Source organism: Longilinea arvoryzae (assembly GCF_001050235.1).
Lineage (GTDB): Bacteria > Chloroflexota > Anaerolineae > Anaerolineales > Anaerolineaceae > Longilinea > Longilinea arvoryzae.
Window position 1 is genome coordinate 2,476,869 of sequence record NZ_DF967972.1, and the last position, 57,671, is coordinate 2,534,539.

Genomic DNA, 57,671 nt, shown 5'->3' on the forward strand with positions numbered 1-57,671 from the left:
TTTTTCATCATCCTGAACGCGGTCGCCATTCTGCACCCGGCGGGCTGGTCGGCGCAGACTGAAATTCAGATCATCAAAATCGTGGTCGCAGTCGTCCTGCTGGGGTTGTCCATCCTGCTGGTGGGGTGGGGCTGGAACTGGGACGCTGCCGGCGAGGGTGTGCAGTGGGGCTTTGGGGCGGCGTTGCTGATCATCCTGCTGTCGATGAGCATCCACGCGTCTGGACTCAGCAAGCGGCCTGAAGCGGAGCTGTTGCGCAGCGGCGCCTACAATGCGGATGCCGATCTGGTCCAGAGTACCCTGCGCGATCTCTCCACTCACAAGACCGGCCAGTTCCATCAACTTCAAATTGCCGTGGTGGGCATCGACTCACCGGCGCTGAAGTGGCTGTTGCGCGATGATGCCAACGTGCAATATTCCGACAGCATCTCCTCGATGGAATCGCCGGATGTGATCATCACCAACGATCAGATTCAGCCCGGGCAGGTGTCGACCTACCGCGGGCAGGATTTCGTCTGGACCCGGCGGCCTGCCTGGGGCCAGATGGACGGAGTGAATTGGATGCAATGGCTTGTCTTCCGAGAGACTCCGGATACGAATTCGAAGATCATTTTGTGGGCCCGGACAGACCTGTTCCCCGGCGAGTCGGCCGCTGAAACCACACCCTGAGAGGGGGATGCGCAACGTGGAATCCTCGCAGACGTACCGCGTATCGATTGGCAACCGCATCGGGCGGCGGATCGTTCGCGCCGTAGGCAGGATGCTCTACCAATTGTTTGCGCGGATGAAAATCACCGGCCTGGAAAATGTGCCCGCGGACGGGGCCTACATCATTGCCTGTAAACCCATTTCCATTTTCGAACCGACTTTTATTCTACCTTTCGGGCCGGATGCACGCGAAGCGTTGGGGGCGGTGGAGGTGTGGCGGGAGCCGGATAAGAAAATTCTGGCCCAAATGTGTGGCGGCATCCCGTTGGATCGAGACGAGGTCTGCCGGGAGGCCTTGATGAAGGCGGTGCAGGCCTTGCGGTCCAGGTTCGCACTCCTCATGTCGCCGGAGGGGCGGCTTGCCTGGCAGCCTGGCTCATGGCGCGCCAAATGGATCGTGGCCTACCTGGCCGAAAAGGCCGATGTCCCGGGGTTGCCGGTGGGTATCGTTGGCAGCACCGGCGATTTTTTGAAACAAGTCATTTCTTTTACGCGTCCTCGCCTGGAAATGCGAATCGGCATGCCGGTCCGGCTGCCTGCATTGGCTATGGTTTCACAGGATCGACGCGAAGCGCTGCGGCAATACGCGGACCGAATGATGCTGCATATTGCCGCGTTGCTGCCGGCTGATTACTGCGGTGAATATTTCGAACCATTTCAGAATTTGCAAGGAGCCTGATCGACGTGATTATTCCATCCATTATTGCCATTGACGGGCCGGCCGCCTCGGGAAAATCGACCGTGGGTGTGTTGCTGGCAAACCGGTTGAACTACCTTTTCTTCGATACCGGCATTATGTATCGCGCAGTGACCTGGGCAGCCTTGCAGCGTTTGCATGCGGTGGATGATGAAGTCCGCGTGACCGGTCTCGCCGAACAGGTGCAGATCGACGTGCAGCCTCCCACGCGGGCGGACGGCCGTCAGGCGGATGTGCTGCTGGATGGATTGGATATCACCTGGAATATTCGCCGCCCGGAAGTGGACGCAAATGTTTCCCAGGTATCGGCTTATCGGGGCGTGCGCACCGCGATGACGAAGCAGCAGCGCCGGGTCGGCCAGCGCGGCCAGGTGGTCATGGTCGGTCGCGATATCGGCACGGTCGTGCTGCCCGAGGCCGAATTGAAGATCTATCTGGATGCCAGCGCCGAGGAACGCGCGCGGCGGCGGTTCGAGGAACTCCGCCAGCGCGGCGAAGCGGCGGATTATGAAAAGATCCTGGACGCCATGAAGAAGAGGGACAAATTCGATTCGACGCGTGAAGTGGCTCCTTTGCGCGCCGCCGAGGACGCCGTTCGCATCTGCTCGGATGGAATTAGCGCGGAAGGGGTCGTCGATCGAATTCTGGAGATCATCCGTATCCAACACGAATAAATGCAGGCAGGCTCGAGGGGAGGGTGAGAGATGTGCGATAGCTTCGTTGTACTGGGAAATTCAACCGCCGATGGGAGCGTGATCTTTGGCAAGAACTCAGACCGCGAGGTGAATGAGGCTCAAACGGTGGTCAGCCTGCCGGCTGCGGATTATCCGGCCGGCAGCCGGTTGCAGTGCACTTATATCGAAATTCCTCAAGTCTCTCATACTCATGCAATCTTAATCTCGAAGCCATTCTGGATGTGGGGCGCCGAAATGGGCGCCAATGAGCACGGCGTCGCCATTGGTAATGAAGCTCTTTTTACCCGAGTCGAGCAGGAGGCTGCCCCGGGATTGATCGGAATGGACCTGCTGCGCCTGGCATTGGAGCGCAGCGCCAGCGCGCAGGAAGCCATGCTGGTTATCACCCGGTTGCTGGAACAATTCGGGCAAAGCGGCAATTGCGGGCTGACCCACAAATTCTTCTACCAGAACAGTTTCTTGATCGCGGATCTGAACGAGGCCTGGGTGCTGGAAACTGCCGGCCGGCAGTGGGCTGCCGAACGAGTCAAGGATGTGCGTTCCATCTCGAATGGCATTTCGATCGGTAACCATTGGGACCTGGCCTCAGCCGACCTGATCCATTATGCCGTTGACCGGGGTTGGTGCAAAAGGCGCGAGGATTTTCACTTCGCCAGGTGCTATTCCGAACCACTTTATACCCGGTTGAGCAAAGAGGCGCAGCGCCGGCTGAGTACCACCGATCGATTGCGCGCCAGTGCTCCGCACGTGACGATCAAGGACGCCTTTGCCGTGCTCCGCTCGCATGGCGGGGCGGCATGGACCCCGTCTGGCTCGATCACCGACCAACAGGTGTGCATGCACGCCGCCTTTGGCCCGGTGCGAAACAGCCAGACGACCGGTTCGCTGGCCGCCCATCTGACGGCCGGGCAGGAGCCGACTTTCTGGGTCACGGCGACGGCCGCCCCATGCACTTCGGTTTTCAAACCGGTGTGGATCTCAGCAGGTGTACCCGATACGGGGCCCGAACCGACCGCGCGATATTGTCCGGATTCCCTATGGTGGCAGCATGAAAATCTACATCGTTCCGTGCTGCGCGATTATTGGCGGCGCCTTGAGCTCTTCCGCCAGGACCGCGACCAGTTGGAGGAGTTGTTCTTGAATGCTGAGAGCAAGCCCAAGACCAATCGGCGCGTTCTTTCGGAACAATGTTTCGAGCAGGCTTTTTACAAAGAATTCGAATGGCTTGAAAAAGTCAAGACCAGTCGCGTCCATTCAGGCTCGCTGCTTTACCGGATCGCCTGGGCGAACTTCAACCGCCAGGCGAAAATCCAAATCAGTTAGGCATGCTTTGTGCAACCTATTCCTTCCAATGTTATAATGGTCCCAGGGGGGATCACCCAGGTTTCACATGCAGAATATTGTCACCCTCATCCAGAACGCTGCATACATCGACCCACCGCATGGATTTAGCGGATGGTTGGGTTGGATTGCGCTTCTGATACTATTGGCAATAGGCATCCGCCATTTTTGGGAACCCAATTTCGAAAAATTGAAGCGCAGTTGGTGGGTCCTGGCAATTCTTGTGGTCGCCGTCCCGCTGACTACTTTATTCATTGGCATCCGTTTACCCGGTAGTGAGTCCATGACGGTGCCGAACCTGCCCGTCGAATCTTCGACGCCGGCGTTGATGTTTTTCCTGGCAGTTCCATGGGTGTTGGCGGCCGGTTTATATGGCGTACTGCCGGCCGTCGTCCTTGGTGCATTCAGCGGGTTATTGTTGGCCGTGTGGGAAACCCATACTGCGTTTACACCGCTCGAATTTGCCATTCTCGCCATGATTTTCAGCCTGGCCGTGCGCCAACGCTATCGCACCAGCTTTTATCATTTCTTGCGCAATCCGCTTGGCGCAGCCGTGATCGTCGGACTCCTGTACGTCCCCATTTCCATTTTGGCGTCTTTCTTCTCGACCAATGGGGATCTGGCTGTTCGGGTGGATTATGCGCTGACCGGTTCCTGGATCGTCCTCCTGGCGCGAATCACGGAACTTTTGGTCGCCTGTGTCATCGCCGAGATCGTCTATCTCATCATTCCCAAGATGTGGGGGCGATCCGGCCCGCTGTTCCCTTCTCCCTCCGAAACCAGCCTGCAGACGCGCTTTTTTTTCTGGACGTTCCCCTTGATCCTGCTGCTGATTCTGACATTGATGTTCAGCGATTGGATTGTGGCCGGGAATGCCGCCCGTGAGATGATCCGCGAACGTTTATCCAGTACAGCCCAGGTGGCGGCTGATAGTCTGCCATATTTCCTCGAAAGCGGTCAGGGACTTCTGTTAAACCAGGCCCGTCCGGAATTGTTGGAATTGGATGCTGCCAGCCAGGGCGACGAGATGGCGCGAATACTCCGTTCGGTGCCGTTTTTCAACCGAATCGGGCTTTACGACGTGCACGGCAACCTGCTATCGCAAGCCCCGGATGACATCGCCTATAGGTTGAATGAACGCGAAAAGGTGGCCGTCAATCTGGCCACCCAGGGTGTGCTGGTGCAAAGCTACACCCTCAATCCGGTTGGTGGGGACACGTCGGCGCAGGTAGTGTTCGTCGCGGCTGTGCAGGATAGCGCCGGACAACCTCTGGGCGTCTTGATGGGGTGGACGAATCTTCAGGAAAATCCTTTCACCCAGCCCGCCATCCAGGCCCTGAAAAAGATCAATGACATGGGCGGCGAAGGCGCCATTTTAGACGACGAACACCTGATTCTGTATGATACGCTGGAGACTTCTTCGCTGGTCATGAGCCAGTACCTGGGAAGCGTCCCGGAGAGCGCGGATTTCTTCGAAGAATCCTCCCAAATGGGCACCCGGCGCATGGTTTATTCACAACCGACCACCGGGCGGCCGTGGTCCGTGGTGGTCAGCCTTCCCAGCGAACGCGTTCAAAGCCTGGCACTGAGTATTGCCATTCCCCTGCTCATGATCCTGCTGGTGATCGCGATCATCGGTTATTTGCTGCTGCGCTTCAGCCTGCGCAGGGTGACGACAACCATGCGTTCGCTGGCTCAGCAGGCCACCCTGATCTCGCAGGGGCAGTTGAACTCGCCTTTGAAAATCTACGGCGTCGATGAAGTCGGCCAGTTGAGCAGCGCCTTCGAGCGAATGCGCCTCAGTTTGAAGGCCAGACTGCAGGAGTTGAACCGCTTGTTGGAAGTGAGCCAGGGGGTGGCCGCCAATCTGGAGATCGAAAAAGCAGTTCAGCCGATCTTGAAGGCCGCGGTCGGGGACGGCGTATCGGTGGCGCGCCTGGTGCTGGTTCAACCCGTGTCGCTCGATCAGGAAGACGGTCGCCCGATTGCCTTTAGCGCCGGACCGGCTGCCGAATTGTACAGCGGTCTCGATTTCCCGATCACCGAGCAGGTGCGGAAAGCGGAGATGCTGGTGATGCCCAACATGGCTCGTCTGCGGCGCTTGAATCTCAACCCTGGCCAACCCGTCCCGGCGGCGCTACTGGGCATGCCCATTTATCACGAAAGCCAGTTCTACGGGGCTTTATGGATCGGTTATGATGCTCCCCGCCAGTTCACCGAGGAGGATATTCGTTTCCTGTCTACACTGACCGCCCAATCCGCCCTCGCGGCGGCAAATTCCGGTCTGTACGCATCGGCGGAAATTGGCCGGCAGCGCATGGAGGCCGTCCTCTCGTCCACGCCTGAACCGGTGCTGGTATTCGACGAGCAATCCCGTTTGCTGCTGCTCAACCCGGCCGCGCTGCAAACAGCGGGCCTGATCAATTCGGCCACGGCCGGGAAGACGATGGATGAGGTCATTGCGATTCCGGACCTGCTCGCCTTGGTAAAGGCTCCGCTCGACGAGCGCATCCAGTCTCGGGAAGTCAATCTGCCGAATAACAAGGTCTATCACGCCAGCGTTTCGCCGGTGCTGGCCGAATCTCGCCGGGTTGGACGGATTGTGATCCTGCAAGATATCACCCATTTCAAGGAATTGGACGCGATCAAATCGGAATTCGTATCCACGGTCAGTCATGACCTGCGTTCTCCGTTGACCCTGATGAAGGGATACACGGCCATGCTGCAAATGGTGGGTGAACTCAATGACCAGCAGCAGGGGTACACCAAGAAGATCATGGTCGGGGTCGAGAACATGACCCGTCTGGTGAACAACCTGCTGGACCTGGGACGCATCGAGACGGGAATTGGGCTGCGATCCGAGAAGGTGCTGTTGAACGAGATCGTGGATCAGGTGATGACTTCGCTGCAACCCCAGGCGGCGCAAAACAATATTTCGCTGGTTCTGGATGCGCAGGAGTTGCAACCGATCGTGGTGAACGCCGACCCCGCGCTCATCCAGCAGGCTTTTTACAACCTTATCGAGAACGCGGTGAAATACACCCAATCCAACGGGCACGTGGAAGTGCATCTGGACCGCCGCCCGCGTAGTGTGGTCTTCTCCGTTCGGGATAACGGCATTGGCATTGCGCCGCTGGATTTGCCGCGTTTGTTCGAAAAATTCTACCGCAGCGGCCGGCGGGAAGCCTATCAGCAGCGCGGCACCGGCCTGGGCCTGGCGATTGTCAAATCGATCGCCGAACGTCACAAGGGACGGGTGTGGGTGGAAAGTCAGCTCGGCCGCGGGAGTACGTTCTATTTTGAAATTCCAGCCGATCCGCAGCCGGTCGATATCTTTCCGGAAGGCTAGATTTTGAGCATACGATCAAGCAATTTAGTACAAAATTAATGCTTGACGAATGGGGAAATGTGTTATAATGTCCGTTTGCATGCGTGTGTACTTTATACCCGACTTTGATTAGTTATCCAGCGCCGGCGAGAAAACTCCTGTGCGCTGAAATTGGTTAAACAGTCTTCATTCCATTTTTGTCACGGTTCTCAGTTCAGGAGGCGATTAATAGTGGAAACCAAGAGCCTTGTTGCACTACGTATTAGCCTGGCCTCTCCGGAAACAATTCGAAGCTGGTCTTACGGCGAAGTCCTGAAACCGGAAACCATCAACTATCGACGTCTTCGTCCAGAGAAAGATGGCCTGTTCTGCGAGGCGATCTTTGGTCCTACGCGCGATTACCAGTGCTATTGTGGTAAGTACAAGAACCCGCGCTATAAGGGCATCATCTGCGATAAGTGCGGTGTTGAAGTCACTCGTTCCTCGGTGCGCCGCGAGCGCATGGGGCATATCGAGCTGGCGACCCCGGTTGCTCACATTTGGTATACGCGCCGCGTGCCTTCCTATCTGGGGCTGCTGCTGGATATTTCCCGCCGCAACCTGGACCGTGTGCTGTATTTTGCCCAGTACATTGTCACCTACGTGGATGACGATGCGCGTAACAAAGCCTTGAAACGTCTCGAAGACGAGATCAATGTCTCGGAGCGTGAGCAGGCTGCCCAGATCAATACCCGGATCCTGGAAGTCAAGCAGTCGCGCGATCACAAGATTCAGGAACTCCAGGCCCGCAAGAGCGAAATCGAATCCCGCCGCGACGAGCAGATTGCTTCCCGGCTTGAGCCGGTCATTCAAGAAGGCCAGCAACTGGAACAAACGCTGCAGGACAAGATGGGCACCGCCCTGGTGACCAAGATCGTGTTCACCGCAGCCAATTCGGTGATCGCGGACGTGGGCGAGACCATCACGGCCCAGCACATTTCTCGCGTCCAGCGCGCCGTCAAAGAACACCTGGATGAACTCGAGAGCGAATTCCGGGATGAAATCACCCGCGAACTCGAACAGATCAAGATGCAGATCCAGGAAATCCGCGCCCAGGCTGATGAAGAGATGGAAGCCTTGCGCAGCGAATTGGAAGACCAATCTTCAGCTTCGCAGGGCCAGAATGCCCATCTGCGGGATGAACTGCAGGAGCTGCGCGCCTTCACCTTCTTGAGCGAAAGCCGCTACCGCGAACTCAAATCACGCTGGGGGCAGGTATTCCGCGCAGATATGGGCGCAGAAGCCTTCTACGACATCCTTCGCCGCCTCGATCTCGACCAACTTTCGGAAGATCTGTGGCACGAGGTGCGCACCTCCAAGAGCAAGCAGAAGCGCAAGAAGGCCACCACCCGTCTCAAGGTCGTGGAAGCCTTCCGCCGCTCGCAGAATCGCCCCGAATGGATGATTCTGACGGTTCTGCCGGTGATTCCGCCCGATCTGCGCCCAATGGTCCAGTTGGATGGCGGTCGCTTCGCCACATCGGACCTGAACGATCTTTACCGCCGCGTCATCAACCGCAACAACCGCCTCAAGCGTTTGTTGGAACTGGGCGCGCCGGATGTGATCGTGCGCAACGAAAAACGCATGCTCCAGGAAGCCGTCGATTCCCTGGTGGATAACTCGCAGCGCGGCAAGGCGCTTTCCCGCCGCGGCCGCCGTGAATTGAAATCCCTGAGCGACATGCTCAAGGGTAAGAAGGGCCGCTTCCGCCGCAACCTGTTGGGCAAGCGTGTCGACTACTCCGGCCGCTCGGTCATCGTGGTCGGCCCGACGCTCAAGCTATACCAGTGCGGTTTGCCCAAGACCATGGCTCTGGAACTCTTCCGCCCGTTTGTCATTTCCCGCCTGGTGTCGCATAATTACGCCGCCAACGTGAAGGGCGCGCGCCGCTTCATCGAGCGCAATCGCCCCGAGGTTTGGGAAGTGCTCGAAGAGGTGATCAAGGAACGCCCGGTGCTGTTGAACCGCGCGCCAACCCTGCACCGCCTGGGTATTCAGGCTTTCGAACCCGTCCTGATCGAAGGCAGCGCCATCCAGCTTCACCCGTTGGTGACCACGGCCTTCAACGCGGACTTCGATGGCGACCAGATGGCCGTGCACGTTCCGCTTTCCGAGAAAGCCGTCTGGGAAGCGCGCAATCTGATGCTTTCTTCCAAGAACCTGCTCAAACCCGCGGATGGCGAACCGATTATCAGCCCGTCCAAGGATATGGTTTTGGGCGTGTTCTACCTGACGGTTACCGATCATAAGGAACACATCGGAGACGGGCGCGCGTTCATCGATTTCAACGAAGTGGATATGGCCTACCAGTTGGGTCAGGTACACGTCCACACTAGTATCAAGATCCCGGTCGACACCTACTACGACGATAAGGGCAACCGCCTTCCCGAAAAACGCCACGTTCTGCTGGACACCACCGTTGGCCGGGTGATCTTCAACCACATCCTTCCCGAACAGGTTCAATACGTCAACGAGCCGCTCGACAAGGGCGGTGTGAAGGATTTGATCGGGGCGGTGTATGAATACTGCGGCGAAGATGTAACCACCGAGGTTGCCGATCGCATCAAGGATATCGGTTTCGAATACGCGATGCGCTCCGGCTCCACTCTGGCGGTTGCGGATATCGTCATGCCCGCCGAAAAGGCCACCATCCTGGGCAACGCCCAGAAGGAAATCGAAGGCGTGCAGCGCAACTTCCGGCGCGGTTTGCTGACCGAGCAGGAACGCAACGAACGCGAAATCGACATCTGGCAGGTGACCACCAAGAAGGTGGCCGATGCAGTCCGCAAGAACATGGATCCGGATGGCAACCTGTCGGTCATGGCCAATTCCGGGGCTACCAAAGGCGGTTTCGGCCCTATCGCTCAGTTGGCTGGTATGCGCGGTTTGATGGCTGACCCGGCCGGGCGTATCATCCGCCTGCCCATTCTCTCGAACTTCCGCGAAGGCCTGACCGCGTTGGAATACTTCATCTCCACGCACGGCGCGCGCAAAGGCCTCGCCGATACCGCGCTGCGTACAGCAGATGCCGGTTACCTGACTCGCCGTCTGGTCGATATTGCCCAGGACATCATCATCAATGAGATCGACTGCGGTACGGAAGATGGCCTCTGGATTCGCAAGAGCGATGATGTGGCTGGCCAGTCGTTGGGCACCCGCCTGTATGGCCGCCTGACCGCCCAGCGCATCGTAGATCCCAACACCGGCGAGGTACTGGCCGAGCGCGATGAGATGCTCGACCACGCCTTGATCCGCAAGGTGGTCGCGGCCGGCATCGACGCGGTTCGCGTCCGCAGCCCATTGACCTGCGAATTAACCCACGGTATTTGCGCCAAGTGCTACGGCATGGACCTCGGCCGCGGCAAGCTGGTGGAAATGGGTTCTGCGGTCGGCACCGTTGCCGCGCAGTCCATTGGTGAACCGGGCACGCAGTTGACCCTGCGCACCTTCCACACCGGTGGTGTTGCGGCCGGCGGTGATATCACAACCGGTCTGCCCCGCGTGGAAGAACTCTTCGAAGCTCGCCGCACGCCAAAGGGCGAGGCGGTCATCACCCGCATCGAGGGTACCGCCCACGTCATCCAATCCGATCGCTACAGCGACCAGCGCACCGTGCGCGTCGAACACAGCGAAATGGTCAGCGATGAGTACGACATTCCGGAAACCTGGACGATCAGCGTCGCGGATGAAGGCACCGTTTCGTTGGGCGATATCATCGCCGCCGCCGGTGAAGCCACGATCACAGCCCAGCATACCGGACGCGTTCGCCTCGAGAATCGCAAGGTCATCGTTTCCTACGAAAATCGGGAATCCGAGGATTACGAAATTCCTTCCACCTCCCGTTTGTTGATCAAGGACAGCGATGTCGTTGAAGCCGGCCAGCCATTGACTGAAGGCTCGCTCAACCCGCATACCGTTCTGCGCATCAAGGGCCGCGATGCCTGCAACATGTACCTGCTGATCGAAATCCAGAAGGTATATCGCGCGCAGGGCCAGAACATCAACGATAAGCACTTCGAGGTCATCGTCCGCAAGATGTTGAGCAAGGTGCAGATCGTCCGCCCGGGTGATTCGCCTTACCTGCCGATGGATGTCGTCGACCGCCTGGAGATCAAAGCTGTCAACGAGAAGTTGATTGCCGAGGGCAAACAACCCGCGCGCTTTGTGGAAATCCTGTTGGGCGTGACCAAAGCTTCCCTGAGCACCGAATCCTTCCTGTCGGCTTCCTCCTTCCAACACACCATCAAGGTGCTGGCGGGCGCTGCCATTGCCGGCAATGAGGATCCGCTGTTTGGCCTCAAGGAAAACGTCATCATCGGCAAACTCATCCCGGCCGGCACGGGCTTCGTTCACGGCCGCTTCAGCCGGGTCGAGAACGGCGAGCCGCGTGTTTCCGTTTCGAATTTGCCGAGCACGGTTGAATAACGACTTCTGATCTATGGAAGAGCCTGTGGATTCTCTCCGCAGGCTCTTTTGATATCAAGTAAAATGATCTAGCAATCGAAAAAGTGGTTCGAATCTCACTTCGGAGATCCTGAATGGAAATTGGCCAGATTCGCAAGGTAGACATCGATCACGAAATGCAACAATCCTATCTGGACTACGCCATGAGCGTGATCATCGCCCGGGCGCTGCCAGATGCGCGCGATGGATTGAAACCCGTGCAACGCCGCATTCTGTATGCTATGTACGATATGGGATTGCGGCCAGACTCAGCTTATAAGAAGTCCGCCAGAATTGTGGGTGAGGTCCTGGGCAAGTATCACCCGCACGGCGACATGGCCGTTTATGAGGCCATGGCGCGCATGGGCCAGGATTTTTCCATGCGCAACATGCTGGTGGACGGCCAGGGCAACTTCGGCAGCGTCGACGGCGATCCACCGGCCGCGATGCGCTATACCGAAGCTCGCCTGACGTCTTTCGCAATTGAAATTCTCAACCAGATCGACCGCAACACGGTCAACTTTGGGCGCAATTTCGATGGCTCGCTGGAGGAGCCGGACGTCCTGCCGGCGGCGGTGCCCAATTTGCTCGTCAACGGCGCCACCGGCATCGCCGTGGGCATGGCCACCAGCATTCCGCCGCATAACCTGGCAGAGGTCATCGATGCGCTGATTTTCATGCTGGAGGGCTGGGATAAGCTGGATGACGTCTCGATCACGGACCTGATGCGTTTCGTCAAAGGACCGGATTTTCCGACCGGCGGTATCATCCTGCAGGAGCACGGCTCGAACGAACTGGTCAGCGCTTATGCAACCGGGAAGGGCCGGCTTACGGTTCGCGGCCGGGTGCACCTGGAGGATATGGAGCGCGGCAAACGGCGCATCATCATCAATGAGCTCCCTTATCAGGTCAATAAGTCGGCGTTGATCGAACGCATCGCTGAACTGGTTCGCGAGGGTAACCTGGATGGGATCAGCGACCTGCGCGACGAATCCGACCGCCAGGGGATGCGCATCGTCATCGAGTTGAGCAAGGCCGCCGTAGAAAACGACCTGCTGCGCGAGTTGTATAAACGCACGCCGCTCCAATCCACCATCAGCATCAACCTGCTGGCGCTGGTGGAAAACGAGCCGCACCTGTTGAATCTGAAGCAGGCCCTGCGAGTGTATCTCGAGCACCGCATGGAGGTTGTACGCCGACGCACGGAATTCGATCTCGATCGCGCCAGGGCGCGCGCGCACATCCTCGAGGGTTTGCGCATAGCCATAAAATTCCTGGACGAAGTGATTGCCCTGATCCGGGCTGCACCGGACGCCGAAGCGGCCCACGACCGCCTGATGAAAAAGTTCAAGTTAAGCGATGTTCAGGCGCGCGCGATCCTTGAAATGCCGCTGCGCAGGCTGGCTGCTCTGGAACGCAAGAAGATCGAGGACGAATATAAAGGTCTGATCGCTCTGATCAAAGAACTGGAAGCGCTGCTGAAATCGCCCGTCAAAATGCGCCAGGTGATCGAGCAGGAACTGCAGGCTATGAAAGCCGCCTACGCCGACCGCCGGCGGACGCAGATTGTCTCCCTGAAAGAGGGCGAAGCCGCGGTAGACCGCCTGACCGCCACTGATGTAACCCCGGCGCAGGTCGTCTGGGTGGGGGTGACTTCCGACGGGCTCATCAGCCGGACCAACAATGATGAACTCCCGCGGGTTAGCGGCCGGGAAGCGCCGCGTTTTCTGTTGCGTGCCGACACCCACCAGACGCTTTATCTGGTCGACCAGGATGGAAAGGCGGCGGCGATCGCGCTGCACGGACTGCCTGAGGTGGAGAAGTTCAGTGATGGCGTTCCCGTCCACAAGGTCTCACCCCTGGATGAAAATACCGCGCTGGCCGGAATCTTCAGCGCGCCGATGCAGCGCGACAAGGAAAACGAACGCTTTGTGGTCGGTGTGACGCAGAACGGTATGGTAAAGAAGACCTCGGTGACCGACCTGCCCGGACCGTCCACGCAGCAGTTTACGCTGGTCAAAGTGGATGGCGAGGATCTGCTGGGCTGGGTGTTCTTGACAAAGGGTGAGGATGACATTTTGCTCCTGACCGCGCGCGGCATGGCCATCCGCTTCAATGAGAAAGATGTGCGCCCGATGGGGTTGGTGGCGGGTGGAGTCAGTGGGATTAAACTGGCGCCGAATGATGTGGTGTGCGCTGCGCAGGCCGTGCAACCCGGCGCTGAGACGCTGCTGCTGGCTTCGAATGGACAGGGCTGGCGCATCCCGCTGGAGGATTTTCCACAGCAAGGCCGTTACGGCCAGGGCGTGATCGCGTGTAAATTGCCAGCGCGGACCGATCTGGTGGGCCTGCTGGTGGGGAAGAAGACGACCAGTGGTTGGATTCACCTGCAGGTGTTGGCGGCCAAACAGGTGCGCCTGGATGAGATTCCGCTGGGAAAACGCGGCGGAGCCGGAAAAGAACTGGTGCCGGTCAAAGCTGGCGACGCCGCTCTGGCGCTCTCGACTGCTTTCGACAGCCTGGAATTCTGGGAAGGTAAAGCCGCGGCAGTGAAATCCAGACCCGCGCCGAAACCACGCAGCGTGGAACAGCCGGCTCTGCTGGATGTCAGCGAGGAAGGCGAGAAAAAAGCGCCGGTCAAAGCCAGCCAGCGAACACCGTCCAAAGCCGCCCCGGCCAGACCGGCCGGAAAACCCGCCCCGAAATCTGCCGAAAAGAGTCCGGCCAAAGCCGCAGTGAAGAAAGCCGGGTCCGAGAAGAAATCGGTTGCGACCCAGAGCAAGCCCCAAACAAAGCCGCCGACAAAGGCCGGCCCGGTGGAAAAGACGCCGGGTAAATCCACGGCATCAAAACCCGCCAAATCCGGAGCTACCCCGGCTTCGCCCATGAAACCGGACGAGAAGAGCAAGCCCGCTGAGCCGGCTGGCTCGAAGAAACCCAAGAAGCCGGCGGCGAAATAAACCATTCGGTCTGAATCAAAAAGGCGTTTCCTTGCGAAACGCCTTTTTCGAACTATTTTGTCACGGAAAAACTGGTGTAATGATAGATGATCTTGTCATTCATCAGACCGAGCGAATCGACGCCGTCCAGAACCTTGCCGTTATCGCTGGTGGCCGTCCAGCTTAGATGGCGGTTGTTGTCCGTTCCGGTCTGGCCGGTGCGTTGGAAGCGCGCGTTGGGCAGCAATTCATTGAGAAAGGTGCTGTACCAGGCGCGAATGGCGAGCTGACCGTGCACCGTGCGGGCGCTGGTAATGTGAGCGGCGTTGGAGGCATACAAAGCTGCGATTTGCTCGATATCGTGCGAATTCCAGGCATCCACCAGTTGATCGGCGATATCTTTGGGCGGCTCGGGCGGCAATTCGCCCCAGGCGTAATCCGAAACAGCCTTCCACAATTCAGGCAAACGGCTTCGTGATTCATCCCAACTGTAGAAATTTGCAGCCGGAATTTTCAATTCCTGTACTTTATCCAGAAATTCGACGATATCCGCAGCCGTTGGGCGCCAAGTGCCGGCGCCGTAGGCGGCTCCGGTCGGAATGACCGGCCGGTACGGGGTCATGGCTTGAAATTCCTTCACGCAACGAACCAGTTGCGAACCTGGGTTGTGGGCCTTTTCCCAGTACATTTGCGGCATGTTCAGATCGCACTGGCTCAGGAATTCTTTCCAGGGAAACTGCGGGTGCAGGGAAGGGTAGCGAAAGGAACTCAGAGCGATGGGTGTGTTCGGAAGATCGGCGCGCAGTCTGGACATGAAAGTTCTGGCGGCGGTAGCCCGTCCGGCCGTTTTATATTCCACTTCCGCGTCGATCACATACCCATCCAGTTCAAGCTCTTTGACGCGTTGGATGGCGATGCGCGCTTCACCGACCGGATCCATGCCGTACACATAATGCCAGCCCCACACTTGAATGCCAGTGCGTTTCAATTCGGCGACCACGGGGGGGAGATAGTCATACAGGGTCGATTTTTCGACATTGTATTTATAAATTCCGTCCGCGATTTTAAGGAGGACATGCGTCAGATTGGCCGAGCGGGCCGTCCTGGCAATCGAAGTCGGATTGGCGCCTTCGCATTTGGGTACCTTCCAGATGAAATAACCTTTTCCCTGTAGCGACATATCGGTTTCTCCTATCCGAACGCGAAGGTATCAGAAGGCAGCGGGCAGTCCGTTGGGGCGCAGGTTGCCTTCGAGGCCCAGTTGCGGCGCGATGCTGCGCAAGGCGATGATGACGTTGTCGGTATGTTGCCAGAGATCGACGCCAAAATCAGCGGCTGCGGCGGCGATTTCTTCGCGATTCGCGCCGGCGGCAAATGCGCGGTCCTTCCACTTCTTCTTCACGGAGCTTGAAGTCAAATCATAGAGCGATCGGGAGGGGCGCACCAGGGCCACCGCTGTAACCAGTCCGGTCAGTTCGTCGCAGGCGAAGAGGGCCTTAGCCAGGGGCGTATTGCGCGGCACGCCCGAATAGTCAGCGTGACTGAGGATGGCCTGGATGATCTCCTCCGGCACGCCCTGTTCGCGCAGGATCGGCGCGCCGGCGGTGGCATGCTGCTCGGGGGTTGGGTATTTTTCCCAGTCGAAATCGTGCAGCAGGCCGGTCATGCCCCAGGTTTCGACATCCTGTTGGAGCTTGAGCGCGTAGAAGCGCATGGCCGCCTCGACGGCCAGCATGTGGTTGATCAGGTGATTACTCGTAATATATTTCTGGACAATGGAATAAGCGGTTTCGCGGTCCATAAGCTTCCTGTATCGTAAAGTTAATCTCTACCCAGGGAATCGTTGCAAAAAGCATACCCAATTTGAGTTCGTTACGGTTTATTCGGGCGTCGATTGGGGGAAGATCGGCTCCTTATTTCCCAGGACCGGCAGCGGCCGGGTAATGAAAGTATCGATGTAGGCCACCAACGTCGCCGGCAGTTCGCGCAAATTCCAGATCGAAAGGCTGGATTTTCGGTAAGTTCGCAGGTCGGCCGAGACCCCAACCCCATCGATGCCCAGGCCGTTGCATATGACCAGGGCGCGCGGCAAGTGAAAACGTTGCGTGACCAAAATGGCTTGCTGTACGCCGAAAATCTCCTTGGCGCGATAGCAGGTGTCGTAGGTGCGCCGGCCTGCGTAATCGAGGACGATATCTTCGTCAGGCACGCCCAATTCGAGCGCATACGCGCGCATGGCGCCGGGTTCGTTGTAATCAACAAATCGGTTGTCACCGCTCAGTAGCAGTTTTTGCACTTTTCCGGAAAAATACAGTCCGGCTGCGGTCGCCACCCGGTCGCGCAGAACCGGAGTGGGTGAGCCGTCGCGCTGCAGGCCCGCGCCAAATACAATTGCGACTGGCCGTTGCGGAGAGTCGTCCGGTTTAACGATCCGATTCAAGGCGTAGATTTCAGAAGCCAGGCGCGGTATGGCAAAAATCGCCACGCCTGCGGTCACCAGAATCATTGCGATGCGAAAGATCATGCGAAATATTTTTCGTTTCACGAAAAGGATTCTACCATGCCGTTAACTATCAAGCGATTATTTTCCCAATGCCTGATAGACGTCCAAACCGAGGGCATCCACAGCGCTGCGCAAGGGATCGTAAACCGAATCATCCACCACCCGCATATCCTGGATTTCGTAGTCGCCAGCCGCTGCAGCGAGAAGCGCCTTGCCGTCATCGCTCTTTACCAGATCCAGAAAGGTCTGAGTCAGCACTGAACGCATTTCAGCGGGCAAGGCAGGTGTATAGGAAAGATTGAGGTTTGGGATTACGGGATCGCTTTGCCAGAGGATCATCACCCGTTCGCGGACATCCGGCAGGTCGTTGATCACGGCCGATGAGGTGCGTGGATCGCCGGAAATGGCAAATGTAACACCGAAATCGCAAATGCCTTTGATATACAATGCGCGGATGATCCCCGTCTGAGAAAGAAGCGTTGCACCATTGGCAACTGTGATCTCGTTTTGCGCCAGAATTCCGGCTGGCAGGATATATCCGGAGACCGAGGTGGGGTCCGCCCAACAGGGTTTTGCGCCGTTGAGTTGGCCGAGAGCGGTGGCTGCATCTGCGGTATTGGAATTGGTGTTCGGGTCAAAGTAGGATGAAAAACCGCTATCGATATTGGCCAGGAATTGCGCGCCGTAATAATAGACGCCAAAATGATTGGTGAGCAGGGCTACATCGGCGAGTTGATTTTGATGGGCGGTGATATAGGTGATGGGTTGCAAGAAAACCAGGTGAACAGATCCGGCCTGCATTTTTGCCAGCAAGGATTCGTAATCATCCACGACCAGAATATTCACCGAAAATCCAACCGCCGAACTTAATTTCTCTGCCAGGGTGGCCGCCTGGGCTGCCTGATCGGGCGCATTTTCAGCGGGGACCAATCCGAGGATGACCGGATTGCCCTCGCTGCCCAGGGGTTCGGGGGTGAAGGTCGGGGTGGGTTCCGGTGTGGCGGATGCCGCAGAGTCGCCATTTTGCTGCGCCTGGCAGGCAAAAAGATTCAGGCTCAGAATCGCGCAAACAACGAAAATAGTCGACCACCGGTGGTGACGCGAAAGATTCAAGGAGGATTCCCCGCTTTTGACGAGAGGTGTCAAACCAGATAGAATGATTATAATCAATTATTGGCCTTTCATAATCATCTCGAGAAAAGGTGTCCGCATGAATCCTGAACCACAGCGCAATAACAGGGCGATCGTAATCGTTCTAGGCGTCCTGGGGTTGATCCTGGTCGTTTATTTGTTCCTGATCCTGTTTTTTGTAAAAGAGACTACCGATCGAATTTTGGCGCCGCTGGAGAATTCCAATCGAAACCTGAGCACTCAGGTGGCCGAGCTTCTTCACCCGACGCCGACGATTTACCCGGACCCGGTAACAATCATCCATGAGGTGCGTTCATTGGCCAGATTGGAGACGATCCAATACACGGTCGAAAAGGTGATAACGGCCGAAACCGGACAAAAACTGGGCATTCTGTTTGGAGACCGGCTCTTATTTGTGGCCTACGGCCGCGTCATTGCCGGGGTCGATTTGACGAAACTGGAAACGTCCGATCTGTACATGCAAAATGGGGCATTGCACGTCCGGCTGCCCTCGCCGGAGATTTTCGTGGCCACCCTGGATAACGATAAATCCTATGTCTACGACCGCGAACAGGGATTATTGACTCACGGGGATGAAGACCTGGAAACTCGCGCGCGTCAGGTCGCCGAATCCGAAGTCCTACAATCGGCTGTCGCGGATGGTATTCTGGATCAGGCGTTGCAAAATGCGAAAAATTATCTGGAGCGTTTGCTGCGGAACCTGGGTTATCAGGAGATCATTTTTGAGTCCACCCCAATTTCGACCCCGACCCCGCTTCCTCCCGCCCAGTGAAAAGAATCATCGCAAGAGGCCTTTGACTTTGGCCGAAAATTGTGTATGATAAATTATCCAACTGATTGTCTGATCAACTGAATTAGGGCTTCTCTGCCTTGTGTGTTAATTTACTTGACAATGCTTTGCATTGTGCTAAAATTTAGACATCCAAGGATGTCGAGGCGGGCAGTTGAGCACGTTCTTTTGGACGATTCCAACGCAGAATGTAAAGAACATTAACAAACATGCCGTTGTGGATCTCATTCGATTCACTGCCGGGGGAATATCGCGAATCGAATTATCGCGCCAGATGAATTTAACCCGGGCCGCAATCACTGCCATCGTCTCTGACCTTCAAGCTGCGGGGCTGGTAAGGGAAATCGAATCGCATTATCCAAGCGGCCGGCGGCCGATCGTCCTCGAGATCAATCCAGACCGCGGATATGTGGTTGGAATTGATATGGGCGCCACGCACGTCACCATTCTGGTGACCGATTTTTCTGCCCGTGTTGTCCGCGAAATGGATGAACCCCTGGATATCAATCAGGGACCGGCTGTCTGTCTCCCGCGAGTGGAGAGCCTGGTGCATCAAATCCTGAGCGAAGCCGGTTTGAGTATAAAAGATATTTCGGCCGTCGGCGCCGGTGTCCCGGGTCCGGTCGTTGCCGGCGTGGGCGTCATGGGGCCGCCCATCATGCCCGGTTGGGATGGTTATCCAATTCGAGACGACCTGGAAAAGCGTTTCGGCGTTCCCGTATCCCTCAGCAACGATGCCGAATTAGGCGCAATTGGCGAGTGGGCCTACGGCGCCGGACGCGGCGAGCGGGATCTGGCATATATCAAGGTCGGGACCGGCATTGGCGCCGGGCTGCTGCTGGATGGCCAGATTTATCGCGGCGCGACAGGCTCGTCGGGCGAGATCGGACATATCACAATCGAAGAAAATGGCCCGGTTTGCACCTGCGGCAATCGCGGGTGCCTCGAGGCTCTGGCAGGCGGGCGCGCGATTGCCAATCGCGCCATTCAGGAAGTCAACAGCGGGCGGCGCACGGTGCTGACCGAAATTTCTCCTGTGAGCCAAATTCGATCCCGGGATGTCATCGCCGCCGCGCGACGCGGAGACCTGGTCTCGCAACAAATCGTCTCTGAAGCAGGTGTTCACCTGGGTACTGCCCTGGCAAGCCTGGTCAATTTATTTAACCCAAGCATGGTCGTGGTTGGCGGCGGCGTTGCGCAAATTGGGGATCTTCTCCTGGAACCCATCCGGGAGACGGTTCACCAGCGCAGCTTGCTGCCGGCTTCCCGTTCAGTACGCATCACATCAGCATTGCTGGGCAGACGTTCATCTGCCATGGGCGCGGTCGTGCAGGCCCTCAGCATTGTGCTGCACCGTCTTTCGGAACACAGTTAATCCCTGGTCGAAAAGGAGGTGGTGTGTTACTCACAATTCGTCATTTGGGCGGTTTGATGATCTGTCGTTAACCGGATGGAAAGACCATCCGAATACGAGAACGCTCATTTTTTGAGATAGGAGAAAAGAGATGTCTAAGAAATTCTTGACCCTGATCAGTGTTATGCTGATCGCCGTTTTTGTCCTGGTCGCCTGCGGTCCTGCGGCGACCCCGACCGCGGCAGTTGAGCCGACCTCAGCTCCCGAGGCTACCAAAGCTCCAGCCGCGACGGAAGCCCCCACAGTGGCACCCACAGAACCTACCGTGAAGGGCAATGTGGTAATCTGGCACTCCAAGAAGACCGAAGAGACGAATAGCTTAAACGCGATCATCGCCGGCTTCAAAGTGCTTTATCCTGATGTCAATGTTCAGGCGTTGTTTGTCCCGGATAACGATTTGCGCAATAAGTTCGAAACCGCAGTTGGTTCCGGTAGTGGGCCCACGATTCTCATCGGCGCTGCTGACTGGGGTCCTGCTTCTTTCAATGCCCAACTTGTTCAGGATCTCACCCCAATGCTCACGGCTGGCTTGCTGGATACCTTGAACGACGCTGCTGTGGCATCTGTGAAATATAAGGATGCTGTCATTGGCCTGCCCATCAATTTGAAGGGTGTTGTGATGTATCGCAACTCTTCAATTGTTGCTGAACCTGCCAAAGACCTCGCAGACTTGCTCGTAAAAGCCAAAGCTGCGAACAAGGGTGATGTAGTTGGTCTCGATTTCGAAACAGGCTTCTTCTTCGCTGCTGGGCACCTCGCTGCCATGGGTGGTAAATTGATGGACCCCAACACCGGCGAACCGACCTTCAATGATGCGACGGGTGCTGCTTGGTTAGCCGCGATTAAATCCGTCAAGACCGCAGGTTTCCCGGTGGAGAACAACAATGACAATGATGTCAACTTGTTCAAGGCTGGAAAAGCGGGCGTCATCATCGATGGCACCTGGAATGCGAAAGCATTGTCCGATGCGATTGGCGCCGATAAACTCGTGATCGATCCATGGCCTGCTGGTATGTCGGGTTACGTTCAGAATGACAACATCTACCTGACCACGACCGCCGCTGGCGATGATGCAATCGCCTCCGAGAAGTTCATGGAATACTTTGTGTCCAAAGAAGCTCAGGCAATGTGGGCGGATGTGGGCACCACCATCCCGATGGCTGGCGGTATTCCTGTGATCAAGGGCATGGAAGTCAGCGATCCTGTCGAGAAGATGGAAGTCGCCGCATTTGCTGGCGGTACTGCGTTCCCTGTAATTCCCCAAATGGGCGCTTACTGGGATCCCATGAACAACGCAATCTTGTCAGTTCTGGATAAGGGTACCGATCCGGCTGCAGCTTTGCAAACAGCCTTCGACGCTGTAAAAGAAGCCGTGGCAAAAATCCAATAACATCCGTGTTGGATAAGGTCGCAATGAGGTAAGAAAAGCAGGTGGAAACATCAATGGGTGCTATCCACCTGCTTCTTGCTATAATAATTTTGTCGTTTCCGTAATAATCCTATATCAGGAGGCTATATGGAACTACCTATTGATTTTCGAAAAGGGAAGGGTCCAAGTAGAGGAGCAGAATTCTCCAAGGGGGTAAAGAAATCCCTCACTGCCTGGGCATATATTGCTCCTGCCGGCCTGTTGATGGCGATTATTACATTTCTGCCGCAGGCTTACCAAATTTGGATGGCTTTCACTGATTATGGGATCCGTAATTTGCGCTTTAATTTACTGAACCCAGAGACAGCAAAATTCGCTCCCAATATTGTTGGTCTGGCGAACTTTGTCGATATTCTAACCAACAATATAGCGATTCAAAACTATGACTTCTGGAGACTTCTATTATTTAATATTGTCTGGACTATCTCCAATCTGGTTTTCCATGTCTCCCTGGGTGTCTTAATTGCTTTGGCTCTCAATAGTAAGAAGTTAATTGGACGTCGCGTTTACCGAGCTTTATTTGTTTTACCATGGGCTATTCCTGGATATATCGCTGCGCTGACATGGCGCAATATGTTCGATGATCGCTTTGGCGCAATAAACCAACTGATCGGCGTGATCAACAATTGGGTTGGCACTTCACTTCCGACAAATACTCAGTGGTTAACGAATGCGGTTCCGCCAATCGGAGGCATACTCAGTTTCTTACCTTTGGCGTTCTATTGCCTTCTTGTGACGAATATTTGGTTAGGTTGGCCATTTATGATGGTGGTTGCCACAGGAGCACTGCAATCGATCCCCAGTGAACTTTACGAGGCTGCTGAAATGGATGGGGCAACCGGTTTGCAGAAATTCTGGAGTGTAACCGTTCCAATGATCCGTCCCGCCATGGTACCAGCGATTATGTTAGGTACCATCTGGACCTTTAATAATTTCAATGTGATCTACTTTATTACACAAGGTGGCCCATTTGGGGAGACCCAGATTTTGGTTACCCAAGCCTTCAACCTTGTGTACAATCAACGACTTTATGGGGTGGCGGCTGCTTTTAGTATTGTGGTGTTCTGTGTGTTATTCATCATTACTATGATTAATAACCGAATCACCAAGGCGACGGAGGCTTACAATGCATAGGAAAGCGAATGCTTTTTGGCGGCAAGTTGGATTGCAGCTCTTCTTACTTGTTGTAACTGCAACCGTCCTTTTTCCAATCCTTTGGATTTTTTCATTAGCTTTGGATCCAAGGAATATCGATAAGCCACTTAGCCTGACGCTTATTCCACCCGGTGCTTCTTTTGCAGCCTTTCAAAGAGTGCTCTTCCAGCCCTTTACATTGCTTTGTACTGACTCAAGTAATGTCGCAACTTGTATGACTTTTGGACGACTACTCGGGAACAGCGTTCTGGTGGCATTAGGGACAAGTGTCTTGGCAGTTGTGCTCGGCTCGTCGGCGGCATATGCATTTTCCCGTTTCCGCTTTATTGGCAGACAGGCGGGAATGTTAGGTTTTATCGTCCTGTTGATGCTCCCAACCACCGCGACCTTGGCACCTTTGTATGTACTACTATCGATCATCAAGTTTAATGGGGAACCCTTAAGAGCGACTCTGTTTGGCCTAATGATCGCATACGGTTCGTCGACCCTACCTTTTGCGATCTGGAATTTGAAAGGCTATTTCGATACCATCCCTAAAGAACTGGAAGAAGCCGCACTGATCGATGGATGTAGTGTCACAACCGCATTTATGAAAGTGATCTTACCGCTTTCTGTCCCGGCGCTTGCGATCACAATTCTGTTCAGTTTCATGACAGGGTGGACTGAATTCGTCCTGGCATGGACCTTCCTGGAGAATCCTTCGCGGTTCACCCTGGCAATGGCGCTGCGTTCGATGCAGGGTCAGTATTCGACGCCCTGGTCTGATTTTGCGGCGATGTCGATCCTGATGTCGATCCCTATCTTACTCATTTTCTATTCCTTGCAGCGCTACATCATATCAGGCTTAACCGTAGGTGGCGTCAAAGGGTAAGGTATATTTCCTGCATGAGGGGAGGTTGATACTAAACCTCCCCCTTTTTTTATGAGGAGGAATTAGGATGAGAAGAAAGTATGTTTTCCTGGCAATCTTGGGCTTGGGAGGACTGGCAATTGCATTAATTCTTATTTTCCAAAACCAGTACTCAAAAACTCGACCTTTGTCATCCGCTCCCCCCAGGATTGAAAGCACCGCCGAAATTACACAGACATCGGTGCCTCAAATATCCAAAAACACTCAACCTATTCCAGAAGACACACTGGTGAATCCCTATGACGAGACAAATTGGTGGGGTCATTCTGTCTTCTATGAAATATTTGTGCGAAGTTATAGTGATTCGAACGGAGACGGGATCGGTGATTTCAACGGTATTACCGCGAAACTGGATTACCTCAATGATGGTGATCCTGAGACAACCAGCGATCTGGGAATTACTGCACTCTGGTTGATGCCAATTTTTCCAGCTTCTTCTTATCACGGGTACGATGTTACCGATTATTTGGCTGTCAATCCGGAATATGGAACGATGGACGATTTTAAGGCATTACTGGATGCAGCCCATGAGCGTGGAATCCGCATCATAATTGATTTTGTGATCAACCATACTTCTTCCGAACATCCCTGGTTTCAGTCGGCTATGTCAGCGACCGATTCACCCTACCGCGATTATTACATCTGGTCTGATCAGAATCCGGGGTATGTCGGACCCTGGAATGAAACCGTATGGCATAAGTCGATCCGAGGTGATTATTATTATGGTGTGTTTAGTTCAAATATGCCTGACCTAAACTTCCGGAACCAGGCAGTTCGTGATGAGATTAAGAAAATCACTTCATTCTGGTTGACCGATGTGGGTGTAGATGGTTTCCGGATTGATGGCGCTCGCCATTTGATCGAAGATGGCGAAGTGCAAGTCAATACCCCTGAAACCCATCAATATTTAAAAGAATTTTACAATCTGGTCAAATCCATTAATCCCCGGGCAATGGTTGTTGGCGAAGTCTGGGACAGCTCTTTTGTCAGCGTAAAGTATGTCCAAGACCAGGAGATGGATATGGTCTTTGATTTTGATCTGTCCTCTGCGTGGATCGAAGGTTTAAACCGGAGAGACGCAACAATCCTGGGAAGTTCAACAATGCTAGAGGTTCAATTGTTCCCGATAAACCAAATGGCCACATTTCTGACCAATCATGATATGAATCGCATATCCGACCAATTGATGGGGGATGAGGCTGCTCTAAAAGCTGCCGCGTCCCTGTTACTCACAGCGAGTGGTGTGCCATTTGTTTATTACGGAGAAGAAATTGGGATGAGTGGCTCAAAACCGGATGAACAAATTCGCACGCCGATGCAATGGACGGCTGCGAAAGACGCAGGTTTTTCACAAGATGGTAAAGCCTGGATTGCCCTCAATTCGGATTATAAAAAGAAAAATGTAGACTTGCAGTTGAAAGATCCGAATTCGCTCCTTTCGACTTATCGGGAACTGATTCAAATGCGGCAGAAAACGCCGGCTTTACTGGTTGGGGATTATCAATGGATCGATACGGGATTTGCCGATGTTTATGCAGCCGTCCGACAATTTGAAGGTCAGGTAATTATTATCCTGATCAACTTAAGTGATTCCCCAATTCGTGATTTTGCATTCGATCTTCAGGTTAATCTTCCAGCCGGAAATTACTCTGTGACACCGCTGTTAGGAAATGGGGTAATGACTCCGATTACAGTGGGCTCAAATGGTGTGATTAAAGCTTACCAACCCCTTGATGAATTATCTTCGAATGCAAGACTGATCCTCGAATTGAAACCGGTAAAATAATCCCTATCCATCCACATTACCTGCCTGGCCTGGATATTGCACCAATTGCCTCGTCGATGGACGATCGCCGCGACCTGGTCTCGCAATTCGGGGTATACTTGGTTCGCGAAAAATGGTGGATTTACGTGAGCGATTATGTTTGATGAAACAGACCAATATCAACTGGCCTCAGCCAGTAAAACGATCGAAATTCGCCTGCCGGATGGGCGGGTGATTTCAGGCCCACGCGGCACAGCCGTCGGATTCTTCCTGCGGAAGTTGCCCGAATGGGATAATCCGCCCATCGTGGCAGCCATCATCAACGGAGACCTGCGCGAGCTGACCTATATCCTGGATATCGATGCGTGGGTCCAGCCGGTGTCCATGGCGGATATGGACGGCGCCCGCCTGTATCGCCGTTCACTGACCTTCCTGCTGGAGGTCGCGTTCGAAGACCTTTATCCCCAGGCCGCCCTGACAGTGGATCATTCGGTGGCTTCGGGTGGTTTCTTCTGTCAGGTCATGGAGCGCGCCCCCCTGAGCGCCTCCGAAATTTGCGCTCTGGAAGATCGCATGCGGGAACTGGTAAGAATGGACATCCCGTTCATGAAAAGCCAGGTGCCACTTGCCGAAGCGATCGCATATTTCGAAAATAAGGGCATGCAGGATAAAGTCCGGCTGCTGCGCTACCGCCAGAAGGATCATCTGGTGCTGTACCAGTTGCAAGATCACAAGGATTATCACCACGGGTATATGGTGCCTTCGACGGGTTTCCTGAAGTACTTCGCGCTGGCCCCCATGGGCGAGGGTTTTGTATTGCGCTACACGCGCCGCCATTCTCCCATGAAGTTGCTACCTATGCCGGCATATCCGAAACTGTTGGATACCTTCCGCCAGTACGGCGCCTGGCTGAAACGGTTGGGCATCGAGAGCGTGGGCGCCTTGAACGACGCCATTGCCGCCGGCCGCAGCCGCGAGGTGATCCTGGTCAGCGAGGCGCTTCAAGAGCAGAAGATAGCCGACATCGCCCAGCAGGTGGTCGAACGCGCCAATCAATCCCGAATTGTGCTGATCGCCGGGCCTTCCTCCTCGGGGAAGACGACCTTTTCGAAGCGCCTGGCCATCCAACTTCTCGCGCAGGGGCTGTCGCCGTATCCAATCGAATTGGATAATTACTTCGTCAACCGCGACGATACACCGGTCGATGAAAACGGGCATTACGATTTCGAGGCCTTGGGCGCCCTGAACACGGGCCTGCTGGTCGATCACCTGCAGCGCCTGGTGGGCGGCGAAGAGGTCCAACTGCCGCATTATGATTTCAAGAACGGCCACTCGGAACCCGGCGATATCGTCCGGCTGCGAAATGACCAACTGATCATCCTGGAAGGTATTCATGGGTTGAATCCCAATCTGCTGCCGAATATCCCATTGCAGGAGACCTTCCGGATTTATGTCTCCTGCCTGACGCAGCTCAATCTCGACCGGCACAACCGGATTTCCACAACGGATACGCGTCTGTTGAGGCGCATCGTGCGGGACGCCCGCGACCGCGGTTATTCCGCCCTGCAAACGGTCTCGCGCTGGGAATCGGTGCGGCGGGGCGAGAAGACCCACATTTTTCCTTATCAGGAAAACGCGGATGCCATGTTCAATTCGGCGCTGGTCTATGAGCTCTCGGCGCTCAAATTACTGGCCGAGCCATTGCTTCGCCAGGTGCCGTACGGCACTATGGAACATATCGAAGCCAAGCGCCTGCTGGCATTCCTGGAGTGGTTCCAACCGATTCCGGAAGATTTGATCCCGGATAATTCGATCTTGAGGGAGTTCATCGGCGGATCGATTCTCAAGGAATTCAAACTCTGGGAAAGTCCGGCTGATTTTTTTAGCATTCACCGCAACGGAAACGGCGGATAACCAATCGATTAACGTTTCAGCGCCGTCGGGATCACCGGCGGCGCTGAGTTTAGGGGCGACGAAGGATTACTTTACGTATTTCTGGATCACACGGCCCAGGCGTTGGATACCTTCGCGGATTTTTTCTGGCTTGGCATTCGAGAAATTCAGGCGCATGGTGTTCTGGCCGCCGCCGTTGGGGAAGAAACAATCACCCGGTACGAAAGCGACTTTCTCAGCGATCGCATCCTTCAGGATGACGTTCGAGTCCATATATTCCGGCAGGGTGACCCACAGGAACAGACCGCCTTGCGGATGGGTCCATTGAACGCCGGCTGGCATATTCTTCTGCAGCTCTTCCAGCATGATATCGCGGCGTTCTCGATAGACATTTTGAATGGTCTGAATGTGCTTGTCGAGGAAACCATTCTTGATAATTTCGTACGCGATGATCTGGGTGAAGGTCGGGGTCTGTAAATCGGTGCCCTGTTTGGCCATCACCATCTTGTGAATGACCTCGGTTGGCGCGATGACCCAGGCCAGGCGGATGCCGGGAGAGAGCGTCTTCGAGAAGGTGCTCAGGTAGATTACGTTGCCGGTGTATGTGCCGTTCTGGGCGCGGAGCTTGTTGTCCAGGTTGACGATGGATGGAAGGTTCTCACCCTCGAAGCGAAGCTGGCCGTAGGGATCGTCCTCGACGATGGGCACGCCATAACGGTCGGCCACTTCCACCAGCTTCTGGCGGCATTCCAGCGAATAGGTGACTCCGGTGGGATTCTGGAAATTCGGCAGACTGTAGATGAATTTGGGGCCGGAGCGCATGGAGGATTCGAGCTGATCCAGGACCATGCCGTTTTCATTCGATTGGACTGTGACGTATTCGGCGCCGTAGGCATTCCAGGCCTGCAGTGCGCCCAGGTAGGTCGGGCACTCAACCAGGATGCGGTCACCACGATTGATGAAGATCTTGCCAATCAGGTCCAACGCTTGCTGCGATCCTGATGTGATGAGGATGTTTTCGGGGGTTACTTCGATGCCGAAGCGGGCCGAATAGGCGGCGATCATCTCACGCAGTGGCAGATAGCCATCGGTCGGACCGTACTGCAGGGCCTGTTTTCCCTGATTACGGAGGACCTTGTCACAGGCTTCGCGGAACTCTTCGATCGGGAATACGTCCGGGGCGGGCATGCCGCCGCCAAAAGAGATCACGTCGGGCATTTCCGTTACTTTGAGCAACTCGCGGATGGCTGACCCTTTCATTCGCTGCGTACGCTGAGCGTAACGATGATCCCAGGGTGTTTGCATTCTTTTCTCCTTATTTCGAGTTGTATATGCTCTGAATTCCGAAATTCGGAATCCGTTAACCATGATTCGGACACCCCTGAAGTACATAACCTGTAGAGCACTCTTACCAGTAGAACTTCTACTCACCTAGAAGCACCGATGGAATAAAACCGGGCTGGCCTAAGATTGAAGACCAGCCCGGATCGGACCTAGAGTTTCGGGAAGCGGCTAAGGATGACGGCGGAGGTCGGTAGAACGATGCGGTCGCCTGCTTTCATCTCAGCGGGTGCTTTCCCGGCGGCTTTCGGCGCGCCCTGGTAAATGGAAATAGGCGTGCCCTCTTCAGCCGATTTCAATTCCACGAAGGCCTGGCCGGTCAGGAAGCCCTCGGAATCGACAGCGCAACTGGTGACGACGCCGATGACGCGGCCCTTGTGGTCGAGCACAGGATCGCCGTGATGCGACATACGCACGCCCTTTTCGGTGAAGCGGAAGCGAACGACGACTCCCTGGCGGCCCTTTTCGCGTTCGATGAAGGCGTCCCGGCCGACGAACCAGGGTTTATAAGTCTTTACATAGGAGCCAAACCCGGCTTCAGCCACACCCAGACCGAGGTCGCCGCCCATTTCATGCCCATAGAGCGGCAGGCCGGCTTCGGTGCGCAGCGAGTCGCGCGCGCCCAGGCCGCAGGCTTTCAGGCCCAACGGTTCGCCAGCCTTCAAGAGTGCGTTCCAGAGATCGACGAGCTTATTGGGATGGACGAATAACTCGAAGGCCATCTTTTCGCCGGTGTAACCGGTGCGCGAAACAACCAGATCGAACCCACCGACCACCGCCTCGCACAATTGAGTGCGTTTGAGCCCCATGATGCGCTTGCGGGTCTTGGCGTCGCAACCCAGCGACAGCAGAATATCGCGGCTCTTGGGACCCTGCAGAGCCAGATCGACACGCATATCTTCGCCAGCCTTCGGGTCACGCAGGTTGCGGAAGATCACCTTTCCGCCGAAAGCTTTCTTGCAGGGATGTTTGGCATCGACCATCACCTTGCCGTCGCGAACGGCTTCCATCCAGGTGCGGTCTTTGTCATCGTTTGAGGCGTTGACCACCACCAGATATTTATCGGCGCTGCGGCGGTAGACCAGCATATCGTCGATGACGTTGGCATCCGGGTCGAGGAGGTGGGTGTAGCAGGATTCGCCGACTTCCAAACCGGCGATATCGTTGCCGCAAATGCTGTCCAGGAAAGCCGGCGCCTCGGGCCCTTCGGCCTGATAGACGCCCATGTGCGAAACGTCGAACAGACCGGCCACCTGGCGGCAGGCGAGGTGTTCCTCGACGACCGAGGTGTACCAGACCGGCATTTCCCAACCCGCAAACGGCACCATTTTGGCGCCCATGCTGCGGTGCGTTTCGAACAAAGGCGTACGGAACAATTGGGTCGGTTCGGTGTCCGGCCAATCGAAACGAGGCAGGGCTTTGTCTTTGAATTCCGTCATGCCGATGAAATAGGGCTTGTAGGAGTAAACGGCCTGGCCATCCGCCCGGGTGACCGGGGTGGCCTTCGAGGCCGTCACATAGATCGGGCCGGGCAGGCGGCGCACCGGGTCGGCGTCGAAGGTGGTGTAGCCATCCGATAGATCGCGCAGCCAGGTGGCAGCCAGAGGAGCAGATTTGGACGGGACGCTCAGGCGATATTCATGGTCGGCCACGCAGGTCAAAACACCATCGACTTCACCGAGCGGGGTCACCAGTTGTGTATTCTGGGACTTCCCAGGCACCAGGGATTCGACATCGCTGGTGAAGACGTAGTTGACGAACGGGCGAACGTGCTCGCCGGTCAGATCGAAGGCCATCCATTCGGCCTTGCCGTCCGGTTGGTCATCCAGGAAGAAGAAGTGCGGATAACCGTGTTTCCCGACTTCGAGGTCGGTGCCGGCTTTCTCGGCAATTTCGCGAACGCGTTTCTTGGCATCTTCGAGGACGCGGAAATCGATCTTGGCGCGCGCGGCCGGACCCTGGCGGGTTTCGACGCTGTAGGGCTTGCAGGCCAGCAGCACGTCCGCGATGATGTCGGCGACCTGGATCATATCCTTTTCATTCAGCCCGCGTTGGGTCATCCAGGGTGTGCCGTAGCGAATGCCGCTGGAGAACAGGGCTGTTTTATCGCCGGGGATGGTGTTGCGGTTGAGGACGATGCCAGCCACATCCAGGATGCGAGCGGCCATATCGCCGGAGAGCGGCGTGCCGTCGGCGCCGACGATGGTTTTGCAATCCACATTGCCGAGGTGGGTGTTGGTGCCGCCGTAGGCAATGCGCAGACCGCGTTCCTGCAGGCGTTTGGTGAGCGCGGCGCAGTTATCCAGGATTTGTTGTTGCAGCTTGCGGAATTCCGGAGTGCGTGCGAGCTTGAATGTGGTCGCCAGGGCCGCGAATACGTGCACGTGGGGGCCGCCCTGTTCACCGGGGAATACCGCCTTGTCGATTTTGCGACCGATCGCGGCATCGTTGGTGATGATGCAGGCGCCGCGCGGACCGCACAGAGTCTTGTGGGTGGTGAAGGTGATGACATGTGCATAGCCGACCGGGGAAGGCAACACGCCCGCTGCAACCATGCCGGCGATGTGCGAAATGTCGGCCATCAGAATCGCGCCGCAGGAATCGGCGATGAGACGGAACCGTTCCCAATCCGGAGCCCAGGGATAGGAGGAATAGCCGGCGACGATAATCTTGGGCTTGTGTTCCTTCGCCAGGGCTTCCACAGCATCATAATCGATCTGTTCCGTGCCGGGGGCAACGTTATAGTGGACAACGTTGTAGAGTTTGCCGGAGCGATTGACGCTGGAACCGTGCGTCAGATGGCCGCCGTGCAGCAGATTCATACCCAGGATGGTATCGCCCGGATTAATCAGGGCATGGTAAACGGCGTTATTGGCAGGCGCGCCGGAGAGCGCCTGTACATTTACATATAATTGGGATGCAGAAACGGTTGGAGTGGCAAAGGCTTCGGCGCAGCGCCGGCGGGCAAGCGATTCGATGACGTCGGCGTATTCGACCCCTTTGTAATACCGGGGATCGGCGTAACGGCGGTAATGGGCCAGCCGGGCCGTGTAATCGAGAATTTCTGCCTCGCTCATGAAGCGAGTCTCTTCATCCGGATAACCTTCAGCATACAAATTTTGTAACACCGAGCCAAGCGCCTCATGGATGGCCTGAGGTGCAGAGCTTTCACTTGGAATGAGGATCAGCTTACGAACCTGACGTTCTGCTTCGATTTGAATCAGTTCGTCAACATCTTTGTCAATATCCGCTAACTTGCCGCGAAAAAGAAAATCAGTCATGAGACGTTCTCCTTTTAAGGGTGAAAGTTGAGGAAAGCTGAGGTGAGATAGCCCCTGTTTTTAGGTTCTTTATTCTCCATTGGGCTGCGCTCACGGCAGCTCGTATTGTCTTTTTACCAATCTGACCCTAAATAAACACTCTATCCCAGTATACGAATTAATTGTAGCCCGGGGACAATACAGGGTCAAGTGCCACAGCTAATTATCTGCATCTGACAAAAAACAGGCAGCCTTAAGATGAATGACTGAATTGCCCGGCAGGATCCGTTCAGGTCAAATGGCGGTCGATCCAGGTGACCATTTCGTCCAGGATGATCTTCTGATCCGGTTCGTTGTGCAGTTCATGATACCAGCCGTCCAGCATCTTGAACGTGATATCGCCCTTTGCCTGACTGGCGAACCGTTTTGACCCGTTGGGATCTGCCAGACGGTCCGCGCTGCCGTGCATGAGCAAAAGCGGGAGCGAGAATTCACTCGCGTGCTGGATGATCCACTCACCGTCCTGCAGGAGATCCAGGCCCAGGCGAGCGGAAATCATCCCGTGAACGAGCGGATCGGCTGCATAAATCTGGGCGACTGATGGATCTCTGGAGAGTCCGGATTGGTCGAGATCGGTATTGACGCGGAAACTCGGGGCAATCACCGCCATGACGTGCGCCAGGATAATCTTTGACTGCGGTTGGGGGGCTGGAATGAGTCCCGGGCTGGTGCAAATGACGCCATTCAACTGCGGGCGGCGTTTCAGCACATAATACAACACCAGGCTCCCTCCCAGGCTGTGACCGTAAAGGAAGATGGGTAGACCGGGATAACGCTGCCTGGTTTCTTCGAGCAGCCGGTCGATATCCTCCAGAATCTGATCATATGAGCCATGCCCGCGCAGTCCGCCCGTCCGGCCGTGGCCGCGGTGATCCATGGAAACCACGCCGATGCCCTGTTTGTTGAAATAATCCGCGACGTGCCGGTATCTGCCGCTATGCTCTCCAATGCCGTGGACGAGTGCAACCCCCGCGCGGATGTTCCCATCCGGACGCCATTCTTGGGCGAAGAACTGTAAACCATCCTTGCTCTGCCATGAAAATTCCAAATGACTCATTTTCTTCTCCAGTTTCATCCAGTTGAGCACAGTGTATATCCGGACAAATAAATCCGCAAGCTGAAAACGAATTTGAAAGACTATCCCGGCAACCGGATTCACAAAATTCCAAAATGGTACAATAACCGTATTCAAATTTAACTTCATTCAGGAGAAGAGCATGGGAGACGAACGGATCGCCAAGTTAGCTGATTTACTGGTGAATTATTCAGTTGCAGTCAAACCGGGGGATAAGGTTGCCATTCGTGGTTCCGTACTGGCGGAACCCCTCATGCGCGAAGTCTACAAGAAGGTCTTGCAGGCCGGCGGGTATCCTTTCATCATGGCAGCAATGCCCTGGGCGCAGGAAGAATTCTACCGCTATGCATCCGATGAACAGCTTCAATACATTCACGAGCCATGGAAGCAGGTTGTCTCGACTTACGACGTGCTGATCAGCCTGATGGCATCGGCAAATACGCGCAACCTCAGCCGGGTGGATCCCGCCAAGATGGTTCTGGTGGATAAGGCCAACGACGAGATCATGAAGATCTACATGGAACGGGCCGCCAAAGGCGAACTGCGCTGGACCTTGACGTTGTTCCCGACCGAAGCCCACGCCATGGACGCCGAAATGAGCCTGACTGATTATGAGAATTTCGTCTATTCGGCCTGCATGCCGGACGCCGATGACCCGGTAAGCTACTGGAAGAAAGTCTCCGCCCGACAGCAGAAGGTTGTGGAGTGGTTGAAGGGCAAAAAACAGGTCCATGTGATCGGCAAGGAAACCGATCTGCGCCTGAGCGTCGAAGGCCGCACGTTCATCAACTGCGATTGCAAGGAAAATGTGCCCGACGGCGAAATCTTCACCGGTCCGGTGGAAGACAGCCTGGAAGGACACGTTTATTTCTCCTACCCGACCATCTACGCCGGGCGCGAAGTCAACGGCGTGCGCCTGTGGTTCGAAAAAGGCCGCATTGTCAGAGCCACGGCAGAGAAGAACGAAGAATTCTTGCTCCAGACTCTGGATACGGATGCGGGTTCGCGCTATGTGGGTGAGTTCGCAATCGGCACCAACGAAGGCATCACCAGTTTCACGCGTGAAATCCTTTTCGACGAAAAAATCGGCGGCAGTTTTCACATGGCCATGGGAGCCGGTTACCCCGAGACCGGAAGCAAGAACACGTCTTCCATCCACTGGGATATGATCTGCGATCTGCGCGACGGCGGAGAAATCTGGGTGGACGGTGAACTGCTCTACAAGAACGGTAATTTCGTGCTGGATTTCTGATCCATAGGAACCAAACCCATGGGAGAAATGCCTGTAACCGAAGGTCCGAAGCGCGTATTGGATCAAGACCAACAACGCCAGGGCTGCTGGGCCATCATCCTGTTCATCCTGGCAACGGTCTGGCTGGCAGCCATGACGGTCATCGTTCAGTCGTCGGGGTGGTTGCTGGAGCAGACCCTTTTCGAGGGCTACCCGGCAACTGACAGCCGCTGGCAACTGCCGCTGATCTATGGCGTGTCGATATTGGTCCCCATGGCCTTTTTGGAGCGCAAGGCAACATCTCCGCGCAGCAAGCTGATCTACCGCACCCTGAGCATGGCAGCCGTTTTTGCCATTCTGCAGTTTCCGGCGCGGTTGGTGGCGCTGACCGACGCGCAACTGGTGAACGTGCTGCAAATTGCTGCCATGCTCCTTTATCTGGTTTTGATCAACCAGTGGTTGAAAAGGGTTTCTCCCGATTGGGTTCCGCCTTTCAGGAAAATGGATTGGCGCGGTCTGGGTCCGGCCGGCTTGATCGGATTGCTGGTTTCGATCCCCTGGCTCCTATGGGGCGCGCTGGGTTCGCCGCTGGATACCTTCCTGAATCTGGTGGTGGGGTTGTTATTCGGCGTTTCGGCGAGCTGGACCGTGGTGGGCGGCCTGTTGATCGCCACGCAGCGCGCCGATCGCGAGTACCGGCTGGCGGACATCTTGATCGATGGTTTTGGGATGGCGCTGGCACTGGTCGTCATGGTAACCGGATTTGGCCAGACCGGCATGCAGTGGGTTTTACTTTATTGCCTGCCGGCCCTGGGCTTTACGACGGCCATGTTGAGTCAGGTCGGTAAAGAAGAGGCTAAGGGACTCAACTGGGCACCGGTGGCGGTGATGCTGGGTCTGGCGGCGGCCTGGCCTTTGATGCTGACCGATCCGGATGAATTGGCCGTAATCGTCTCCGGCGGGGCGGGTGAACGAATCGCCTGGGTAACCCGGTCGGGTGGCGTTACCTTCGTAATCGAGGCGGCCCTATCCTTTGCATTTTATCCACTTCTGCGCTGGTTGACCCGCCGCGCGGCGCTGCCGCTGGCCGGGAAGCTGGCCGTCGCCGGGGTGGGGATTGCTGCCGTTTGTACCTACTTCTTTTTTGGGGTGACCGGGTTCTACGGTGAGCGTTTGTTCGTGATCCTGAAAGATCAGGCCGACCTGACGCAAATCAACCCCGATTTGGCGTGGCAGGAGCGCCGGACGCAGGTCTACCAGACGCTCGTCGCTCATACGGAAAAGGACCAAAACGGGATTCGAAATGTCCTGGATCGCTTTGGCGTCCGCTACACGTCGTTTTACCTGGTTAATGCGATCGAAGTCCAGGCTGGGCCGCTGGTGCGATTTTGGCTGAATTCCCGACCCGAAGTCGACCGAATCATCGACGATCCCATCCTGCGTCCTCTGCCGGTGTCTTCACCGGCGGTTGCGGGAATGCTCTCCGCTCCCACCGGACCGACCTGGAATGTGAGCCTGGTCCAGGCTGACAAAGTGTGGGATACGCTTGGCGTCACCGGAGAGGGTATTCTGGTGGGCGTATCCGACAGCGGGGTCCAGGGCGACCACCCGGCCATCCGGGATGCATACGCAGGAACCGTGGATGCCGGCATTCCAGCCTGGCTGGACCTGTGGAATCGCACGCCGACACCCACGGACATCAGCGGTCACGGTACGGCCGTCACCAGTGTGATCCTGGGCAAGAACACCGGGATCGCGCCGGGCGCAAAATGGATGGGCTGTGCAAATCTGGCGCGCAACCTGGGCAATCCGGCTTATTATGTGGGCTGCATGCAGTTTTTGTTTGCGCCTTATCCGCCGGACGGCGATCCCTTGCGGGATGGTGAACCGGCCCAGGGCGCGCAGGTGCTGAACTATTCGTGGGGCTGCCCGGGCGTGGAAGGCTGCGATGCGGATGCGCTTCTCCCCGCGGTCAAGGCGATTCGCGCGGCGGGCATATTCCAGGCCGCGGCGGCCGGGAATATGGGTTCGGATTATTGTGGCTCGGTCAGCGATCCGCCAGCCATTTACGGGCAGGTATTTTCGGTCGGTTCAATCGATTCGAATGAAGACATGTCCAGCTTCAGCAGCATCGGTCCGGTGGTTTTGGATGGTAAACTGGAGACCAAGCCCGATCTTCTGGCTCCGGGGGAGAACGTCATCGCCGCCAATGCAGGCAGCAGTTATGAAGCCGTATCCGGAACCTCCTTCTCCAGCCCGCATGTGGCCGGCGTGGTGGCTTTGATGTGGTCAGCCAACCCGGCATTGATCGGGAACGTCGATTTGACCGAACAACTGCTCCGAAAATCCGCCAGCGCCTATTCGGGGCCGTTAACGAAATGTAACGCCGACTCGGGCAATCCGGAAAACGCGCCAACTTATGGTATCCTGAATGCCTATGCGGCAGTAAAATTAGCAGTAGAGGTAAACACCAACCCGTGACGGCCAAGCGGCGGCCCAATTTCTGCAACGATTCATCGACAACGGGGTTTTGATTATAGATCTCCATTCCCGAAGGGGTAACCGTGGCAGAATTCGATGAAGACACTGTGCTTACACGCGCAGTGGAGGGAGACAAGGAAGCTTTCAGCGCGCTTTACGAACGGTATGTCGGCCGTATTTACAACTACGTCCTGTACCGCACGGGCAGCCCAACCGACGCTGAAGATATTACCGCCCGTGTTTTTCAAAGAGCATTGAGGCACATCGATCATTACCATTTCCAGGGGGTGCCGTTTTCGGCCTGGCTTTACCGGATCGCGCACAACCTGGTTGCAAACTGGCATCGCGACAACAGCCGCCGGCAGGAAGTGCCTTTGGAAGACCATATCCAATGGTTCGTCAGCGGGAATCACCCAGAGTCAGCCCTGGAAAACGGTCAGGAGATGGAAGGACTGCTTAAAGCGATTCGCACGCTTTCACCCGAGCGACAACATTTAATCGTGCTCAAATTCGTCGAACACCTCTCGAATGTCGATATCGCGTTGATCATGGGAAAAAGCGAAGGCGCCATCAAGAGCCTTTACCATCGTACTCTTTTGGCATTGCGTGAAGTCCTGGAAGGCAAGGAGTAAACCGATGCTACGAATCGTGACCGATGGATCAGCGGATATACCTGCCGGTTGGCAGAAGGAATACCAGATCGATATCATGCCCCTGCGGGTTTGCTTTGGTGGAAAAATGTACACTCAGGGAGTCGATCTGACGGGCGACGATTTCTACCGTTTGATCGATGAGCGGCATGAAATCCCAAAAACATCGCTTCCGTCGCCGGATCAGGTGATCGATTTCTATCGTTCGGTTGCCAGACGCGGTGAAATGATCCTTTCGATCCATGTCGCCAGCAAACTATCCGGGACCTTCGATTCATTTCAACTCGCGGCGCGTGAACTGGTGAATGAATACAAGATCTACCTGATCGATTCGGGCGCTGGATCAGCCGGCCTGGCCTTCATGTGCCGCGAAGCGCGCCAGATGTGGCAATCCGGCCTGCCGATCGAGAAAATTCTCGCGCGCATGAACGCCGCACGCAATCGCCTGGCGATCTCCTTCACCGTGAACTCGCTAGAATTTGCACACATGAGCGGCCGGATCAACGCGTTACAGAATGCGGTTTCTTCATTATTAAATATCAAACCAATTATCGTGCTGCGGGACGGATTGTTGGAAATGACCGAAAAGGTACGCACCCGGCACCGCTCATTGGATCGCATCATCGAGGTCGTTCAGGAGCGCATCGGGCAGCAGATGGTGGATCTAGCGGTCGTACATGCAGCAGACCCTGAAATGGCCAAAGAAATGCTCGAAAAAGCACGCCGGGCGTTCAACGTCCGCGATTTCATTCTGACCGATCTATCCCTCCCGGTGGCATGTCATCTGGGACCTGGCACGATCGGAATCGTAGCCTATCCGGTGGGTAAGGAGGAATAACGGGGGTATGGCAGTCAAAGAAACTTCTCAAATCGAAGATCTGGAAAACCAGTTATTCGCGCGCCTGAAACCCATTCAGCCGCGAACCGAATTTGTCGATCACCTTAAATATCGATTGGAGAATCCGCCCAACATGGTGGTCGAAAGCCCGTCCTGGATCATCGGAGTGCTGATTCTGGCAGGCAGTCTGCTGGGAGGTTTTATTCTCTACGCGGTTCTGCGGAAAATCATCCGCTGGTTGAGCCGTTGAGAGATTATTTGTCTAGTTGGATGCGGTCGGAAGGCCAAGCTTTTCAGCCAGTTGGCTGTTGCTTGGCTCGGTGAGCTGGCTGCCGTCGGGAAAAATGAGGGTTGGAACGCTGCGAAAGCCGTGGTTGACGCTTTCCACGAATTTTCCGGCTTCCGGGTCTTTATCGATATCGATCCAGCGGTAGGGGATATGATTTCGATCCAAAAAGGCGCGCGTCCGAAGTGTACCGCCGCACCAGGTCGTGCCGTACAGGATTATTTCCGATTGATCGGTCATGATGGCTTATTATTCTCCAGGATGGAATCGATGAGGATTTTCGCCTCGGCTAATAAATCGACCGGGATGGGAAGCTGGTAATCGGGGTTTACCCGGGTGAGCAAGTGCGCGCAAATGGTGCGTAATTCCGGCGAGAGTTCCGGCTGTTCCTGGTAGGTCTGGATCAAATCCACGACGCTCAGGCTGGCCGAGTCGGAACGCGGGGCGAAATAAGCCCGCAGGGCAATTCCGACCGCCCGACGTGCGCAGACGCGCGCCCTGGCTTCCAGACCCATCGAACGAGCCTGATGACCCATGGCGAGTTCGCGCGTGATTTGTTCCTGATTTTCCAAACTAATCATGGTCCCATTGTAAAGCAAATTGGTCCGGCGGACCAGAAAAATCCATACCGGGATTCAGGACATAAACGCGGTGCAGAAAATTGACAATCATTTGAGTTCAGGTATGATTAATTTAAGGATCCATTGAAACCTTTTACCTTGCAGGAGACTCCCGGATTCGTTTATAAGTGGCGGCAGGAGTTCCGATGATTCAACCCGGCAGGATTGCCTTAATTGGTTCGGGTGAAACCGCGGCGCGCGGCGGCCAGGCGTTCGATTTGCTGGCGCGGCAATTGACCGGCCCGCTGTCCATCGCGGTGATGGAGACACCCGCGGGTTTCGAGTTGAACTCGACCCAGGTCGCCAGCCGGGTCGCAGCCTACATGCAAAGAAGGCTGCAGAATTATGGTCCCAGTATGCACCGCGTGGCCGCAAGACGGCGCGGGGCGGGCGGAACGGACGATTGGGAAACGCTGCTCCCGCTGTTGGATAGCAATTTAATCTTCATGGGGCCTGGCAGCCCAAGTTATACCGTCCGCCAACTCAAGGGCAGCCTGGCCTGGGATTTGATACGCCTGCGGAATCGCCTGGGCGCAGCCCTGGCCACGGCCAGTGCCGCAACGGCCGCGCTGGGAGCGCTGGCGATTCCCGTTTACGAGATTTACAAGGTGGGTGAAGATCCACACTGGAAACCCGGACTCAACCTGCTGGGCGATTACGACCTGGAATGCGTGATCGTACCACACTGGAACAATACTGAGGGCGGCGCGGATATCGACACCGGACGGTGTTTCATCGGGCGCGAGCGGTTCGAGTTCCTGCGCAGCCAACTGCCCGAAAATATGCTTGTACTGGGGGTGGACGAACACAGCGGCCTGATCATCGATTGGGTCGATCGAATATGCCGGGTCACCGGGCGGGACGCGGTGCACATCCTGCACGGACAGGAGGAGCTGGATTTCTCTTCCGGGCAGGTATTCCCGTTGGAGGTACTGGGAGATATTCATCTACCCGATACGGTCCAGGAGGGGATCGATCCGCAGGTGTGGGAAGAGTACCGCGCGATGGAGGAGCATCGCCGGACGGTCGAGCGGCAAGGCGCGCTGCCAAAGGAAATCGCTGCGCTGCTGCAGCAACGCCAACAGGCCCGCGACCTGCAGGACTGGGTGAAATCCGACCAAATCCGTGATCAGGCAGCCGCCCTGGGTTGGAAGATCATCGATACGCCGGATGGACAGCAGGCCATCCCGGAATGAACCCGATTTTGTGGATTGGGGTGCCGGCCAACGTTGGAATATGCTAAAATCGCTGCTATGACTGTGCGCATTGTATTCATGGGATCGCCCGATTTTGCACTGCCCACTCTGGCAGCGCTGGAGAAGTATTATTCCGTGGTTGGGGTTGTCACCCAACCGGACCGGCCGGCCGGGCGCGGCCGCGTACTGACTCCACCGCCGGTGAAACAACTGGCCATGCAGCTTGGCATCGAAGTCATCCAACCCCTCAAGCTGCGCGAACCTGAAGCGCAGCAAAAACTGGCGGCCTGGGCGCCGGATGTGATCATCGTGGCGGCCTTTGGCCAGATCCTGCGCAAGCCGGTCCTCGAACTGGCGCCGCATGGCTGCGTCAACGTGCACGCCTCGCTGCTGCCGCGCTGGCGTGGAGCTGCCCCCATTCAGGCGGCCATACTCGCCGGCGACGCCGAGACCGGCGTGACCATCATGCGCATGGACGCCGGTATCGATACTGGCGCTATCCTGCGCCAGCGGGCGACGTCCATTTTGGATCAGGACACGGCCGGTTCACTGAGTGATCGTCTGGCGGACGACGGCGCGAAATTGCTGATCGAAACGCTGCCCGATTATCTGGCCGGAAAGATCACCCCGCAACCGCAGGATGAAACCCGGTCCACCTATGCTTCCATGCTCGCGAAGGAACAGGGTCAACTCGATTTTTCACGCCCGGCCATCGAATTGGAACGCCAGGTGCGCGCCTTTATCCCCTGGCCGGGTGCTTATACCTTTTTCCAGGGTGAATTGCTCAAGGTGCTGCGCGCGCATGTCGATGCCGGTCCATCCATCCCCGGCCAGCGTGCTGTACGGTCGCAGTTGCCGGCCATCGGCGCTGCGGACGGCTGGCTGGTGCTGGACGAAGTCCAGCCGGCCGGGAAGCGCCCCATGCCGGGCAGCGGATTCTTGCACGGCGCGCGCCAGTGGGAAAGCCAGGCATGACCCCGCGGCTGCGTTTTCTCGTGTTCGGCTGCGGCGCGATAGGCACCTATCTCGGCGGCAGCCTGGCGGCCAGCGGGCAGCAGGTCGTGTTTTTGGAACGCGCCAGTGTGGCCCCGGCCATTCGCGAACAGGGATTGCGCGTGCAGACCCGGTCTGTTGAGCTGCGTGTAGCCAGTCCGACGTTGGTGGAGAATATTCAACAGGCACTCGAATTGGAGCGCTACGACGCTGCCATCCTGGCGGTGAAGTCGTTCGACACCCTGGAACTGCTGCAAAGCGTTCGGGCGGTGGCGGATCGACTTCCGCCGCTGATTTGCTTTCAAAACGGCGTCGAAAATGAACCCCTGATCGCCGATTTCCTGGGGGAAAAACGCGTTATCTACGGAACGGTGACCACGGCCATCGGCCGGCGCGGTCTGGGGAACGTGGTGGTGGAAAAGCTGCGCGGTATCGGGGTGGCGAATTCTCAGGAGCGCGTGCCGGGATTGCTGGACGCCCTGAACCAGGCCGGCCTGCGGGCGCAGAGTTATTCCAACGGACCCGCCATGAAGTGGTCCAAGATGCTGACGAATTTACAGGCGAATTCCTCGTCGGCCATCCTCGACCTGACGCCGGGTGAGATCTTTGCCCATCCGGGATTATTCCGGTTGGAGATGCGCATGCTGCGCGAGGCGCTGCTCGTCATGCGGGCCCAGGGAATCCCGGTTGTCGATTTGCCGCGCACGCCGGTGCGCGCTTTTACGGCCCTGGTCCAGGCGCCGGCCGTCCTCAGCCAACCGCTGCTGAGGCGCGCGCTGGGGGCGGGGCGGGGCGGCAAAATGCCGTCCTTCCACATCGATCTGCATCAGGGCCGCGGTCGCAGTGAAGTGGATTATCTCAACGGAGCGGTGGTGCGTTTTGGGCTAAGATTTGGCGTTCCGACGCCGGTCAACCAGTTTCTCAATGAAACCCTGTTAGCGCTTTCAGAAGGACGGCTGGCTCTGGAAACATATGCCCGCCGGCCGGAAGAATTTTTGAAAGCGGCGCCATCCGATTGACCAGACTGCCGCCGGAGGGGTAACAATGGCTGTCCCGTACTGGGTCGAAGATGCAATTTTCTATCAGATCTTTCCCGATCGATTTTTCAACGGCGACGTAACCAACGACCCGCCCAATAAGCAGCCCTGGGGAGCACCGCCGGATATCTACGGTTTTCAGGGCGGCGACCTGCGCGGGGTCATCCAAAAATTGGATTATTTGTTGGACCTGGGCATCAACGCCATTTATTTCACGCCCATTTTTCAGGCCAGTTCCAACCACCGCTATAATACCTATGATTATCTCAAAATCGATCCGAAACTGGGTGATCTGCGCGACTTTCGGGCATTGATCGACGTGGCTCACCAAAACGGCGTCCGGATCGTATTGGACGGCGTTTTCAACCACGTGGGGCGCGGTTTCTTCGCCTTCAACGATATCCTTGAAAATCAGGAGCATTCTCCCTATCGGGATTGGTTCCACATCCTGAAATATCCGGTCGAGGCCTACGACTCGAATGACGCCACGACTTACGTGGGCTGGTGGAAAAACAGCAGCCTGCCCAAGTTGAATACCAGCAACCTGCAGGTCCGGCGCTACCTGATGCAGGTGGCCCGCTATTGGATCGAGCAGGGCGCGGACGGCTGGCGGCTGGACGTGCCAAATGAGATCAACGACGACGATTTTTGGGCGGAGTTTCGGGACGTGGTGAAAACCGCCAATCCGGAAGCTTATTTGCTGGGCGAAATCTGGAACGGCGATCCGCGCTGGGTGGGAGACCGCCATTTCGACGGCCTGATGAATTATCCATTGCGCGAAGCGCTGCTGGGCATTTTGACCGGCAAGCTGGCCGTGGGCGGATTTGCCGAAAAATTGGAGGGCCTGCTGCACAAGCAGTTCGCGCCCGAAAACGCCTCCGCCATGTACAACCTGATCGGTTCGCATGACACCGAACGCGCGTTGACCCTGCTCAACGGCGACGCGGCTAAATTAAAGCTGGCCTGGTTGATCCAGATGGCGCTACCCGGGGCTCCGGCGGTTTATTATGGAGACGAGATGGGGTTGGAAGGCGGCAAGGATCCGGAATGCCGCAAGGCTTTCCCCTGGGAGACCAGCGCTGAAAATTTGGACCTCCATGATTATCTGCGCAAATTGATCCATCTGCGCAAGCAGATGCCCGTGCTGCGCCGCGGCAGCTATCAACGCGTGTTGGCTGAAGACGGGCGCGGTTGTCTGGCGTTCGCCCGTGCGCTCGGAGAGCAGCGCCTGGCGGTGGCGTTCAATGCCAGCGCCACCCGCCGACAGGTGCGTTTGAACGCCAAACAGATCGGCTGGCGGGACGGACTGATCATCACGGATCTACTCACCTCGAAGCAATCCATTGTTTCGGGAGATTCGCTGACTTTGATGTTGCAGCCGTGGAGCGGCGCCTGGCTTTCGCTGGCCTAATCTTCGGCGGGAAGGGCCCGATAGAGCCCATCCGTCCGAGCGGCCATGATAAAATCGTTGCGGTGCAGGCCGTTGATCTTGTGCGTCCACCAGGTAATGGTAACCCGGCCCCACTCGATCAGCAGGGTGGGATGATGGCCTTCTGCCTCGGCCAGCATGCCAACCTGCTGCGCAAAGGCTAAAGCCAGGGTATACTTCCTGAACGCGAAGGCGCGTCGAATTTTCTGGTCGCCATTTTCTTCCATTACTTGCCACTCAGGCACTTCAGGCAGGTAAGTTTGAATCGCGGCCAGACTGAGTGGTGGGACGCCGCCCTGGCATGGAACGCATTTTTCTTCACTTAGCTTGCTCATCGCTGTTTCTCCGTTAAGGGATGGAACGATAAACCATTATAATTCATCGCAATTTCGATTCCCATTGTACGCGAAAGAAGAGGTATGAACTCTACCCGGCGACCTTCCTCGACAACCATCCTCATGGTGATTTTGATAGGGGTCATGTTAATCAGTACGGCAATACCCGCGGCGCTCTATTTTCCGGCCCATCGATTCTTGTTGACCCCCGATGCCGTCACCCAGGAAATCCTGGCTTCCGATCTTTCGGCAAAACTTCCGGATTTAGTGGCCGGGTGGATGCTCAACGGAACGATCCAATTGCAGGGTGGAAATTTCCTGGGATCCCTGGATCGTGAGGATTACGATGCCATTCTGGCGCTGTTGGCGCCTTCGGATTGGACGGCCATTCAATCGGCAGTGATCGCCCGTCAGGCGCAGGATTTTCTGATGGACAAAACGGATTCTTTGACGATCACGCTGGATATGACCGGCATCAGCCAGCGGTTGAACGGGGATGCACTCCAGGCCGTTGCCGGCATCATCATGGCCTCCTGGAATGATTGTTCGGCAGCGAACCTGGTGGAACTCGGGTTGGCCGCGGCAGCCGGAAATTCGGCCGCCAATCTACCCTTTTGCAGGCCGCCGGATGCGTTGCAGCCTTTCATGTTGCAAATCGTGGAAACCGGCCTTCAGCAGATTTCCGCGCAAATTCCACCCAGCCTGACCATCGAGGTGGCCCAGGCCGAGACCGCATCCCACCGCGTCCAATTGATCCGCCTGTTGGCGCGAATCTGGCCGTGGATGCCGTGGCTGACGCTAGCCATCGCGGGATTGATCTGGTCGATCCTGAGAAGATCTCCGCGCTATGGCCTTCTGGCCATCGGGCTTCCCCTGGGACTGGCAGGCGTCATCGCTTCCGGAATCTCGGTGGTGCTCGTGTCGGTTCGCAACAGTTACCTGGCGCCCTGGTTGGACGGGCAGCTCGCTTTGCGCCTGCCGACCGACCTGGCAAAGGTGATTTCGCCGGCGCTGGTCAACGTGTTCAGCCGGTTCTGCCTTTCGGGATTGATCTGGGGCGCAGCCGTGTTTTTGCTGGGCATGGTATTGATCATCCTTTCCAGGATTGTACGGCAGCCGCAAGGATAAACAATGCGCGCCCGGGGCATGTCACTCCGGGCGCATTTTTATCTCGATCTCCAGCCGGTTTCAAGCCGCTTCCAGGAGACGGGTGACACGATAGTCAGAGACTTCCGCGGCGGCTTTCAGTCTGGCAATCACCTCGCCGCAGCCGATCAGCGTCTCGACCAGTTCCGCTGTGCTGGCCTTCGGGTTGGAAGCCGTGTCCAGCAAAGCCAACAGGTTCATCCATCGAGCCAGTTGATCGAAGGCTTCCCTGTTGAACCAGAGGATTTCCTTGAAACGGTTGATCCCCAGGAATTGCTGGATTTCGGTGCTGTTGAGCCAGTTTTCCAGAATCTGGCGGGTGGTCAGGGCGCCCACGCGTTCATACCAACCCTGCTGGCCGATCATCAATTGGATGGTGGCGGTCAGGCGCCAGGCGTTGTCCTTGTCCATGCCGAGCGCGACTGCGCAATCAGCCAGCGTCTTGCCGAGTTTCCATTCGTCGAACCAGCTTTGAGACTGTTCGGCAAAACCTTCGACGCCCGTTAGCTTGCCCAGGTTGTGGGTAAACGCCCAACCCAACATAATGAACCAGGATTCCAACGGCGTGGCATCCAGATCTTTGCGCGTCTCTTCGAAGGCTTCCTGAAGCGCCTTACCCTTCAGGGCCGGTTTGTTGTGCAGTTCCGGCAGGCTGAGGATGAACTCCAGGCCTTTGCTCAATTCCGCCAGGATTTCATCCCGGTTTTCATCGGAATGCTGGAGGTAACCGATGCCGTCCAGCAGGTTGGAGAGTTTTTGTTGAGCTTCATTCAATAATCCTGGTGAAACGACCGGCTGGCGCTGCGAAACGCGATTCTCCATCAGATAATTGAAATACCCGGGATTGGCAATTTGTCCGAAAGGAGCCTGGACGGGCTGTAATGCGAGTTCCTGCATGGCTTCTTCGACCGAAGGAACGCCGCGGCCGTTCAGGTAACTGCAGATCTGGCGGTAGGTATGCCATTCGTTGTCCTGCACTTCCCGGATATTCATGAACACGTGAACTTTGTAGCCATTGAGCTGCAGATAGAGCCCTTTAACGCGGATATCCAGGCTGGGATGAATGGTCTCCAGGTGGGTGAGTTGGTCCTGAAGGATGACGTAGGTGTTCTCGGCGGGGTGCAGATCGAGGCCTTCAGCCAACGAGCGCTGTGCCAGTTGACGCTCGCCGCTCGGGGTCTTAATCGCAAGCAGCGTGGATGTTTTGATCCAACCGCGGCTCGAGTCGAAGCGATTGTTATAAACCACCAGGGCGCGTTCGCGCCCCAAACCATTGGAATAGGCGTACACATTCTCGTCGACGCTGCCTTCCGGAGTGAAGAAATCATACAGCAGGAAGCTGTCGACGCCGGCGAAAATGGCGCGGCGATGCAGGAGGGGGAAGATCTCGCGCTGGTGGCGTTCGAGCAGGTTGGGATCGGGGGTCTCATCCCAGTAGGCGCGCTTGAACTCCATCCCGTATTTTTCGGCAAAGCCCTCGATCTGGCCGTGCCCGAACATGGGCAGGCCGGGCAGGGTGGCCATCAAAGTGCAGATGCCAAAGTACTTGTCGCCCTTTCCGAATTGCTCGACGGCGGTTTTCTCGTCCGGGTTGTTCATGAAGTTGACGTAGCGCTTGAGAATCTCAGGGTCGAACTCGAGCGTGTTCTTGATCAGGGTGCGGTATCCGGCGTTGTCCTCGTTGCGCAGCATGTTCATGAACGCCGAATTGTAGACGCGGTGCATCCCCAGGGTGCGCACGAAGTAGCCTTCCATCAGCCAGAAAGCCTCCGCCAGCAGCAGCGTGTCTGGAACTTCCTGCGCCACGCGATCCACCACCTCGCGCCAGAATTCGACCGGGAAGGCGGCCTCGAATTCGGCTTTGGTCAGGGCGTGTTCAGCGCGGCTGGGGATGGCGCCGCCGGAGCCGGGCTCCGGATACCACAGGCGTTCGTAGTGTTTTTTGGCCAGCGTCATGGCCGCGTCGAAGCGTATGATCGGGAAGCGCCGGGCGACCTCCAGAATGGTCTGGATGACGGCTTCGCGGACTTCCGACTTGAGGTAATTGAGCTGGGCGGTATCGTTCCAGGGCATGCTGGTGCCGTCGTTGCCGTGGTAGATATAATGTGTCTGACCGTTGCGGTGGTCGTAATACTTGAACACCACCGCTGCATCGGTGCGGTTATAGTAATGATCCTCCACCATGACGCTGACGCGGCCGTCCGGGGACAAATCCTGACTGTTGAAGGTATAGGATGGATACGGGCAGTAATCCAGTTGGACGAACCAATCCGGGTGATCGATGACCCAGGTGGAATCGATGGCCATGTGATTGGGGACCATATCACTGGCCAGGCGGATGCCATACCGCCAGGCGCGGTCACGCAGGTTCTGGTAGGCCGCTTCGCCACCCAGTTCATCCGCGATGCGGTAGTCGGCCAGCGAATAGGCCGACGCGATGGCATCCGGATTGCCGCATAACTGTTTGACGGTTGCGGAGGCCTTGCTGCGTTCCCACAGGCCGATCAACCACAGACCGGTAAAGCCCGCGCGGGCCAGCATTTCCAATTCCGCATCCGGAATTTGATCGAGGTGCTGGATGGGGCTCTGATATTTCCTGGAGAGCTGATCGAGCCAGACAAAGGTATTCTTGGCCATCAAAACCAGGCGCGGCATCCATTCCTTATCCGGGCTGAAGGCTTCGATCTCCCCGGCGTAGGTCGTCCGGTCGTAAACCGGAATCACGGTGGGGCCGGGACCGCCGCCCGCGAAGATGGGCCGGTTTTCTTCCTTGATCAAATCCAGGCTGCTGAGCAGGCGGTACAGGTATTTTCCGAGCAGTTCAGACCAGTGTTCGCGGATGAATTCGAGTTGGCCGGAGAGGGAATAGGGCACAGCGACGGCCGGTGCGCGCAGCATATCGATCAGGTTTTGCTGCCCGGGGCCGAAGGGCGGCTGCTGGTCGAAGAGGGTGTGCAGCGCGTCCATTATCTTCGTGTAGCCAGTATTGGCCGCCAGGTCCTTATCGCTGAACAGTTCTACAAAGGGCTCGAGGGCCGGATTCTGGTTGGCGATCCACAGCATGAGCATTTCTTCGAGGGCTTCCTCGCGATGTGAGACGCCATCCGTCTCACCGCCAAGGTATTCCTTCGGGCTGAATTGCCCCTGATAAACGGCCACGGGCGGAAAATCTGTGATGAAGTGCAGCAGCGTTCGATCGACCTCCGCCGGGCCGAATTGTTCATCCAACTGTGCCAGAGACAGGTTCATGACCTGCGTGGATTTTTGTTCGCGGTAGAGGTGCACAACCAGGTGCAGGATTTCGTCGATCAGCCCCATGGCGTTGATCTGACCGGCTTTGACCGCCGACTCGGGGAAGGTCACCAGGTCGCGCTTCTGGTTGATTTTCTGCGCAAACGTCCGGGCAGCGTGAAAATTGGCCAGGATGACACTGCCATTGAAGGAAAATAAGGCCTGATCGAATTGGTATCGGTCGCGAGCCAGGCGTGAAACGTGAAATTCCAGCATATCCCCTCCGCATACCCGGAAGAATACATTCCATGTCATTATACCAACGCTGGAATAATATATTTAGAAGAAAACCGACCCATCTTGGCGCAGTGCCTGACCTCCCATTCGGATCGGCGGCTCGGGTAATTGCAGTGCGCCCGGTAGGCTCTCATATCCCATCAACGAACGAGGTCAGGGCCAGGTGCGGTTGCGAGCTGCCCTCCACTTCGACTGCCGGGGTGAGAACGCCGTCCTTGAGCAAAGCGGTCAACGTTCGCTCGAATGCATCCAGACGCCAGCCGAATAATTTCACAACCTCGTTCCTGGGGACGGCCCCAACGGCGTTGAAATAGCGTTCGAGGATCCAACGGCGCGCCTGGGGTTCCGTAATCTTCCCGGCCTGGTCGATCAACTCCGGAAAATGGCGCGGCACGATCTCGTATTGGAACGCGTAGCGCCAGGCGCCAGCCTCGACCACGCCCACCGGTAAAACCTTGAACTCGATCTGCAGATCTTCCAGGGCGCGGTTGAAACGCGAATCGCTGCCGGTGAGATGGGCCTCCTTGCGCAGCGAAAGGGTATCCAACGGGCCCTTGTGTAACAGGGTTTCATACACCTGGCGGGCTTCATTGGTCATCAGGCCCTGCTGGTATTGATCGAGGTAATCGTTTTCCGGATCGCCATAATTCGGCGATAGCGCGTAGAAGTAGGGTAGCGCTTCGAGCGAGATCATGGTGTTTCTACGGCGCAGCACGCGCGCGTAATACCAGACTTTCTGCGGCAGCAATTCGTCCTTCCAGCCCCAGGTGATGTGCCCGGGATCGTCGTGCTCGTCTGCCACGGGCCGGTCGCCGGCCGTAGCTGCCCATAAACTGGGCATCACGATGCCCTTGACCGGCCAAAAGGTGACAAAACCGCGCCGGTTGACGAAGTTCACCGCTTCCGCGGCCGAGGTCAGCCGCATTCCGGGCGCCATGTTGAAGGTCTGCGAACGATACTGGTTGAGCAATGAAATAGAAATCATGTTCTGAATCTTACCCGATATACAAGATTTTTTCCAGGGCGAAGGTGGTGACCCCAGAAATCGGGCGAAGATGCAGGTTTGTCTCGACCAGACCCGGAGGATTTTTACCCGTGAGAAAGACTCCGGGGAAAATCCCGGAGCCTGGGTTCATTCGGCTTTGAAAATGTGCGCAAAGATATTCGAGCCGCTTCCACCGATGTTCTGGGCCATCCCGATTTTGGCGCCGGGAACCTGGGTTTCACCGCATTCGCCGCGCAATTGCTGGACCACCTCGACGATCTGGTACATTCCCGTGGCGCCCACCGGATGCCCGCGCGCTTTGAGCCCGCCGCGGGTGGCAATGGGAATTCGTCCGTTCGGGCGGATTTCGCCATCCAGCGCCAGGCGCGGACCCTGGCCGCGTTCGGCGAATCCGGCGGCTTCCAAAGAAAGCGCGGCCATGATGCTGAATGCGTCGTGCAATTCGAACACGTCGATATCTTCCGGCCCGATACCGGCTTGTTCGTACGCTTTGTGCGCCGAGCGTTCGGCGCCCATCAGCCAGAGGGGATCGCGGCGGTCGTGCACGGCAATCGTATCGGTGCAGCCGGCTGAGCCGGCGACCTTGATGAGCGGGACACCGGGCTGGCGGTAAATGCGCTCGACAGGCACAATCACGGCTGCGGCCGAACCATCGCCCATCGGAGAGGCGTCCATCAGGTTGATGGGATCGGCCACCATGGGGGCGCGCTGGTAGCCTTTCTCGTCCAGCGGCTCGTGGAAACGCGCGAACGGGTTGTAGACTGCATTGGCATGTGCATTGATCGAAAAAGGCGCAAAATCATCCTTCTTCCAGCCAAATTCATATAAATAGCGGCGCATGATCAATGCGTTGATGGCCACGAAGGACAATCCCTGGTCGACTTCATAATCGGCGTCGGCCGCGGTGGCCAGTTCGGCGGTAATCTCATGGCCGGGAGAATCAGTCATCTTCTCGACGCCGACCGCGATGGCGGAATCCAGCGCGCCCGAAGCCACGGCGATCACCGCATTGCGGAAGGCAGCCGCGCCTGAACTGCACGCGGCTTCGATGCGCAGTGCCTCGGCATAGCGCATGCCCACCCAATCGGCAATGTAGGCGCCCAGGTGCTGCTGTTTGTTGGCCGATCCGGACATCATATTGCCGACATAAATGGCGTCGACCGCCGAAAGGTGGGCATCGTTCAACGCAGCCAGTACCGCTTCACCGGCAAGTTCGCGCAGCGATTTATCCCATTGTTCTTCGACCTTCGTCTGTCCAATCCCCAAAACGGCGACTTCGCGCATGGTTGCAATCCTTTATTATGAAGTTCTACCAGCATTATACGGGTTAAAGCTGTCAGGAGCTATCAGGCTGCCCGGACAGCCGCCCTGAATGGAGTAAAGTATAATTCAGGCCGGTACTCATTTCCATCTCGAGGAGAATCCATTGTCGAAACCTTTTCGCCTAAAGCTGGCTTTGCTTTGTACGCTGACGGCGATTCTTACCGGTTGTGCAGCCACCTCCCACCCGCTGCAGCAGGATGCCCTGCCCTCAGTCACCTCTGTTCCAACCGTCCGGGTGACCCAGACCGCGACCGTCACTCCGATTCCCATTCGGGTCTGGGTGGACCCGGAATTGCCGATCGCGTTTCGGGATGCCATCCCGTGGTCAGATCCGATCCAGGCCAGCGGCGGGGCCGACCAGGCTGACGTTCAAGTGACCTGGGAAACCGGCGGCGTAAAAGAAGGAAAAACAGCCTATTGGATTTATGCGCTGGTGGCGCCGTTTCCAACCATCACTGACGAGGTGAGTTCAGAATCCATCCGCAGCGCCTGGAACGGCGACTCCGCCGAACCTTTCGACGGCGCCCCACTGCTCCTGTCGGCTGAAACGGAGACGGTGTTCGAAAAGCTGTGGGGAAAACCGGCCCAGAATGCGGTTCAGATCCTGCCCGCGCAAGACCTGCTCGATACCGCCTGGGCGCAGCGGCCGGGTTGGGCGATCGTGCCCTTCGAAGAGCTCACCCCGCGCTGGAAAGTCATTCAGGTCGATGGAGTCTCACCCTTGGATCCGGCGTTGGATGAAAGCGGATATCCGCTCAAGGCGACCCTGGGTTGGTCGACCACGGATGGAAAAGAGGCCTCCGGGGCGCTGGCCGATTTCCAACTCCCGACCAACCGGCACGCCGGGCATCTGGCGCGTGTGTTCATGACCGGCACGACCGCCATGGTGCGTCACATGGCGCTGCGCATGGAAGAAAAAGGCGTCCTGTATCCGGCGGACAAAATCGGCGATTTGTTGAAATCGGCCGACCTGACCCACATCAGCAACGAAGTTTCCTTCTACACAAAGTGCCCGCCGGCCAAACCGCTGCGGGCCAGCATGCGGTTTTGCACCAGCCCGAGCTACATGCAGGTTCTGAAAGCGATCGGCGCGGATGTCATCGAATTGACCGGCAATCACCTGCTGGATTGGGGATCGGATGCCTTCGCAGAGACGTTGAAGCTTTATGCGAGTGAGAATCTTGCGGTCTACGGCGGCGGCTGGACGCAGGAACAGGCCCGGCAGCCCTACAAAGTGGAGGTCAACGGCAATAAACTGGCCTTCATCGGCTGCAATCCCTCCGGGCCTTCCGCGGACTGGGCCGGGCAGGATCAACCCGGTTCGGCGCAGTGCGATTACGACTGGATTGAATCCCAGATTCGTGCGCTGCGCGAGGAGGGTTATCTGCCCATCGTCACCATCCAGCATATCGAAGTCTACGATTACAAACCGACATCCGCCCAGCGCGTGATCTCAGAGCGCATGGCCAAGGCCGGCGCGGTCCTGATCAGCGGCAGCCAGTCCCATTTCCCGCAGGGATTTACCTTCGTCGGGGATACGCTGGTTCATTACGGCCTGGGGAATACCTTCTTCGACCAGATGGATTTTGGATCCAGCCGGGCTTTTTTGGACCGGAATGTATTTTACGAGGGACACCTGATCAGCACCGAGCTGTTCACCATCAAGCTGCAAGATTATGCCCAACCGCGGTTGATGACGCCGGAAGAACGCGCGGCCCTGCTGAAAATCGTGTTTTCGGAAAGTGGGTGGTGAGTTGAAAAAATCCATTGTTGCCCGCAGCGCTTTTTTGTTGGTCCTCCTCATGACCGCTTGCACTTCACCGGTTGCCCAGAGCAGTGGGGGTAGTCCGCTCAAACCGGGGAACGAACAGAGACTTAGCGCGACGCCTTTCCAACCCCTGCCGACGAACTCGCCTACTGCCACGCCTGAAGCGCAGGGCCTATGGATCGATCCGGCCGTACCGGAAGCGCTGATCGCGGACCTGACCCTGCCGGAGAATATGATCATCGCCGATTCCCCCGAGCACGCGGCATCGCGTCTCGAACCCTCGTCGGATGCAAACGCGCCCATTCACTGGATCTACGTCCTGGCCGCGCCATTCGCGACGATTCAGGATAATGTATCGCTGGCCGATCTTCAGGCTTTCTGGCGTGGGGAAAATGTGCAACCGTTCGGCGGCGCGCCGATGGCGCTCAGCGCCGCCACGCAGCATGCTTTTGAAACCCAGTGGGGTCCAGCGGACTCCGATAATCTGCGTGTAGCCAATGATTCGACGGAACTGGCGGAAATTCGCGACAGTGAAAAAGCCTGGGCGCTGCTGCCTTTAGAGCAGCTTGACCCGCAGTGGAAGGTGATCAGCATCGACGGGCAAAATCCGTTGGTACGGGGATTGGACGCAGGTGCTTATCCATTGGCAGTCTCCTTTACACTGACCGGTCTGTATTCGGATGAGGCCAGCCAACATCCGCTCACCAACCGCGATGAGACCAAACTCACCGTCCTGGTCATGACCGGCGTCACGGCATTAGTGCGCACCACGGCGGCCATGATGGACGCCAAGGGGGTGGATTATCCGGCCAGCAGCATCCTCGACTGGCTGCAAAATGCCGATTTGACGCACACCAGCAACGAAGTCTCATTTACGCCGGACTGTCCGAAGGCGCATTTTACCGATACCAGCCTGCAGATGTGCTCCCAACCGGATTACATCAACCTGTTGAAAGACGCCGGCATCGACATCATCGAATTGAGCGGCAACCACCTGAATGATTACGGCCGCGAGCCGCTGACCTACACACTCGACCTTTACCACAAGGTCGGGATGCGCTATTTTGCCGGCGGTTCTACACTCGAAGAAGCCCGCCAGCCGCTGCTGGTCGAAGATCACGGCAACCGACTGGCCTTCATCGGTTGCAACCCGGCCGGTCCGGACAATGACTGGGCCACCGATTCGCAGCCCGGGGCAGCGCCGTGCGATGATTACGAATGGATGAAGGCCAAAATCCGGCAGTTACGCTCGGAGGGTTACCTGCCGATCGTGACGCTCCAATATTTCGAGGCTTACCGCCCGAATGCGCTGGATTGGGAACAGCGCGACTTTCGCGCGCTGGCGGATGCCGGCGCCGTGATCGTCAGCGGCAGCCAGGCGCATTACCCGATGGGGCTCGAATTCCGGGATGGCGGCCTGATCCATTACGGGCTGGGTAATCTATTCTTCGACCAGATGCGTTATACCCTGCCGAACGGCGAGATCACGGATTGGACGGCGCGCGAGTTTGTCGACCGGCATATCTTCTATGACGGCCACTATATCAGCACCCAGCTTTTGACGGCCCGCCTGGAAGATTATTCCCGCCCGCGGCCCATGACCGATGAAGAACGCGCCGAAATGTTGGGCGTGATTTTCTCCGCCAGCGGCTGGTAGGTCGAGCCGGATCGTAGATCAACCGGAAACGAAACGGATGGGCCGCAGCAGGCCGGCTTCGAGGCGTCGAGCCAGGTGATCCGGGTCCTGCATGGCGTCTTCCACACGATCGACATCCACCAGCAGTCCTGCGATATCGATTCCACATGCAGTCGCGCCAAATTTGGCCAGGCTGAGGCGCGCGCGCTGAAACACCTTTCGCGCGCCGGCCAGGTTCCCGCGCTGCAGATGATAATAACCCACACCGACCTGTAAAATCCCCTGATAAAGTTCGCGAATGGGCCTGCTTTCAGCCCGCCAGGCGGTTTCCAGGTATTCGTGGGCCTCGAAATAGCGACCCGCGTTGAAACTGGCCAGGCCGCGCAGTACGGTCTCAGGCAGTGGGGGCGTGCAGGGAATGGGAGAGTCCGCTGATTCCATTGGTTTGATTTTGCAGAAAAATTATAGCATGGCGTGGATTTCTTCGGTTCGTAGGAATGCCCTCCAATGAAAAATTGTGATAGGATAGACCTGTTTCCACCGCAGTCTCAATCTCAAACTTCGAGGAATATGATGATCCATCTACCCGATGATGAAATTTTGCCCCTCTCAATGGAGCATAATTTCTGGACGTGGTCTGCCCAGGGCAAGGTCAACCCCATTCCGGTCAAATCGGCCAGGGGTGTCTATTTCTGGGACGTCAACGATAAACGCTACCTGGATCTGAATTCGATGACCATGTGCGTCAACATCGGTCACGGCGATGAGCGCGTGATCCAGGCGATCGTGGACCAGGCGCGCGAGCTGCCGTTTGCCGGACCAGGCATGGCGACCCGGCCGCGGGCCCTGCTGGGCAAGAAACTGGCCGAGATTCTGCCGGCCGGGTTGACGCGCTATTTGTATACCCTGGGCGGGGCGGATGCCAACGAAAACGCCATCAAGCTGGCACGGGGTTACACCGGAAAATTCAAAGTGCTGTCGCGTTACCGCTCCTATCACGGCGCTACATTCGGCGCGATTTCAGCCACCGGCGACCCGCGCCGCGTGGCCTGGGAGCCCACGGTCATGCCCGGCGTGGTGCATTTCCTGGACCCCTACCGCTACCGCTCGACCTTCCATCGCACCAATCCCGGGATTTCGGAGGATGAATTCTGCCAGGATTATCTCAACCATCTGGAGGAGATTATCCAGTACGAAGGCCCGCAGACGATCGCCGCCATCCTGGTCGAATCGGTGACCGGAACCAATGGCGTCATCGTTCCGCCGGCCGGCTATCTGCCCGGTGTGCGCAGGCTGTGCGATAAATACGGCATCGTCATGATCTGCGACGAGGTGATGAGCGGGTTTGGCCGTACGGGGGAATGGTTTGCGGTCAATCATTGGGACGTCAGGCCGGATATCCTGACCATGGCCAAAGGCCTGACCTCGGGATACGCACCCCTCGGCGCCGTGGCCATGAAGCCTGAAATCGCGGATGCCTTCAAAGATCGGGTTTACGAAGGCGGATTGACCTACAACGGGCATCCGATTTCACTGGCGGCAGCGGTGGCGACCATCGAAGTGATGCAGCAGGATCACCTGGTGGAAAAGGCCAGGGCGACCGGCCAGGTGATGGCCGATATGCTGGCCGAGCTGGTCGAACGGCACCCTTCGGTGGGGGAGGTCCGCTCGATCGGATTGTTTGGTATCATCGAACTGGTGCGCGACCGCAAGACCCGCGAACCGCTTGCGCCGTACAACGGGTCCAGCCCCGAAATGGCCGCGTACAAGAAATATCTGCTGGATCACGGAGTCTATCAATCCGTCCACTGGCACACCGCGCTGCTGCTGCCCCCGTTGATCATCACCCCCGAGCAGCTTGCCGAAGGCTTTGCGGTCATTGACAAGGCGCTGGATATCACCGACCAGGCTGTCAAGTGATGAAACTTTCTTTACTTTTCGACATCTAAAGGTAGACGAACGCTAATCATTGAGGAGTTGAGATGGAGTTAAAACTGACGGATATGCCCGCCGTTGCCGAGAGCAGCGAGGAAATGGAGCACGTGAAAGTCCTGGTATTGGGCGCCGGCCCGGCCGGAATGTCAGCCGCGCTGTACGCGGCGCGTGCAGAACTCAATCCGGTGGTCTTGACCGGTAACGAGTTGGGCGGGCAGGCCTCGTTGACTTTTTCGATCGAGAATTACCCGGGTTTCCCCGAGGGCGTTGGCGGCGGTGAATTGGGCGATCTGTTCAAGAAGCAGGCCGAACGCTTTGGGGCGCGATTCGAATTCGATCTGGCCAGTGAAGTCGATCTTTCCAGCCGGCCGTTCCATGTGAAAACTTACAGCCGCGAGTACCTGGCCGATTCGCTAATCATTGCAACCGGCGCCAGCCCCAATCATTTGAACGTTCCGCGCGAGGAAGAACTGACCGGGCGCGGTGTTTCCTATTGCGCCACCTGCGACGGCTGGTTCTTCAAGGACAAGAAAGTGGTGGTGGTGGGCGGCGGCGACAGTGCGTTGGAAGAAGCCGTTTTCCTGACGCGCTACGTAAAATCGGTGACAATCATTCACCGGCGGGATGCATTCCGCGCCGGGGCCATCTTGCAGCACCGCGCCCGAGAAAACGCCAAAATCGATTTCCTGCTCGAATCCGTCGTGACCGAGATCGTCGGCGAAGAAAAGGTCAGCGGCGTCAAGGTCAAGAACGTCAAGACCGGCGAGATTTCCAATGTCGAAACGGACGGTATTTTCATCTTCATCGGCCATACGCCCAACACCGAATTGTTCAAGGGCCAGCTCGAGATGGATCCGAAGGGCATCATTGTAAGCGACGCTCTGATGCATACCAGCGTGCCGGGCGTGTTTGCCGCGGGTGAGGTGATGGATAAGACCTACCGTCAGGTGGTTACCTCGGCCGGCATGGGTGCGGCGGCTGCGATCGAAGCCACGCGCTTCCTGGAAAGAGAAGAAGTTCGGTAAAGTTCCAACCCATAAAAAATAATCGGCCTGGATCGAAAAATCCAGGCCGATTTGTTTTCATCTTTTCGAGTCGATTACGGATTCGAAGTCGTACCCGAACCCATCCAGACAAACACGCGGCTGATACTGACTGCGCCGGCGGGTTCCCAGAGAGCCTGGCCCTCGCGATTCTGACCGGCCGGGCGCACCGGGACGATCGTCCAGCGCATGGCGTGCGGGAGGGCATCGGTCGGCCGGAAATTGGCCGGCACAATGTACTTCGTATCGGTGA

43 protein-coding genes and 1 pseudogene (2 of these 44 cut by a window edge) are annotated in these 57,671 nt (G+C 56.7%); 28 read left to right on the forward strand and 16 right to left on the reverse strand.

Features of this window, described 5'->3' with window-relative positions:
* The 7 genes from LARV_RS10995 to LARV_RS11025 form a co-directional block, all read left to right on the forward strand.
* Positions 1 to 669, forward strand: the end of a protein-coding gene (locus LARV_RS10995; protein WP_075073680.1) for a hypothetical protein. It extends 1,038 nt beyond the left edge of the window; only the last 669 of its 1,707 coding nucleotides appear in the window; its start codon lies beyond the left edge, outside the window; it ends in the stop codon at positions 667 to 669.
* A gap of 7 nt (positions 670 to 676) precedes the next feature.
* A complete protein-coding gene (locus LARV_RS11000; protein ID WP_075073681.1) occupies positions 677 to 1,387 on the forward strand; it encodes a lysophospholipid acyltransferase family protein in 711 nt (236 codons plus the stop codon).
* A gap of 5 nt (positions 1,388 to 1,392) precedes the next feature.
* Complete coding sequence (gene cmk / locus LARV_RS11005) at positions 1,393 to 2,079, forward strand: (d)CMP kinase (RefSeq protein WP_075073682.1); 687 nt, start codon at positions 1,393 to 1,395, stop codon at positions 2,077 to 2,079.
* 30 nt (positions 2,080 to 2,109) lie between these two features.
* The gene (locus LARV_RS11010; RefSeq protein WP_075073683.1) at positions 2,110 to 3,423 is read left to right on the forward strand and encodes a C69 family dipeptidase; all 1,314 of its coding nucleotides are present in this window, start codon (positions 2,110 to 2,112) and stop codon (positions 3,421 to 3,423) included.
* A gap of 67 nt (positions 3,424 to 3,490) precedes the next feature.
* A complete protein-coding gene (locus tag LARV_RS11015) occupies positions 3,491 to 6,790 on the forward strand; it encodes an ATP-binding protein (RefSeq protein ID WP_075073684.1) in 3,300 nt (1,099 codons plus the stop codon).
* A 210-nt stretch (positions 6,791 to 7,000) separates the two neighbouring features.
* Positions 7,001 to 11,233, forward strand: coding sequence for a DNA-directed RNA polymerase subunit beta' (rpoC, locus tag LARV_RS11020; protein WP_075073685.1), 4,233 nt, complete (start codon positions 7,001 to 7,003; stop codon positions 11,231 to 11,233).
* Between the two features lie 113 nt (positions 11,234 to 11,346).
* Positions 11,347 to 14,211, forward strand: coding sequence for a DNA gyrase/topoisomerase IV subunit A (locus LARV_RS11025; RefSeq protein WP_075073686.1), 2,865 nt, complete (start codon positions 11,347 to 11,349; stop codon positions 14,209 to 14,211).
* Between the two features lie 52 nt (positions 14,212 to 14,263).
* On the opposite strand, the gene LARV_RS11030 is transcribed toward LARV_RS11025, so the two are convergent.
* From LARV_RS11030 to LARV_RS11045, 4 genes are all read right to left on the reverse strand, one after another.
* Complete coding sequence (locus LARV_RS11030) at positions 14,264 to 15,370, reverse strand: nuclear transport factor 2 family protein (protein WP_075073687.1); 1,107 nt, start codon at positions 15,368 to 15,370, stop codon at positions 14,264 to 14,266.
* Between the two features lie 30 nt (positions 15,371 to 15,400).
* Positions 15,401 to 15,991 (reverse strand): HD domain-containing protein, encoded by a 591-nt coding sequence (locus LARV_RS11035; RefSeq protein WP_075073688.1) that lies wholly within the window; start codon positions 15,989 to 15,991, stop codon positions 15,401 to 15,403.
* A gap of 78 nt (positions 15,992 to 16,069) precedes the next feature.
* Positions 16,070 to 16,735: a SanA/YdcF family protein gene (locus LARV_RS11040; protein ID WP_083522500.1), complete on the reverse strand. Its 666-nt coding sequence runs from the start codon at positions 16,733 to 16,735 to the stop codon at positions 16,070 to 16,072.
* Positions 16,736 to 16,771: 36 nt separating this feature from the next.
* Entirely contained in the window at positions 16,772 to 17,806 is a 1,035-nt protein-coding gene (locus LARV_RS11045) for a phosphate/phosphite/phosphonate ABC transporter substrate-binding protein (protein ID WP_075073690.1), read from the reverse strand.
* A gap of 97 nt (positions 17,807 to 17,903) precedes the next feature.
* Here LARV_RS11045 and LARV_RS11050 point away from each other — a divergent pair, with 97 nt between their 5' ends.
* The 7 genes from LARV_RS11050 to LARV_RS11080 all read left to right on the forward strand — a co-directional run bounded on the left by LARV_RS11050 (position 17,904) and on the right by LARV_RS11080 (position 27,222).
* Positions 17,904 to 18,617: a DUF4230 domain-containing protein gene (locus LARV_RS11050; protein WP_075073691.1), complete on the forward strand. Its 714-nt coding sequence runs from the start codon at positions 17,904 to 17,906 to the stop codon at positions 18,615 to 18,617.
* Positions 18,618 to 18,909: 292 nt separating this feature from the next.
* On the forward strand, positions 18,910 to 20,010 hold the full coding sequence (locus LARV_RS11055; protein WP_172797846.1) for an ROK family protein: 1,101 nt from the start codon (positions 18,910 to 18,912) through the stop codon (positions 20,008 to 20,010).
* Positions 20,011 to 20,140: 130 nt separating this feature from the next.
* Positions 20,141 to 21,439, forward strand: a complete 1,299-nt coding sequence (locus LARV_RS11060; protein WP_075073693.1) for a sugar ABC transporter substrate-binding protein — start codon at positions 20,141 to 20,143, stop codon at positions 21,437 to 21,439.
* 126 nt (positions 21,440 to 21,565) lie between these two features.
* Entirely contained in the window at positions 21,566 to 22,612 is a 1,047-nt protein-coding gene (locus LARV_RS11065) for a carbohydrate ABC transporter permease (protein WP_075073694.1), read from the forward strand.
* Positions 22,605 to 23,504, forward strand: coding sequence for a sugar ABC transporter permease (locus tag LARV_RS11070; RefSeq protein WP_075073695.1), 900 nt, complete (start codon positions 22,605 to 22,607; stop codon positions 23,502 to 23,504). The genes LARV_RS11065 and LARV_RS11070 overlap by 8 nt, the downstream gene beginning before the upstream one ends.
* Before the next feature lie 67 nt (positions 23,505 to 23,571).
* A complete protein-coding gene (locus tag LARV_RS11075) occupies positions 23,572 to 25,329 on the forward strand; it encodes an alpha-amylase family glycosyl hydrolase (RefSeq protein ID WP_075073696.1) in 1,758 nt (585 codons plus the stop codon).
* A gap of 135 nt (positions 25,330 to 25,464) precedes the next feature.
* Positions 25,465 to 27,222 carry a nucleoside kinase gene (locus tag LARV_RS11080; RefSeq protein ID WP_075073697.1) on the forward strand — a complete coding sequence of 586 codons (1,758 nt, stop codon included), beginning with the start codon at positions 25,465 to 25,467 and terminating at the stop codon, positions 27,220 to 27,222.
* Positions 27,223 to 27,288: 66 nt separating this feature from the next.
* Here LARV_RS11080 and LARV_RS11085 read toward each other — a convergent pair whose 3' ends face one another.
* From LARV_RS11085 to LARV_RS11095, 4 genes and pseudogenes are all read right to left on the reverse strand, one after another.
* Positions 27,289 to 28,506, reverse strand: a complete 1,218-nt coding sequence (locus tag LARV_RS11085) for an aminotransferase-like domain-containing protein (RefSeq protein ID WP_075073698.1) — start codon at positions 28,504 to 28,506, stop codon at positions 27,289 to 27,291.
* 188 nt (positions 28,507 to 28,694) lie between these two features.
* The gene (gene gcvT, locus LARV_RS20945) at positions 28,695 to 30,338 is read right to left on the reverse strand and encodes a glycine cleavage system aminomethyltransferase GcvT (protein WP_407936370.1); all 1,644 of its coding nucleotides are present in this window, start codon (positions 30,336 to 30,338) and stop codon (positions 28,695 to 28,697) included.
* Between the two features lie 84 nt (positions 30,339 to 30,422).
* Positions 30,423 to 31,823: pseudogene (locus LARV_RS20950) on the reverse strand (serine hydroxymethyltransferase); the annotation flags it as partial.
* Between the two features lie 268 nt (positions 31,824 to 32,091).
* Positions 32,092 to 32,919 carry an alpha/beta hydrolase gene (locus LARV_RS11095; protein WP_075073700.1) on the reverse strand — a complete coding sequence of 276 codons (828 nt, stop codon included), beginning with the start codon at positions 32,917 to 32,919 and terminating at the stop codon, positions 32,092 to 32,094.
* Between the two features lie 160 nt (positions 32,920 to 33,079).
* Between LARV_RS11095 and LARV_RS11100 the strand changes: the two genes are divergently transcribed.
* From LARV_RS11100 to LARV_RS11120, 5 genes are all read left to right on the forward strand, one after another.
* Entirely contained in the window at positions 33,080 to 34,189 is a 1,110-nt protein-coding gene (locus tag LARV_RS11100; protein WP_075073701.1) for an aminopeptidase, read from the forward strand.
* 18 nt (positions 34,190 to 34,207) lie between these two features.
* Positions 34,208 to 36,649 (forward strand): S8 family serine peptidase, encoded by a 2,442-nt coding sequence (locus LARV_RS11105; protein WP_075073702.1) that lies wholly within the window; start codon positions 34,208 to 34,210, stop codon positions 36,647 to 36,649.
* Between the two features lie 83 nt (positions 36,650 to 36,732).
* Positions 36,733 to 37,281, forward strand: coding sequence for an RNA polymerase sigma factor (locus LARV_RS11110; RefSeq protein ID WP_075073703.1), 549 nt, complete (start codon positions 36,733 to 36,735; stop codon positions 37,279 to 37,281).
* A gap of 4 nt (positions 37,282 to 37,285) precedes the next feature.
* The gene (locus tag LARV_RS11115) at positions 37,286 to 38,137 is read left to right on the forward strand and encodes a DegV family protein (RefSeq protein ID WP_075073704.1); all 852 of its coding nucleotides are present in this window, start codon (positions 37,286 to 37,288) and stop codon (positions 38,135 to 38,137) included.
* A gap of 7 nt (positions 38,138 to 38,144) precedes the next feature.
* Positions 38,145 to 38,387 carry a hypothetical protein gene (locus LARV_RS11120; RefSeq protein ID WP_075073705.1) on the forward strand — a complete coding sequence of 81 codons (243 nt, stop codon included), beginning with the start codon at positions 38,145 to 38,147 and terminating at the stop codon, positions 38,385 to 38,387.
* 12 nt (positions 38,388 to 38,399) lie between these two features.
* On the opposite strand, the gene LARV_RS11125 is transcribed toward LARV_RS11120, so the two are convergent.
* Positions 38,400 to 38,663 carry a glutaredoxin domain-containing protein gene (locus LARV_RS11125; RefSeq protein WP_075073706.1) on the reverse strand — a complete coding sequence of 88 codons (264 nt, stop codon included), beginning with the start codon at positions 38,661 to 38,663 and terminating at the stop codon, positions 38,400 to 38,402.
* Positions 38,660 to 39,004: a hypothetical protein gene (locus LARV_RS11130; protein WP_152031778.1), complete on the reverse strand. Its 345-nt coding sequence runs from the start codon at positions 39,002 to 39,004 to the stop codon at positions 38,660 to 38,662. Before LARV_RS11130 ends, LARV_RS11125 begins: the two co-directional genes overlap by 4 nt.
* Before the next feature lie 185 nt (positions 39,005 to 39,189).
* Between LARV_RS11130 and LARV_RS11135 the strand changes: the two genes are divergently transcribed.
* The 4 genes from LARV_RS11135 to LARV_RS11150 are packed head-to-tail and all read left to right on the forward strand — an operon-like array spanning position 39,190 to position 43,680.
* On the forward strand, positions 39,190 to 40,239 hold the full coding sequence (locus LARV_RS11135; protein WP_075073708.1) for a CysS/YqeB C-terminal domain-containing protein: 1,050 nt from the start codon (positions 39,190 to 39,192) through the stop codon (positions 40,237 to 40,239).
* 57 nt (positions 40,240 to 40,296) lie between these two features.
* Positions 40,297 to 41,214: a methionyl-tRNA formyltransferase gene (fmt, locus tag LARV_RS11140; protein ID WP_075073709.1), complete on the forward strand. Its 918-nt coding sequence runs from the start codon at positions 40,297 to 40,299 to the stop codon at positions 41,212 to 41,214.
* Complete coding sequence (locus LARV_RS11145; RefSeq protein WP_236709958.1) at positions 41,211 to 42,251, forward strand: ketopantoate reductase family protein; 1,041 nt, start codon at positions 41,211 to 41,213, stop codon at positions 42,249 to 42,251. Before fmt ends, LARV_RS11145 begins: the two co-directional genes overlap by 4 nt.
* 25 nt (positions 42,252 to 42,276) lie before the next feature.
* A complete protein-coding gene (locus tag LARV_RS11150) occupies positions 42,277 to 43,680 on the forward strand; it encodes a glycoside hydrolase family 13 protein (RefSeq protein WP_075073711.1) in 1,404 nt (467 codons plus the stop codon).
* Here LARV_RS11150 and LARV_RS11155 read toward each other — a convergent pair.
* Positions 43,677 to 44,033 (reverse strand): 4a-hydroxytetrahydrobiopterin dehydratase, encoded by a 357-nt coding sequence (locus LARV_RS11155; protein ID WP_075073712.1) that lies wholly within the window; start codon positions 44,031 to 44,033, stop codon positions 43,677 to 43,679. The two genes, LARV_RS11150 and LARV_RS11155, sit on opposite strands and share 4 nt — an antisense overlap.
* Before the next feature lie 144 nt (positions 44,034 to 44,177).
* On the opposite strand from LARV_RS11155, the gene LARV_RS11160 reads away from it, so the two are divergent.
* Positions 44,178 to 45,161: a hypothetical protein gene (locus LARV_RS11160; protein ID WP_075073713.1), complete on the forward strand. Its 984-nt coding sequence runs from the start codon at positions 44,178 to 44,180 to the stop codon at positions 45,159 to 45,161.
* A gap of 60 nt (positions 45,162 to 45,221) precedes the next feature.
* On the opposite strand, the gene LARV_RS11165 is transcribed toward LARV_RS11160, so the two are convergent.
* The 3 genes from LARV_RS11165 to LARV_RS11175 all read right to left on the reverse strand — a co-directional run bounded on the left by LARV_RS11165 (position 45,222) and on the right by LARV_RS11175 (position 50,997).
* Positions 45,222 to 48,686 carry an alpha-amylase family glycosyl hydrolase gene (locus tag LARV_RS11165; protein ID WP_075073714.1) on the reverse strand — a complete coding sequence of 1,155 codons (3,465 nt, stop codon included), beginning with the start codon at positions 48,684 to 48,686 and terminating at the stop codon, positions 45,222 to 45,224.
* 151 nt (positions 48,687 to 48,837) lie between these two features.
* Complete coding sequence (locus LARV_RS11170; RefSeq protein WP_075073715.1) at positions 48,838 to 49,692, reverse strand: AlkZ-related protein; 855 nt, start codon at positions 49,690 to 49,692, stop codon at positions 48,838 to 48,840.
* Positions 49,693 to 49,839: 147 nt separating this feature from the next.
* The gene (locus tag LARV_RS11175; protein WP_075073716.1) at positions 49,840 to 50,997 is read right to left on the reverse strand and encodes a thiolase domain-containing protein; all 1,158 of its coding nucleotides are present in this window, start codon (positions 50,995 to 50,997) and stop codon (positions 49,840 to 49,842) included.
* A gap of 142 nt (positions 50,998 to 51,139) precedes the next feature.
* Here LARV_RS11175 and LARV_RS11180 point away from each other — a divergent pair, with 142 nt between their 5' ends.
* Both LARV_RS11180 and LARV_RS11185 read left to right on the forward strand, forming a co-directional pair.
* On the forward strand, positions 51,140 to 52,789 hold the full coding sequence (locus LARV_RS11180) for a CapA family protein (RefSeq protein ID WP_075073717.1): 1,650 nt from the start codon (positions 51,140 to 51,142) through the stop codon (positions 52,787 to 52,789).
* 1 nt (position 52,790) lies between these two features.
* Positions 52,791 to 54,461: a CapA family protein gene (locus LARV_RS11185; RefSeq protein WP_075073718.1), complete on the forward strand. Its 1,671-nt coding sequence runs from the start codon at positions 52,791 to 52,793 to the stop codon at positions 54,459 to 54,461.
* A gap of 18 nt (positions 54,462 to 54,479) precedes the next feature.
* On the opposite strand, the gene LARV_RS11190 is transcribed toward LARV_RS11185, so the two are convergent.
* On the reverse strand, positions 54,480 to 54,881 hold the full coding sequence (locus LARV_RS11190; RefSeq protein WP_075073719.1) for a DUF309 domain-containing protein: 402 nt from the start codon (positions 54,879 to 54,881) through the stop codon (positions 54,480 to 54,482).
* Positions 54,882 to 55,013: 132 nt separating this feature from the next.
* Between LARV_RS11190 and LARV_RS11195 the strand changes: the two genes are divergently transcribed.
* On the forward strand, positions 55,014 to 56,360 hold the full coding sequence (locus LARV_RS11195) for an aminotransferase class III-fold pyridoxal phosphate-dependent enzyme (RefSeq protein ID WP_236709959.1): 1,347 nt from the start codon (positions 55,014 to 55,016) through the stop codon (positions 56,358 to 56,360).
* 62 nt (positions 56,361 to 56,422) lie between these two features.
* Positions 56,423 to 57,400 (forward strand): thioredoxin-disulfide reductase, encoded by a 978-nt coding sequence (gene trxB / locus LARV_RS11200; RefSeq protein WP_083522506.1) that lies wholly within the window; start codon positions 56,423 to 56,425, stop codon positions 57,398 to 57,400.
* A 74-nt stretch (positions 57,401 to 57,474) separates the two neighbouring features.
* On the opposite strand, the gene LARV_RS11205 is transcribed toward trxB, so the two are convergent.
* A protein-coding gene (locus tag LARV_RS11205; protein ID WP_075073721.1) for a LysM peptidoglycan-binding domain-containing protein crosses the window boundary here: on the reverse strand, positions 57,475 to 57,671 show its end. Its footprint extends 895 nt past the window's final position; 197 of the gene's 1,092 nt are visible here — the last part of the coding sequence; the start codon falls outside the window, past its right edge; its stop codon occupies positions 57,475 to 57,477.

What these genes read in the sequence shown, in the direction of transcription:
- LARV_RS11030 (WP_075073687.1), bottom strand. Translation starts at nt 15,370, where the DNA reads ATGTCGCTACAGGGAAAAGGTTATTTCATCTGGAAGGTACCCAAATGC.
- LARV_RS11125 (WP_075073706.1), bottom strand. Translation starts at nt 38,663, where the DNA reads ATGACCGATCAATCGGAAATAATCCTGTACGGCACGACCTGGTGCGGC.
- LARV_RS11145 (WP_236709958.1), top strand. Translation starts at nt 41,211, where the DNA reads ATGACCCCGCGGCTGCGTTTTCTCGTGTTCGGCTGCGGCGCGATAGGC.
- LARV_RS11160 (WP_075073713.1), top strand. Translation starts at nt 44,178, where the DNA reads ATGTTAATCAGTACGGCAATACCCGCGGCGCTCTATTTTCCGGCCCAT.
- LARV_RS11105 (WP_075073702.1), top strand. Translation starts at nt 34,208, where the DNA reads ATGGGAGAAATGCCTGTAACCGAAGGTCCGAAGCGCGTATTGGATCAA.
- LARV_RS11080 (WP_075073697.1), top strand. Translation starts at nt 25,465, where the DNA reads ATGTTTGATGAAACAGACCAATATCAACTGGCCTCAGCCAGTAAAACG.
- LARV_RS11170 (WP_075073715.1), bottom strand. Translation starts at nt 49,692, where the DNA reads ATGATTTCTATTTCATTGCTCAACCAGTATCGTTCGCAGACCTTCAAC.
- LARV_RS11025 (WP_075073686.1), top strand. Translation starts at nt 11,347, where the DNA reads ATGGAAATTGGCCAGATTCGCAAGGTAGACATCGATCACGAAATGCAA.
- trxB (WP_083522506.1), top strand. Translation starts at nt 56,423, where the DNA reads ATGGAGTTAAAACTGACGGATATGCCCGCCGTTGCCGAGAGCAGCGAG.
- LARV_RS11075 (WP_075073696.1), top strand. Translation starts at nt 23,572, where the DNA reads ATGAGAAGAAAGTATGTTTTCCTGGCAATCTTGGGCTTGGGAGGACTG.
- LARV_RS11150 (WP_075073711.1), top strand. Translation starts at nt 42,277, where the DNA reads ATGGCTGTCCCGTACTGGGTCGAAGATGCAATTTTCTATCAGATCTTT.
- LARV_RS11095 (WP_075073700.1), bottom strand. Translation starts at nt 32,919, where the DNA reads ATGAGTCATTTGGAATTTTCATGGCAGAGCAAGGATGGTTTACAGTTC.
- LARV_RS11135 (WP_075073708.1), top strand. Translation starts at nt 39,190, where the DNA reads ATGATTCAACCCGGCAGGATTGCCTTAATTGGTTCGGGTGAAACCGCG.
- LARV_RS11060 (WP_075073693.1), top strand. Translation starts at nt 20,141, where the DNA reads ATGTCTAAGAAATTCTTGACCCTGATCAGTGTTATGCTGATCGCCGTT.
- fmt (WP_075073709.1), top strand. Translation starts at nt 40,297, where the DNA reads ATGACTGTGCGCATTGTATTCATGGGATCGCCCGATTTTGCACTGCCC.
- LARV_RS11085 (WP_075073698.1), bottom strand. Translation starts at nt 28,506, where the DNA reads ATGCAAACACCCTGGGATCATCGTTACGCTCAGCGTACGCAGCGAATG.
- LARV_RS11015 (WP_075073684.1), top strand. Translation starts at nt 3,491, where the DNA reads ATGCAGAATATTGTCACCCTCATCCAGAACGCTGCATACATCGACCCA.
- LARV_RS11165 (WP_075073714.1), bottom strand. Translation starts at nt 48,686, where the DNA reads ATGCTGGAATTTCACGTTTCACGCCTGGCTCGCGACCGATACCAATTC.
- LARV_RS11050 (WP_075073691.1), top strand. Translation starts at nt 17,904, where the DNA reads ATGAATCCTGAACCACAGCGCAATAACAGGGCGATCGTAATCGTTCTA.
- LARV_RS11155 (WP_075073712.1), bottom strand. Translation starts at nt 44,033, where the DNA reads ATGAGCAAGCTAAGTGAAGAAAAATGCGTTCCATGCCAGGGCGGCGTC.
- LARV_RS11065 (WP_075073694.1), top strand. Translation starts at nt 21,566, where the DNA reads ATGGAACTACCTATTGATTTTCGAAAAGGGAAGGGTCCAAGTAGAGGA.
- LARV_RS11195 (WP_236709959.1), top strand. Translation starts at nt 55,014, where the DNA reads ATGATCCATCTACCCGATGATGAAATTTTGCCCCTCTCAATGGAGCAT.
- LARV_RS11175 (WP_075073716.1), bottom strand. Translation starts at nt 50,997, where the DNA reads ATGCGCGAAGTCGCCGTTTTGGGGATTGGACAGACGAAGGTCGAAGAA.
- LARV_RS11035 (WP_075073688.1), bottom strand. Translation starts at nt 15,991, where the DNA reads ATGGACCGCGAAACCGCTTATTCCATTGTCCAGAAATATATTACGAGT.
- gcvT (WP_407936370.1), bottom strand. Translation starts at nt 30,338, where the DNA reads ATGGCCTTCGATCTGACCGGCGAGCACGTTCGCCCGTTCGTCAACTAC.
- LARV_RS11190 (WP_075073719.1), bottom strand. Translation starts at nt 54,881, where the DNA reads ATGGAATCAGCGGACTCTCCCATTCCCTGCACGCCCCCACTGCCTGAG.
- LARV_RS11130 (WP_152031778.1), bottom strand. Translation starts at nt 39,004, where the DNA reads ATGATTAGTTTGGAAAATCAGGAACAAATCACGCGCGAACTCGCCATG.
- LARV_RS11070 (WP_075073695.1), top strand. Translation starts at nt 22,605, where the DNA reads ATGCATAGGAAAGCGAATGCTTTTTGGCGGCAAGTTGGATTGCAGCTC.
- LARV_RS11100 (WP_075073701.1), top strand. Translation starts at nt 33,080, where the DNA reads ATGGGAGACGAACGGATCGCCAAGTTAGCTGATTTACTGGTGAATTAT.
- LARV_RS11055 (WP_172797846.1), top strand. Translation starts at nt 18,910, where the DNA reads ATGAATTTAACCCGGGCCGCAATCACTGCCATCGTCTCTGACCTTCAA.
- LARV_RS11120 (WP_075073705.1), top strand. Translation starts at nt 38,145, where the DNA reads ATGGCAGTCAAAGAAACTTCTCAAATCGAAGATCTGGAAAACCAGTTA.
- LARV_RS11115 (WP_075073704.1), top strand. Translation starts at nt 37,286, where the DNA reads ATGCTACGAATCGTGACCGATGGATCAGCGGATATACCTGCCGGTTGG.
- LARV_RS11010 (WP_075073683.1), top strand. Translation starts at nt 2,110, where the DNA reads ATGTGCGATAGCTTCGTTGTACTGGGAAATTCAACCGCCGATGGGAGC.
- LARV_RS11000 (WP_075073681.1), top strand. Translation starts at nt 677, where the DNA reads ATGCGCAACGTGGAATCCTCGCAGACGTACCGCGTATCGATTGGCAAC.